This is a genomic window from Rhodococcus sp. IEGM 1354 (assembly GCF_030056855.1).
In the GTDB taxonomy this organism is placed as follows: domain Bacteria; phylum Actinomycetota; class Actinomycetes; order Mycobacteriales; family Mycobacteriaceae; genus Rhodococcoides.
The window spans coordinates 1-55,200 of the sequence record NZ_JASHKT010000001.1; the positions used below are offsets into that span (position 1 = coordinate 1).

Here is a 55,200-nt window from a genome sequence, read left to right on the forward strand (position 1 = left end):
CTCCCCAGTCGTTGGAACTGAATTACTCAGTCCAACTTCTGGGGAGCGGTGCACACACGTCTGAGCGGTGCAATGGTCCATTCACCCGGAACCGGGCCGGCCACTCGCGCCGCGTCAATGGCACTTTGCATACGTCTCGACGGTGCAATGGTCCATTGACGCGGACACGAGGGTTACACCGCAACTGCCTCTCGGCGAACCGGCCGCACTGCGCGGTCGGTGAGGAACGCGAAGCCCAGTCCCAGAGCCAGCCACAAGGTTGCCTGCGTGGCCAGTGACGAGAGTCGGAATTCCCACAGCAAGGTCGCCGGGAAGTCCGAGCCCACCTCGTTCACGCCCGGTAGCAGTGCGTAGCCGACGCCGACGATCACCAGGAACGCCACCGTCGGAGCGCCTACACGGACTGCTGTCGACGACTGGGACGCCACCGCCTTCGCCACGTAGATTCCGACTCCCACGGCCAGCAGACCGAGAATCACGGACGCCAGCCAGAGCCAGGTGCGCTGGGTGATGGTCTCCGGATCTCCGACGGCCGGTGGGTTGGCCGGGTACTTGAAGAACGGCACTGCTTCGATTGCCAGCCATCCGGCCCCGGCTCCGAGGAGCGCGAGGATCGAGCCCGGGAGCGAGCTGAACCGTCGGGCATAGTGCAGGACCGACGCGAAGATCGCGCCGAGTGCGAGTCCGGCGAGTCCGGTGGCGAGGAACAGTCCGACGCGTTGCCCGTCGCGACTGACGAGGGCGTCCTCGTCTACGTGCGAGTGCGCAGCAGTCGCATCGGAGTCGGCGTGGTGTGCCTCGCCTGCAGCTTCTTCGATGGAGATGGCCGAATCGACGTGCGGCTCACCGATGACGAAGGCAACTCCGCCGGCGAGCAGTCCCGCGACGAGACCGGCGAGCAGACCTCGCACCAGCAACTGAACGAATGTCCCGGTCAGTGGCATGGCAGGCCCAGCAGGTGGCGGCCGTCGTGCATGAGTTCGTGCATGTACATGCCACTGCGCGAGATCGCGCCCTGGTCGAATCCGACGAGGTAGAGCACGACGAATGCGAGCAGTATCGTCGCCGCGACGACGACGGCCAGTGCCGCCGATTCCGTCGTGTTACTGGGTGCATGAAGTATTGCCATAGGTGTGTCCTCCTGGGATTGTGCGTCCCGTGGTCCCTTCGGAGATGAAGGGACGGCCATGCGGTGTACGAGTTTTCTGGCTTTCGAATTCGGACATCTGCCCGACGTCGATCACAGTGGCGCAACCGTTCCGGATTTTCACCGGATTACCTGCGTACATCGCGTCTTACCTGCGCACTGTGGCACCGCGTTCGACTCTGTGTCAATGGCTGTACGGCAAGCACACCGTCCGATGCCACAATGACGCGGTGACTGCCCCAGCGACCCGCCTGACGTTGGTGAGCCACGCCAGAACCGATGCGATGCGCTCGGCCCGCTTTCCTGCCGACGAGCCACTCGACGAGGCGGGTGTGCGCGCACTGGCCGAGGTGACCGACTTTCCGCGTGCCGACCGGGTGCTGTCGGGCCCGGAGGCCCGGTCCCGATCCACTGCCGAGATCTTCGGAACCGACGTCGTCGTCGAACCCGCGTTGGCCGATGTCGCGTACGGCCGGTGGTCCGGTCTCGAGATGACCGATCTGCCCGACGCCGACGCGATGGCCTGGCTCGGCGACCCGGCATTCACACCGCCGGGCGGTGAATCTCTGAACGCGTTGTTCGCTCGCGTCCGGACGTGGCTCGATGAGGACGGTTCGACGCCGGGCCGCACGCTGGCCGTGACCGCACCCGCGGTGATCAGGGCGGCGGTCGTGCTGGTGCTGGCGGCACCGGTCAGCTCGTTCTGGCGGGTCGACGTCGCACCGTTGACGCGCACCTCGATCCATCGCCGAGGCTCGCTGTGGACGATGGATTCGGTGGCACAGAAGTCTCTCTGAGTTTTTCCGGCATCGATGGAACCGATCCGGGCACGGCGGCGTCCTACCTACCGACAGCCCAGTTCGTCGATCGCAGGGAGCGTGCTCATGACCGTCATCAAAGTCGATCCGGTGGCTCTGCAGCTCGCTGCCTCGGAACTCGATGCGGTCGCTGCCCGCTTGCAGGCCGCCGTCACTGCGACGGCACTTCCTGTTCGGCCGTTACCGCCGGGCACCGACGAGGTGTCGCTCTTGATCGATCGCTTCTTCGCCACCGCGGCCGATACCTTCGGTCCCGCTGCCGCACAGGGTATTTCGGAGCTACACCGGGCCGCCGAGGAACTGCGCAAGCAGGCCGCGGACTACCTGGACACCGACGACGACACCGCCGGGGGCCTGCCGGGGCTCGCCGGCATCTGACGCACACATCGACCGGCAGCGGTTTCGAAAACGACACGGGGGCTCGAACATCATGGGGGCTGGACAATGACGCTCGGTGTGACAGGTGTGGTGTGGCTACCACGAACTGCGACAGGAAATTCGACGCGACTGCTGGGGCCCGGACCGGTGCCTCTACATGTCGCAGGCGGGGCCTGGGGTTCGGTGGCCGCGGCCTTCACCGAGGCCTCGGTGAGCATCGCCGCCATCACGACAGCTCTGACCGCAGGCTGGGAGGGTGAGTCGGCTCTCCTCGCGCAGGCTGCCCTCGCCCGGTTCGCCACGTGGACCGGAGCCACCGCGCTGAAGGCAGCGGCACTGTCGATCGAAGCCCCCGCCGCGGGGACCTCGTACGGCGTCGCGCTGGCCACGATGCCGTCGCTCGTGGAGATCGGTGCGGTACAAGCTGCCAAGGTCACAGCTGCATCGACCGGTGGTGCGCTCAACGGAAGTTACGAGGCGGCCGAGGTCGCGGACCGATTGCTCGACATCCGCGCAGCCATGGTCATGGAGGGATTCGAGCTGGTCTCCTCGCACCTGATCGCGAAGACGACGTTCGATCATGCGCCCGCCATCGTGTCCGAATCCGGCAGTGGTCTCGGCAAATTCGCCAACGGTGCGCTGATGACGTCTCCCGTTCAGGCTGCGGTCGGCGGTCTGATGGCCGCGACGCAGAACCCCGGCGTCGCAGCCGCAGCCGGGCAGCTCGGCAGTGCCGCCACCTCGATCGCCGGAACAGGCGTATCCACGGTGGCCACCGCGGCATCGAATCTGGTCTCGACGACGCAGCCGAGTGGACCCGGGGCCGGCATCGGCCACACCTTCGCACCCGGTGGTTCGGCATCTCTCGCCGTCGGGCCGGCGTCCACCCGTCCGGTGGCGTTCGGCGGACTGGGCGGAAGCAGCGGCAGCATCGGCGGCGGGCTCGGAATGCCCGCTTCGGCGTCGAGTCCCGTCGGCGGTGGATCGGCGCTCGCGGGTGCAGTACAGAGCAGTCCTGCCACCACGGTCGGTGCACCGACCACAGCCGAGGGCGGCCTCGCTCAGCGCGGAACCGGTGCCGGTGCTGCGCCCGCATCGGGCACACGGGCGCAGGACGACGACGAACACGACACCCCGGAATACCTCAAACAATTCGAGCATTTCGCCGACGGCCGCACGGTGGCACCGTCGGTCATCGGAGCGGACCCGGCCTTGCCCGACCCAGCCCTCCACAACCCAGCCCACAAAGACCCAGCCCTCCACGACCCAGCCTTCGAAGACATCGGTGAGATCGGCCGGTGATCGACTTGGGAACCGTGCCGGTGGGCCACACACTGCCGAGTGCCGCACTCGGTGTCGACGAGATGGACTTCCTGGTCGACGAGCTCTCGATTGCCGAACTACCCGTCGTGCTCGACGTCTTCCCGCGCTTCGACGACGCGGCAGCCCGCGACCGTGCTGTCGACCGCGGCCGGCAGGCCCTCGCGGCGGCTGGACTGTGGGACGGCACCGCGGTCCACGAGGACGTTCGCCAGTGGCTGCGGGTCCTCGAACAACCCCGCTGGTACGTCTCGGCGCGACAGTTCGAGGGCGACACCGTTCCCGTGACTCGGATCTGCATCGCATCCGACGACACCATCGCGGTGTCGGCGGTACGAAGAGAGAACGTCATCACCCTGCGCGTCATCGCCGGAGATCCGGCCCGCGATCTCGTCTCGTCGCTGGGATCGGCACCACCGTTCGATCCCGGCAGCATCAACGCGCCCACCGACTTGCTGGCCGAGGCACTCGACGCGGCACCGTCCGACGTGGGCGGCACTGCTTCCCGTCTGCGCAGCATCGGAATCGCCGACGACCGGGCCCTCACCCTGGCCTCGGCCATGGCCACGTGCGCGGGCAGGACCGAGATCACGGCCGTGACCCGCAGGCATGGGACTCGGCGCGGGGCCGGGCGTCCGGTGGCCCTGTTCGATACCCGCGCCGGACGAATCGTCGCCACCTCTGCTGTCGCCGCGGACGGCCGTTCGTGGAGTTCGTTGACCGGCGCGTCGGATCACCGGGTAACGGTGGCTCTGACCGAGCTGATCTCGTCGGCCATGGACCCGGCGACCACTGACCCCGCAATCGGCAACCCGGCGATCAACTGATCGGGTTGTCGGCCTTGTCACTGCCTTTGTTCTGGAAGGGCGGCAGGAACGTGCCCCACTTGGCGCATGCCCAGCCACCGTCGGGCAGCGGCAACAGCTCGACGGTCTGGGTGTTGTCGAGGTGGTTGTCTGCGGCGAAGGTGCCGTCGACACCGGTGAGGGCCGCCGCGACCAATCGAATTGCGGCCCCGTGGCTCACGACGACGACGTCTCCTGCGGTGTCGTCACCCAAATACTGTCCACGCAGCTCGTCGAGCACCGGGACGTAGCGCGCCAACACCGCGCGTCCGCTCTCGCCGCCCGGCGCGGCCGCATCCAGATCCCCGGTATGCCACCGGTAGAAGATCTCGGTGAACAGTCGGTGCGCCTCGGGATCGTCTCGATCTTCCAGTTCTCCGGCGGACGTCTCCTGGATACCGTCGGTCACGACGAGGGGCACTCCGGTGCCGCGCTCGACGTAGCCCGCAGTTTGCTTGGCGCGCAGAGCAATCGACGAGACCAACACGGCGGGAGGGTTTCCCAGCCGCGTGCGCGCGTACGCCTCGGCTTGCTGATGCCCGAGCTCGGTGAGTTCGGCTCCCGGCGGCGCGGTGTCCAGCTTCTTCGCGACGTTGGAGACGGTCTGCCCGTGCCGAACGAGAATGAGCTTGCCCATCACAGATCACCTCTACCGGAACGGATTTCGGACAACCACTGCACGTGCTCGTCGGTCGGTTGCGGCACCGAACCTCCCGATGTCGTTGCTGTGGGCCATGATCCGAGAAAACGTAGCGGCATCTTCCGATGGAATGCGGTGAGCGCCTCGGCGACGAGGGGATCGTCCACATGCCCGGCACAATCCACGAAGAACATGTAGGTGCCCAATTGCGAACGGGTAGGGCGTGATTCAATGAACGTCAGATCGATGTTGCGAATTCCGAACTCCGCCAACGCTGCCGGCAGCGTACCCGGGTCGTTCGGCGGCTTGAGCACCACCGAGGTGCGGTCGGCACCGGTGCGGGCGGGCACCGGCTGCGGCGGAGTCACCAGCACGAAGCGGGTGCGCGCACCCTCGACGTCGATGATGTCGTCGGCCAGCGTCGGCAGAGACAATCGCTCCCCGGCCAACCGTGTCGAGACAGCGGCGTCGACCACGCCGGCGGCAACATCCTCTGCCGCACCGGCATTCGAGGTCGCCGACTGTACGACGGCGTCGGGCATCGTCGCCTGCAGCCACTGCCGGACCTGATTGAGGGCGATGGGGTACGCACTGATCGTGCGGGCCGAGTCGAGAGTGACACCGGGTCCGCCGACGATGGTGAAGGCGACCTCGATCTCGGTCTCGGCGACGATCTGCAATCGCCGTCCTTCGGACAATGCGTCGAGAGTCGGCGGCACGGCACCCTCGATGGAGCTCTCGATGGGAACGACCGCGGCGTCGGCGGCACCGGATCGGACGGCCTCGAGCGCCGCGGGAGGGCTAGCGGCCGACACTCGCTCGACGTCGCCGCTCAGGCCGACCCCATCGAATGCACCGGCCGTTTCGAACTGCGCCAGCGCCATCTCCGTGAACGTTCCCGATGGGCCGAAGTAAGCGATGCGAGGCACGTCTCGAGGTTACGTTGTCGATGTCCACGACGCGATCAAACCGACGTCGACGAGCCGGGCGCGGGCGGCGACGGCGTCGGCGATCTCGACGCCCAGCAGTACCTCCCGCACCGCCTCGGCGGCCTCGGGTACGAGCTTGCGCAGAGCGCCGACATTCGGCGCGGCCAGAGCCGACGCGATGTCGTCTCCGCGCAGCGATGCCACCGTCGCCGCGAGGATCGCGATGACCTCGTCTCCGGTATCGGCGCGGGCGACCAGACCCACGTCAGCGTGCGAGACCACGGCGAGCACGTCGGCGATACGCCGCGCCGTGTCGCCGACACCGATGCCGGGGGTTCGATGAGCGGCAACGATGGCCTCTGCGGTCTCGGCCACGTCGATCGCGTCGAACACCGGGAAGACGACGAGGGGCGAGGGCAGTCGCAACCCGAGCGCGTCGGCGAGATGCTCGGGGACCGCGTCGACCTCGAATCGAACGGCCTCGTAGTTGGCTGCGCTCGACGCGCGGAGCTCGTCCGGGTCGATGTCGAGTCGCACGACGATGCGCCCGAGATTCTCGGTGGGTGGCAGCGTCAGCAGGGTCGAGGCCAGCACGACGGGCGGGCCGAATTCGGCGGCGCGCGAGGCGGCGTGCGAGGCGGCGTGCGAGGCGGCGTGCAGGGCAGGGGCATCGGCACAGAACGGCTGCAGCAGTCCGGCGACGAGCGCGTTCGGGTCTGGTCGGTGTGGCACACCGAGGGTCAACGGAATCGGCACACGTTCACGGTAGTCCCAGCTTGCGCTTGCGATACTCGCCACATCGAGCTAACTTAGGTGCACATTACTTAGGTATGCCTCACCTACTGGCCATTCGACTGTACCGACCGCATCGGAGGAGCCCATGCTCGGCGCAACCACCACCACCGGACCGACCACCGCCGAACGCGTGCGCAGCGCCTGCATGCGTGCCGAGGGCGCAGCTCTCGTGATCGACGGCAGCGACCCCGTCGTGACGTCCCTGCACCACCTGCGACCCAACGGCGAGATGATTCTTGCCGTCCCCACCGATTCCATCGACGACGCGATCACCTGGCAGTCCTCCCGCGCCGGCGTTCCCGCCGTCGTCGAGCTCACCGATCACGCACCTCTGGCACTGCGCGAACCGGTGCGGTCACTGGTGTGGCTGCGCGGAGAACTGCGCCCGGTGCCGGAGTCGCTGATGCGCCCGATGGCCGGCGCGGTGGCCGCCGAGCATCCACACGCGGCCCTGCTCGACGTCGGCCACACCACCTCCCTGGTGCGTCTGATCGTCGGCTCCGCAGTGGTGGCAGACAGCACCGGAGCCGAGCCGGTCGACGTCGACTCGCTGCTGGCAGCCGAGCCCGATCCATTCTGGGAGATGGAGACCAGCTGGCTCGAGCATCTCGACTCCGACCATCCCGATCTGCTCGCCCAACTGTCCCGACGCCTCCCACCGTCGCTGCGGAAGGGGCGCGTGCGTCCGCTGGGTATCGACCGCTACGGCATCCGTTTGCGTATCGAGGGCGAGTGCGGGGACAACGATGTCCGGTTGGGCTTCGCCGAGCCCGTCGACGACACGATCTCGCTCAGCCGGGCCCTCCGCGTTCTTGCCGGTTGCCCGTTCCTCAACGGCCTGCGCGCCCGGGGCTGACTCCGTCGCAGAGCAGAACAGGGCACACTCGTGCCGTGATCGACTTCAGGAATTGGTTGACGCCACCGCCGCCGGAGAGCACCGCTCCACCGCCCGATGCGCGCGAACGCACGACCATCAAGGTCGAGATCGCCATCGTGCTGCTGGTGACCTTCGGCCTCAGCGGCATGAGCAGCATTCTCTCGCTGATCGAAGACGCTCTGCAGACCGCGGCGCTGTCGGATCAGACGGTGGCATTGAACTCCTCGCGATCGAGCTTCAGCGTCATCGACCTGCTGTTCCAGCTGCTGAGCATCCTGCGCCTGTGCGCGTGGGGAGCCTTGGGGCTGTACCTGCTGTGGCGAGCAGATCTGACACCGCGTTCAATCGGGCTGGCGAAACCGCGCCTGAAGATCGACCTCGGCCACGGCGTCGGGCTGGCGGCCCTCATCGGGCTACCTGGTCTCGCTCTCTACCTGGTCGGCAATGCCCTCGGATTCAATCTGAACGTGGTCCCCAGCGCACTCGACGACCATTGGTGGCGAGTACCCGCCCTGATTCTGTACGCGCTGGCCAACTCCGGTGCCGAGGAAATCATCGTCGTCGCCTACCTGATCTCTCGACTCCGCAGACTCGGCCTGAGCGAGAACAAGTCCCTGCTGTGCTCCTCGCTGCTGCGTGGGAGCTACCACTTCTATCAGGGGGTGGGCGGCGGCATCGGCAACTTCCTGATGGGGCTGGTGTTCGGCCGATACTGGCAGCGCACCGGGAGGCTGTGGCCACTGCTGATCGCGCACGCCCTCATCGACATCGTCGCCTTCGTCGGTTATGCCCTGCTGCGTGAACACCTGACGTGGTTGCCGTGATGGGTACAGTCGATTCGTGAACGACGACGATCGCTACGGACGGCACGGCACGCCCAATCGGCGTACCCCGCCACCGAGCCAGCCGCCGCCACCGCGTCGACCACCCGGTCAGCAGCCCCCTCCCCCGCCTCGGCGCGCCGGTGGTCCCCCTGGACCGCCCCCGCCACCACCACGCCAGTACCGACCCGGTCCGCCGCCACCGGTTCCGAACCCGCGCCGGTACAGCCCTGAACCTCCTGCGGATCAAGGGACTCCTCGCCGTCCTGGGCCCGCGCCCGAGGGCACCGAATTCATCAGGCGCGACGGCCGCCCGGCCGCTCCCCGTCACGGTGCCCCTGTGCCACCCCAACAGGCGTGGTCGCAGGCACCCGAACCCGGCCCTGCCGGTTCCGTTCCCCCGAACTCGACGCGCCAGTACTCCCGCGCTGCCGAGGACCCCGCCGGACGCACCGAGTACGCACCGCGTCAACAACCGGAACCGTACGTCGACGAGCGGAAACAGCCACCGGCTTCTCCGCAGCGCGCCTTACGCCGACCGGAACCAGCTCGGCCACAACGTGATTCACGTCCCCCCAAGGTTGCGAAGCCCCGTAAGCGCAGGCACTGGGGCCGCCGGTTCCTGATCGTTCTGCTCGTCCTCGTCCTGGGCATCGGCGGCATCGTCTACTACGTCGACAGTTCGCTCACGCGAGTCGATGCCCTCACCTCGTACCCCGGGAGGATCGGCGACACCCCGGGCACCAATTGGCTTCTCGTCGGATCGGATTCACGAGCCGGCCTGACGCCGGAACAGGAAGCATCTCTCGCGACCGGAGGCGAGGTGGGCCCCAGCCGCACCGACACCATCATCATGATCCACATCCCCGAGGGCGACGGGGCAACGACGATGGTCAGCCTGCCCCGCGATTCGTATGTGCCGATTCCAGGCAACGGCGAGGACAAACTCAACGCGGCGTTCGCATTCGGCGGGCCCTCCCTGCTGGTGCAAACGGTCGAGGGCGCGACGGGAGTGCACATCGATCACTACGCCGAAATCGGCTTCGGTGGGTTCGCCGGAATCGTCGACGCCGTCGGCGGGGTCAACGTGTGCGTGCAGAACGCGATCGACGATCCGTTGGCGGGCATCAACATTCCCGCCGGCTGTCAGGATCTCGACGGTTCCGAGGCACTCGGCTTCGTGCGATCCCGTGCGACCGCACTGGCCGACCTCGACCGAATGAACAACCAACGGGCCTTCATGTCCGCTCTGCTCGACAAGGCAACCAGCGCTTCCACTTTCCTCAATCCGTTGAAACTGTGGCCGTTGGTGTCCGATACCGCGTCGTCGTTGAGTGTCGACGACGGAGACCACATCTGGAACCTGGCCGGGTTGGCCTGGGCGATGCGCGGCGGGCCGGTGACTACGACCGTGCCGGTCGGCGGCTTCCAGGACTCCGATGTCGGCAACGTCCTGGTGTGGGACGACACCAGGGCACCGGCATTCTTCGACGCCATCGCTCAGGATCGGGAAATTCCGCCAGATCTGCTGACCGGCGGACCCTGACGGGGGCGTGCGGCCGGTACGTTGTGGACCATGACATCGCCGTCGAATCCGCTCGTCACCTCGTTCCACGATCTACTGCGCGCCCAGGTTCGGTACGAGTTCACCGCCTCCCAGCAGTACGTGGCGATCGCGGTCTGGTTCGACCGCAACGATCTTCCGCAGTTGGCCCACCGCTTCTACGCCCAGTCGGCCGAAGAGCGCCGGCACGCCATGATGATGATCCGATTCCTCATCGACAACCGACTCGAGGTGGACGCGTCGGGCATCGACGACGTGGTGACCGCGTTCGATTCGGTCGTCGAGCCGGTGGAGTTGGCGTTGGCACAGGAGGTGGCGGTCACCGATCGAATCACCGCGCTCGCACAGGCGGCCAGAGCCGAGGGCGATTACATCGGGGAGCAATTCATGCACTGGTTCCTCACCGAACAGGTCGAGGAAGTAGCCGCGATGCAGAGCCTGCTCAACATCGTGCGGCGAGCAGGTTCGGACCTGTTCGACATCGAGCAGTACGTGGCACGCGAGCTCGGCTCGGTGATCCGCGCCACCAATGCACCCAAAGAGGCCGGAAGCGCGTAACTTACGCCCTGCTCAGAGCGGACATTTAGGATTCACTGTATTAGGCTACGTTCGCCTCAATAAGGCTCGACTTGGATGACATTGCCCTCTGACCAGGCATATTGTCCTCACCATGAGCGCAGACATCAAAGAAACGAACCACACGAAGTTCCACGCACTTCTTCGCGACCAGATCCGCAACGAGTTCAACGCCTCGCAGCAGTACATCGCCACCGCCGTCTACTTCGCGAATGTCGACCTGCCGCAGCTGGCCAAGCACTTCTACGCGCAGTCCGTCGAAGAGCGTAACCACGCGATGATGATCGTCCAGTACTTCCTCGATCGCGACATCACCGTAGAACTGACCGGTGTCGACGCGTCGAAGTCCGTGTTCACGGACCCGCGTGAGGCCATCGCCCTCGCACTGGCACAGGAAGAGACGGTCACCGAGCAGATCATCGCTCTGGCGAGCACCGCCCGCGAAGAGGGCGACTACCTCGGCGAGCAGTTCATGCAGTGGTTCCTCAAGGAGCAGGTCGAGGAAGTTGCCAGCATGAAGACCTTGCTCAACATCGCAGACCGCGCCGGCCACAACCTGTTCGACCTCGAGCAGTTCGTTGCCCGCGAGATGAACACCAGCGTCGTCGCCGATGCAGGCGCACCCACCGTCGCCGGCGGATCGCTGTAAATTCGCTCCACGCGACACGCATCGACGAGTAACGCGAGAGATCTCGCGCTCATACGGGTGGTCGTCGGACAAGCAGCCCTTGTCCGACGGCCACCCGACGTGCGTTTCAGTGCAACGACTTTCGGGCCGCCGCACGTCTCAGTTGGACTCGACTGCTCAGCGCAGGGTGACCTGACGGCCACGAAGGCCGTCCCGCGAACGCAGCTGCGCTCCCGTGAGCGGGGCGTCGACGGCAAGAGCCTCGTTCAGCTTCTCCCCGAATTCCTTTGTCGGAGCAGCCCATTCGGTAGGATGCATCTCCGGATCGAGATCGAATACCGGCACCAGCAACCCGTGCGTACGGAACGAGCCTGCGTAACGCGAGCCCTCACCGAGATTGAGATCTCCGGCAGCGTGCAACCGCGCGAGGGCGAGCATGACGTCGTCTTCGCTCTCCGGGCGAACCCATCGGATGTGCGCCTTGTCGCCGGCATCGACCCACCACGCCGCGACGACACCGTCCGCCTCGATCCGCGCCGAGGGCATGATCGCCTGATTTGCGCGCTCCACGGTCGCGGCCACATCGGCTGCGGGAGTGGCACTCTCCGGGATCCACCAATTGAAATCCTGATGCACGGTGATCTCGAGGAGTGCGGACGGGTCGAGCACATCGGTCAATGCAGGGGTGTTCTCGTCCACCTTCGCGGCTTCGAGCGACTCACCGGCGGGGGCGGCGGCGACCCAGCCCAACGCGCTACTGATGTCTGCTGCAACGTCTTTCGACTGCAACTGCACCTGCAGACCGACAAATCCTTCTACAGTGCCTGCCTCTTCGCGCACCAGTGCGGCGACGGCTCCCGGCAATACCGTTGCCAAAGTGACGGTGCGGCCGCCGGCGGTGACCGGCGCAGTGGCGGTGGCCGACGGCACGAATTCGCGCAGCGCTACCAGGTCGCATTCTGCGGCCAGGCCCTCGAACGGCCGCGTCGTCGCCGACTCGAGGCTTGCGCGCTCGGCCTCACGCTGCGCGAGCTTGGCCGCCCGGTTGCTGTCCTGCTTCGGTCCGCTGTTTCTTTTGCTCTTACCCACGCCAGAAAACCTACACGTTCTTCGATTCCAGCCAGGCTCGCGTTCGTCCGGGATGGTTGGTGGCGATCCACCCGACACCGAGTTCGCGACACAGGTCGACGTCGTCTCTCTCGTCGACCGTCCACACATAACTGGCACGGCCCGACGCGGCTGCTCGATCGACGAGCGTCGGATGCTCACGCAACGCTCGGATCGACGGACCGACCGCGGTGGCACCGACGGTCGTCGCTGCTCCGCCGCCCAGATAGTGCGAACTGTCGCCGAGGAGGACCGTCGGAAGCATCGGTGCCGAGCGGCGCACTCGCCACACGGCCGAAGGCGCGAAAGACATGATCACCGCCCGTGAATGATCCGCCGAGGCAGGCGCACCGATGCCGAAGTGGTGCAGCTCGGCCAGCACCGAGGCCTCGATCAGCGATCCGTAGCGCACCGGATGCTTGGTTTCGATGAAGAGCTTGACCGGCTTGCTGGTCCAATCCAGAACCAACGCGATCAGGTCGTGCAACGTCAGAAGTTCAGCGGGTTCGTCGACATCGCCGTAATTCAACCGGGAGAGCTCGTCGAAGGTCATCTCGCTGACGATCCCGGTGCCGTTCGAGGTCCGGTCGACTCGGCGGTCGTGCACACACACGATGCGGCCGTCCTTGGTCAGCCGAACGTCGCATTCGACGCCGTCCGCTCCCTCCCGCAACGCGAGATCGTAGGCGGCGAGCGTGTGTTCCTTCTTTGCCGCAGATGCACCCCGATGCGCAACGACCAGAGGGCCACGTCGGTCCGGGCTCACGAGACCGTCACCGCCCGGTCGCCCTTCTCGGCCCCGAAGTCCGCACGAGCTGCGTCGGCCGGCTCGGTCTCGGTCTCGGACTGCTCGGTCTCGGACTGCTCGGTCTCGGACTGCGTGGTCTTTCGCTCGACGCTGGGTGCGATGACCCAGCGGGTGGGACGAGACAACGCCGAACCGCGCAGGGTGCGGCCTTCGAGTCGGCGCATGACGGCCAAGGTCAGCACCGCGGAGACTGCGGCCACGAGCGCCACGACGGCGGCGAGCAGAACGCCGTCGGCGCGGGCTTGCAGTGTGTTGCGCAGACTCCACAGCACCTGCACCACGACCAGCGCGTTGCTCGTCGCCCAGACGGCCCACCAGATCCGGATCAAGGTGAGCTCGCGGTATACATCGCCGTCGGATTCGCTTCGGAGACGAACGATCTCCGTCAGGTACACCCCGGGCATCACGATCCGAACCAGAGGCAGCATCGAGAGCAGCAGCATCCATCGCACCGACCGCGGCTCGGTCGCCCCGACCGATGCGTAGGCCAGCCGACGTTGCCGAATCAGCCAGCACGACGACGTGATCAGCGCGAGCAGACCGACGATGAGCGCGCCGACCTGGGCGAAATAGACCAGCGCATCGGAGATTGCCAGCGTGATCGGCGACAGCAGACGGGTGCGGTTGTACAGCAGAATTCCGTAGCGAAACAGCTCGGCGAACGCCGCCAGCGTAAGCAGCAGCGCAGTGATCCAGACGAATGTCTGAGCGTTAGCTGCGTATTGCTCGACGCGACCGACGTGCTGGAGTGCGGCGGGGTCGCGTGGGGTGTCGCGCAGTCCCCACGTGGGCGTCGAGTCGTAACGCGGAGTGGGTGTCGGTGCCGCGACCCGGGCGAGACCGACGGCCTTGTTCTTCGACGATGCAGGCCGTGCAACCCAACGAAAATTGCGGCGTCCCTGTGCTGGTGCCCGAACGGACACCGGCGAGAGCAGCACGCCGTGGCAGCGGGGGCACCACGTACCCGGCCGTGCGCCGACCGCCCAGCGAGTGCTGCAGCGGGCGCAGACCTGGAACGCCTGTGCGCGCCCCTGCGGTGCCGACATCTAGATGATTCTCGCTTCGCCCGAATCGTCGTCGCGTTGGATCGGCCTACCGGCGGCATGCCAGTCGAGCATCCCGCCCTCGACGTTGACGGCCTCGTAGCCCACGCGATTGAGGTACTCGACGACCCGAGCCGAGCGCCCGCCGGCTTTGCAGACGACGTAGATCTCGGATTGGTTGTCGATTTCGCCTGCTCTGGACGGAATGTCGCCCATCGGGATATGCACGGCACCGGGTGCGTGTCCGGCCTGCCACTCGTCGTCTTCTCGGACGTCGAGCAGCACGGCCGCTTCCGGGAACGGCACCGGAAGGCGGTCTACGGTGACGGCGGGCGACTGCTCGGGGTGAGACACCTCTCGATCTTGTCACGGGTGCGATCGCGACTGCCACTCGTGCCCGCTCGACGACGAGTACGCACAGCTATGACATACGTCACTTTGGTTCACAGAAGTCATCCACAATATCCACAGGTTGATGCACAGAATCGGGGCCTGTGCCGGTTTCTATCCACAGGTCACGGCCTCACAACTGCTTGCCGGTGTATCGAGTACCAATGAAGGCTGTGGATCGATCGTGATTTGACACAGCTGTTGTCTGCGGTCGTCTATCCAAGCTGATTACCCTGGCAAACATGACTTCTCACTCCTCGGTCGAGCTACGCGTCTTCACCGAACCGCAACAGGGCGCCACCTACGACGACCTCCTCCGAGTCGCCACAGCCGCGGAGCAATTCGGCTACGGTGCCTTCTTCCGATCCGACCACTACCTCGCGATGAGCGGCGACGGGTTGCCCGGCCCCACCGACGCGTGGATAACCCTGGCCGGCCTGGCTCGTGAGACGTCGACCGTCCGGCTGGGCACGCTGGTCACCTCTGCCACATTCCGTTACCCCGGCCCACTCGCCATCAGCGTCGCGCAGGTCGACGCCATGAGCGGTGGCCGCGTCGACCTGGGACTGGGTGCCGGCTGGTTCGAGGACGAGCACAAGGCGTACGGCCTTCCGTTCCCGGCGCTCGGTGAGCGCTTCGACCGACTCGAAGAGTCCCTTGCCGTCATCACCGGGCTGTGGGAAACACCGACCGGCGAGACGTTCTCGCATGCCGGAACCCACTACCCCGTCACCGATTCACCCGCCCTCCCCAAGCCGGTCCAATCGCCGCGTCCACCCATCCTCATCGGCGGCGGAGGCAAGAAGCGGACTCCGGCCCTGGCCGCAAAATACGCGGACGAATTCAACATCCCCTTCGCCTCGCTGGCCGACACCGAAACCCAGTTCGGACGCGTCCGCGCCGCCTGCACCGCCGCCGACCGTGACCCCGACTCCCTCGTCTACTCCAACGCACTCGTCCTGTGCTGCGGCCGCACCGAAGAGGAAATCGCCCGACGCGCAGCCGCCATCGGCCGCGATGTCTCCGAACTCCGCGAAAACGGGGCCGCGGGAAGTCCCGCCGAACTGGTCGACAAAATCGGCCGCTTCGGGGCCATCGGCGCGACTCGCGTGTACCTGCAGACCCTCGACCTCACCGATCTCGATCACCTCGAACTGGTCGCCTCCGAAGTCATCCCGCAGCTCTGACCTCCCCCTACCCATCCACCCCAGTCCACTCAACGTGACATTGACCCCCGAAAAGGCCACCAAATGTCACATTGACTACCCAGCGGGGGGTGGACTACCCAGCGGGGATCACTACCCAGGGGCTGGGGTCAGGCGGCAGATCGGGTGCGTAGTTGTCGGTAGCGCGTGCTGATGTGTCGTGCTGCGGGCAGTTCGATCCAGCGGTAGATGATTTCGGCGAGTGCGGCGGTGCCGGTCAGGAAGGCCAGGACGGCGGCGGTCGGTCCGAAGTGCGGTTCCACGGCTGCGTAGATGCGGTAGAGCACGAGTGTGTGGATCAGGTAGATGGCGTAGCTGCGGGTGCCGATCCAGCTGATGATGGGCCAGCGGGTGATGGGTCCGTCGTATCGGGCGAGGAGTAGCACGGTGCCGGTGACGACGAGCAGTGACCACAGGTAGGTCTCGCCCATCCAGAAGGTGTGGACGTCGATGGCGAGGCGGATCACTTCGATTTGTGCGACGACGCCGATGACGATCCAGCGCCAGGTGACGAGTTTCGCCCAGCCGAGGTAGAAGATCTGGCCGAGGAACAGGGTGGGCAGTACTCCGGCGACTTTGGTGAGGAACGGGATGGTGTACGGCTGCGGCAGGTAGAGGTTCCAGAGGATCACCAGTGTGCAGAGTGCGGCTCCGATGAGGGGCACGGTGATCGGGCTTGCTCGGAGCGCCGAGCGCATTGCGACGCAGTAGAGGTAGAACACGATCTGCACGACGAGTGTCCAGGTGACGCCCAGTACGGCGACCTCGGGTCGGAGGAAGAACCCGCCGAGGAAGAAGCTGAGTACGGCCTCTCCGTTGCTGATTCCGGGTTGTCCGCTGAACATGCCGTTGACGCCGAGTTTGACGAGTACGACGGCGAGGGCGATGGCGAACCAGAGGGCGGGCACGAGGCGGGCGAGCCGCGCGACCATGAAGTCCCGACGCGATTGCCGCATGGCGGATCGGGTGATGAGCAGTCCGGTGAGCAGCATGAACATGCTCACGCCCACGAAGGAGAGGTGGAGGTTGAGGCCTATGTCGTCGATGAGGACGAGGTTGACGATGTCGAGCATCCACCAGTCGCCGCCGACGTCGTCGAGTAGGTAGAACGAGATGTGCGAGTAGAGGACGGCGCAGACGGCGATGACGCGCAGGAGATCGGCGCCGTTCATCTGGACTCGGGGCGCGGTCACCGCGGGTGCGGCGACGGACTCGTCGACCGAATTCGGGTTCGGACGGTCCCCTTTCACACCCTCGAGTTTAGGTTCCGTTCATGGTGTGGACCAATTCGGCGCTGTTACGCAACTAATTCGTGATATTCGCAGGTTTTCGCAGCCCAGGAATCCTGCTGTCTTGTTCACGTGAATTTATTCCGAGAAAAGCATCTCGGTTACAACGGTTGCACAAGGGGTAGGAATGAGATTGGGTTGAACCCTACGAAAGATCCGCAGTAGGACGAACGTGCCCGCATCACGCGATGGGCACGGCGTCGTTAGAGAAGGGAACCACGTGTCCGAGTACACCTTGCCCGACCTAGATTTCGATTACTCCGCCCTCGAGCCGCACATCTCGGGCGAGATCAACGAGCTTCACCACTCCAAGCATCACGCCACCTACGTCGCCGGTGCCAACACCGCGCTCGAGAAGCTGGCTGCAGCCCGCGAGGCCGAGGATCACGGCAGCATCTTCCTGCTGGAGAAGAACCTCGCGTTCCACCTCGGTGGCCACGTCAACCACTCCATCTGGTGGAAGAACCTGTCGCCCAACGGTGGCGACAAGCCCGAAGGCGAACTCGGTGCCGCGATCGACGACCAGTTCGGTTCGTTCGACAAGTTCCGCGCACAGTTCACCGCTGCTGCCAACGGCCTGCAGGGCTCCGGCTGGGCAGTGCTCGGCTACGACTCGCTGGGCAAGAAGCTCCTCACCTTCCAGCTCTACGATCAGCAGGCCAACGTGCCGCTGGGCATCATTCCGCTGCTGCAGGTCGACATGTGGGAGCACGCCTTCTACCTGCAGTACAAGAACGTCAAGGCCGATTACGTGAAGGCGTTCTGGAACGTCGTCAACTGGGCCGACGTCCAGGCTCGTTTCGAGGCCGCCACGTCGAAGACCCCGGGCCTGATCTTCCCGTAGGTTTCGAGATTGCCGCACGACGCGCAATCGCAGACAGGGCCACCGCATTCGACGCGGTGGCCCTGTCGCATTTCGAAGGTCACGCTCTCCCGGCAGTGGGCACCGACCTGATGGTTGTCATGCCGTGGTCCGGTCTCGCGACGTCCTCGGAACGGCAGGTCGTTCGGCGCGGGGGCTCGGGATCGGGTGCCACGTGTACCTGCACAGTTCCCGACGTCGTCACCACCACGACATCCGACGCGACGCCGGACGACGTGACATCGGATGACGTGACATCGGACGGGTGGACGTCGTCGATTCCGGTGAGACCGTATTCGGTTCGTACAGCGTGTTCGGCGATCTGGGCGACGGTCTCGTCGGTGCAGCGGCCTCGGTAGTGGCGCAACGTGAGATGCCCGCGGTCGTGGTCGTCCACGACGGCCTGCGCGTTGGTCGGTTCGAGGTTGCCGTAGTAGCTACCGTCGGGCAGGGCCACCATGCCCGCTGCGTATCGATCCCCGCCCAGGTGCGTCGATTCCCATACCCGCCCACTTGGTCGGTCGAGGGCCGCCGCTACCGGCCGACCGAGCACCGCGCAGCACGGATCCTTCTTTCCGTGCGTGCAGACGAGGTAGAGCCGCTGGTCGACGCGAGCCCCGATACCAGGTGGGGTGCCCGCCGCAGCGGCTTCGAGGGGCAGTTCGAGTATCTGCTCGACGGTGTCGACCGTGTATTTTTCCAGCCACGGCCCGCGGCGACCCGAGTGAGCGAGAAACACCTGTCGCGTCTCGGTGGGTTCACGCCGGCTGTGACTTTCTCGCACCAGTTGCCGGCGCACCCCGACGGCATTGCAGCGACGCGAGAGTTCGGTGCCGATTCGACCCAGCGGCCCGTCCGGCCCCCATGGTTCGCGCCCCCACGGGCCTCGGTGCTCGATCAACACCCAGCCGTGTGCCCGTGCAGCTGTCCCGCGCAGTGATTCGTCGTTCTCACGCGCCACTGCAGCGCAGCCCACCCAGCGTTCCGATGCCGGCACGTCAGCCCCCGATTTCGGTCACGGTATCGACCAGGGCCTGGGCGGTCAGCACGTTGCCGAAGAGAAAATCCTTGGACGGCAGCTCTGTCACCCGAGCTCCGAGCCCGGTGAAGAGCGGGTTCTGCCGCAGTTGCGCCACGGCGTCCTCAGTCCCGGCGTCGGTGAGCAGAAGGATGTCGTCGGCTGCCAGTACGTCGATCAGTTCCGGGCTGACGTCGACCGTCTGCACCGCGTCGGATCCGCGATCCTGCTGTGCGGGCGCGCGGTAGCCCAGGTCGGCCAGAACTGCGTAAGGAAACGATCCGTCCTGCGTCATGTACCGCAACGAGTCGGTGCGCACTCGCGCGACGGTCAACGTGGCGTTTTCCCGAGGTGAGCGTGACTCGGATTCGTCGACCGCCTGTCGATAGTCGGCCAGCAAACCGTCGGCGATCTCCTGCCGATCGAGGATGCCCGCCAGCTGCTGCAAGGTGTTCTGCCACGAGGCCGGGGTGTATTCCACGACGACGGTCGGCGCGATCGGGGCGACCCGGTCGTACAGCGCTCGGTTGTCCTCACCCGTCGTTCGCATGACGATCAGATCCGGTGCGGCGGCCGTCAGGGCCTCGATGTCGACGTCGGCGTCGACGGATCCGATGTCGATCGGTTCGGTGGTGAGCCGATCCCGGACGACGGGTGCGTAGTCACCGGTGAGCGGCGGCTTCACCGCCGCGACGGGCTGAATTCCCAACGCGACGACGGCTTCCAACGTGCGATCGCCGTCGAGCACGGCCACGCGCTGTGGATCGACGGGAACACTCGTCTCACCGAATGCATGCTGCACGGTGCGAACCTCGCCGCCGGTCTCGTCGGTGGTCGATGCCTCCCGACTGCATGCGGCGACACTCAGCAGTAGCGCAACGGACAGCAAGGAGACGACGGTTCGCCGGGCGGATCCTCTGTTTTTCACCGCAGCAGCGTATCGGCTGCCGAGCCGCAGTGGGCCGGCTACGTTTTCGGCTGGCACTCTCCCCATCTTGTGTGCCAGCCGTTTTCGGGTCATCCTTCTCCTTACCCAACGTCGTGTACCCGGCTTCTGCCTCGTACCTGTCTGGGAGGGATGCGCAATGGACGATCGAGATCTCATCGGTGTCTCACCTTTTCACGCCGCCGGTCTACTGCGCGGGTTCGTGATCTCCGGTCGTTGGCCGGACACCACCAAGGAGTGGGCTCAGTTCCTGGCGCTGGCCGTCCGGGTCGCGTCGATGCCGGGTCTGTTGGCGACGTCGACGGTGTTCGGGGTGCGGGAGGAGCTGCCCGAGGATCCGGAACCGGGGACGGTCGGTCTGGTGTTGGCCGAGGGACCGGTGATCGGCGATTTCGCGTTGGCTCCCGGCCGGTTCTCGGACCATCAGCCGGCCGCGTTGCTGATGCTGCATCCACCGTCGGAGACGACGCCCTCTCTGCCGGAATGTGCGGGCGCGGCCTCGGGTTGCGTTCTGCTGCCCGGTCTTCCGCATCTGGGCCTCGATCACCGGGCCGCGTGGGTGGAGGCAGAATCCGACGGCACCGTGACGTCGATGATCAGTCGGGTCGGCCTCGATCCGATCAGCGATCCCGACACCGCAGTTTTGGCGATGCTCCTCGCATCCTGACCGCTCCCCGTACACGATTTTTCGGGTCCCCAAACTTATTGGCGCATTGGACAATTGGAGAAACGGCACTTAAAGTCGTCTGCAGCGAAGGGGAGTAGCCCCCAATCAACGTGTCGACATACTGGTCGTTTTCCACGACCCGGCACCTGAACCGGTACTTCCGGTGGGCGAGACCTTCGGTCCGTTCGACGACCGAGGAGTCTGCTGTGCTGTCCGCTCTACTGTTGAGTTTTGCTGTCATTTTCGTGGCCGAGCTGGGTGACAAATCCCAGCTGATGGCCATGACGTTCGCCTTGCGCTACAAGTGGTACGTCGTCATCGGCGGCATCACGGTGGCCACGACCGTCGTGCATCTGGTCTCGGTCGCCGTCGGCCATTTCCTCGGGGTGTCCATCCCCACCGAAGCCATTTCGATCGTCGGTGGTCTCGCGTTCGTCGTGTTCGGCCTGTGGACCCTGCGCGGTGATTCGTTGTCCGACGACGAGGGCGCGAAGGCGTCACGGGTCACCAAGTCGGCCTTCTTGGCCATTGCGTCCGCATTCTTCCTCGCCGAGCTGGGCGACAAGACGATGCTGGCCACCGTGACTCTGGCCGCCGACAACGACTGGGTCGGCGTGTGGATCGGCTCGACGGTGGGCATGGTCGCCGCCGACGCCCTCGCGATCGTCCTGGGTGCCGTTCTCGGAAAGCACCTGCCGGAACGGATGATTCAGTACGGTGCGGCCATTCTGTTCTTCGTCTTCGGCGCGGTCCTGTTCTTCGAGGGACTGATGCCGGGTACGTCGGCTCCGTACGTGGCGGCCGCAGTCGTGGTGGCGATCTCGGCCCTCGTCGTCGCCGCTGTGTTCGTCCGACGCTCCCGCAGCGATGCACCGCAGGAAGTGGAGAAGCGCAGCACCACCGAAGACGTCTGACCTTGGTTTACACTCCTCTTCCGGAGGGGTGAATGAACGAAGACCAGCAGGGGACGGGTAGCGACGCGGCACACCGTTCGACCGATCGGCTCATCAGGATATTCGGCCGTTTCGTCGGTACCGGCTACGCGGCGTATCTGCTGCTGCTCGTTCCCGATATAGCGCGCAGCAGCGTCACCGTCCCCGGGTGGTGGACCCCGGCCGCCGTGGTCGTCGTGTTCGGTACCGGTCTCGCGTTCGGAGCCTTCACCTTTCACCCGGATATCAGGGTCAGCCAGGTTGCGGGTTCGATCGCAGCGTTGGCATTCCCGGTCATGGCCCTGCTGTGGTGGGTGGCCTGGGACGGGACCACCTTCGATCGGAGCGGAATGTTCCTATCCGCATTCCCCGGCCTGGCCTCACTCGCGGCCGCCACCGTGTGGCGACCCATCCCGGCATTCGTGCACACGGCCGTCTCGGTGGTCATCGTGCAACTGATCAATCAAGCTGTGCGAGAGCCGTTTCCTCGAAGCAACATCATCGCCGAGATATTTTTCGGGCTGATGTTCTGCACGGTGTTCGTCGCCGCGACTCTGGCCGCACTGCGTACCGGTCGCATTCTCGATGCCACCATCAGCGCCACCCACGGCGATGCCGCTCGGGCGGCTGCGGCGAATGCACGCGAAGTCGAACGGGAACGGTTCGACGCCCTCATCCACGACGAGGTCATGTCGTCGCTGCTGGCGGTCGCGCGCCAGGGCCGTACTGCCAGCCTGGCCCGTCAAGCACGTTCGGCATTGGCCCATCTGGACGGGCTGCACACCGACACTGCCACACACGATTTCACCGTCGACGACACGATCGCGCTGATGCGGGCCTCCGCATCGACGGTCGACGAGTCGATCGATTTCAGGGTCCGCGAGGACCCTACCGATTCCCCGGCGAACTACCCTGCCGATGCAGTCCGGTCGATCGCGGGCGCACTCGCGGAAGCACTGCGCAACAGCGTCGTTCACGCTCAGGCGACGACCAGATCGGTGACGGTCGAGCTGGCCCCGTCGGCACTGCGAGTCATCGTGCGAGACAACGGTATCGGCTTCGATCGACGCTCGGTGCCTCCGCACCGACTCGGCGTCGCCGTCAGCATCGAGGGGCGGATGCGTCAGCTCGACGGCGGTTCGGCCGAGATCGACACCTCCCGCCGCGGAACCACTGTGCGATTGAGCTGGTCGCGATGAACGGCGAGGACGTTCGCGACCTGCTGTCGATGAAGTCGGGGGCCGCGTACGCCGTCGCCGGCTTCTACATCCTCGCGTGCGCCGTGTGTGCGTCGGCGACGCTGAAGGGTATGTCCGCGGTGTGGCCGCCGTTCGTCTCGGTGCTGGTGTTCTCGGCCGCGGTCATCCTGCTGCTCAGAGCGCCGGGGGATCCGCTGAGCCCACGGTCCACGGCGTTGCTCACAGTGTCCGGGCCGGTGGCCGCGTCGTTCGTCTTCGCCGTGGTGCCGGTGCCGCTGACCGGCAGTCTGCAGTCCTGGCCTCTGGGTATGTCCGTCGTGATCTACACGTTCATGTGTGTCCGTGGCCGCACGCCGGCCGCGTGGTTCGGACTCGCGCTCAGCATGTCCGTCGTCGTCGGCTGGGCAGCCTGGACGGGTCAAGGCGCACTGTTCGGATTGTCGTTCAGCGCCATCAATATTGCTCCGTTGTTGATGGCGACGTTCTTCGCCTTCACCATCCGACCCCTCGGTGCAGCGATCTTCGAGCTCCGTGAACAATCCACCATCCGCATCGCCGCCCAGGCCGCCGCCGCGGCGGTACTCGAAGAACGCGACGCACGCCTGGCCAGTCTCGATACGCTCGCCCGCCCGCTCCTGCAGCGCATCGCGGACGGCCCGGATCTCACCGACGAGGAAGTCCTGGCGTGCCGACTCCTCGAAGCCGAGCTCCGCGACACCCTGCGGGCCCGCGGGCTCGTTCTGCCCGAGTTGGCCAGAGCGGCACGCTCGGCTCGCGCCCGCGGCGTCGAGGTCACGATGCTCGACGACCGAAGCCCCACGGCCCTGAGCGAGAAGGTCCGCAACGACATCGCGGCCGGGGCGTCGAACAGTCTGGACGGAGCCGTGACGGGATCGGTGACGGTTCGCCTGCTGCCTCCGGGCCGACCGGCCGCGGCGACGATTCTGCTCGACGACTTCGGTGACGGTGCCCAGCGAGTCGAGTACGACGACTCCGGCCGCATTCTGCCCTGACCGTCGGGCACCGGACAGCGGGGTGAGGTCCCCCGCCGGTTATGGTGCAGAACACAGCGTGGTCGCTGCCTGTGCCGCGACCCGACACCGCTAACGAAGGGGATCGTACGACGTGGAGATTTCAGGAACAGCAGCACTCGTCACCGGTGGCGCGTCGGGCCTCGGAGCAGCAACCGCAGCACGTCTGGCAGGCGCGGGTGTCACCGTGTTCGGCCTCGATCTGCCGCAGTCCATCGAACGCGCCGGAGACAGTGTCCCCGACGGCGTGACCCTCATTCCCGCCGACGTCACCAGTGAAGCCGAGGTGGAGGCGGCACTGGACACCATCGTCGAGTCCGGTGTGCCGCTGCGCATCGTCGTCAACTGCGCAGGCGTGGGCTGGGCGGGTCGCATCCTGTCCAAGAAGGGACCGCACGATCTCGAGCTGTTCCGCACGGTCATCACCATCAACCTGCTCGGCACGTTCAACGTGATGCGGCTGGCCGCCAACCGCATTCAGTCGCAGTCCACCGTCGACGACGCCGGCCAGCGCGGCGTCGTCATCAACACCGCATCGGTCGCCGCATTCGAGGGCCAGATCGGCCAGATCGCCTACACCGCCTCGAAGGGCGGCGTGCACGCGATGACCATCACTGCGGCCCGCGACCTGGCCCAGGTCGGCATTCGCGTGAACACCATCGCCCCCGGCATCGTCGACACCCCGATGCTCGCCGGTGTCACCGAGGAATACCGTCATGGCCTCGAGGCGTCGGTGCCCTTCCCGTCCCGTCTCGCGCAGCCGACCGAGTACGCCCAGCTGGTGCAGATGATCGCCGAGCACGACTACCTCAACGGCGAAACGATCCGCATGGACGGCGCGATCCGGATGGCACCGCGCTAGACGTCCTTTCGCGTGTGACCCCGACTTCTCGGGCGCGGGGTCACACGCGAGCGCGCAGGTCCGCCACGGTCGGGATCTCGTGCTCGGCGCGGTCGGACATCCACTCACGCAACACTTTGGTCGCGAGCACATCGTCCTCGTTGTAGACGAGCAATCGCTCTCGCTGGGTGTGATCGGGATCGGAGTCGTATCCGACGGCCTCGCGGTACCAGCCCATCGACGCCTCGCCGCCGGCTTCCTCGTCGCGCCAGGAGAATCCGGCCACCGGGGCAATCTTCTTCAGGCCCTTGCCGTTCGGGCAGATGAACTGGTCACTGACGGCCTGATAGATGTCCACCCACTGCTCGCTGTCGATGAATTCGCGTATCTGCGCCTCGGTGGGCACCCCGGGGACGTCGGCGAAGCGTCGGGCCGAGTCGAGTAACCACTTGTCCTCGGCTTGTCTCGAATAGCAATACGCTGCAAAGGTTTTGCCCCGAGCCGCGGCATCGGCTCGCGTGTCCATCAACCAGTTCCAGAACACCGCGAACGAACGTCCCTCGTCGACGGTGGGCAGCGGATCCCACGTGACGAAGCCGCGATACTCCGGCGGCGGTCCGCCTGCCTCGGTGAGGAGCGTGCCCCACAGGTACGCGCCGTGCTCCTGGTAGCTCTCCATGTCGACGTCCACCTCCACGTCGGCGCGGTGGACCGTCACGGTCTCCGATCGACGCAGGAGCGGCACGTCCGCGCGCCAGGCCAGTGCCGCGGACACAGCGTCGTCGAAGTTACCGAAGGGCCACTCCTCGGGAGCCGGACCGGTCCATTGCGCCAGCTCGTCGATCGTCCGCACTCCTGCGCTGCGCAGCACATCGGCTCGGGATCCCGATGCGACGAGTGAGACGTCGCGGGCCGCCACCAACTGCGGCTTGCAGTCGAACCACCAAGCACAGGAACGGCATTCACTGATCTGCGAGGGAACGGTCACCGCGTCACCGCTCGCGACCGCAAGCCGGTCCGCGAAGCGGATGTCGTACTCGTCGAGCGCGGCAGTCAGGTCGTGTACCAACACGCACTCTCCGCGATAACCCACTGCGCCACCGACCGGGGTAGCCGTGGCCAGGCCCTCGTGGGCGAGCATGCGGTACAGGTGTGCGAGGCGGAGCTGATCGCGCAACTGGCTGCGCACCTTGCGCGTTTCGTCGACGGCCGGAGCCCAGTGCGTGAGCGGGGTGGTGCGCGCACCGCGCCCGGGGTCGGTCACCTTGTGATTGACGACGATCACCGGAATGTAGCCGCCCGACGCGTCCCGCACGAGAAGCTCGCTGCGTCCTCGGCGACCGGTATCGCGTTCGAGTGGCAGCACTGCGTTCCAGATACGTTCGACGCCTGCGCGGCAGGCCGCGACGGTCGCATCGGCCGCAGCACGGGCCGTGGGCTCGTCGATCTCGGTCCATTGCATGGGGTCGGCCGCTGCCAACTGCGCGCGAATGTTCTCGCGATGCGCCTGGGCCGCTTCGCGGCGTTGCCGCACCCCGGGATTCTCGGGTTCACCGCGCAGCAGCGCCCCGTACGCGGTGTCGAGATAGAGCCGGTGCCGACATCGCGTCAACGATCCGGCGTCGAGCAGCACAGGTGCGTGCGACGCTGCCGCATCTCGTTGACCGTTCACACCGCTAGACATTAGGTGAGCCCTCCGACAGCCGAAGAAGAACAGCTGCCTATTAGGCGGGAGTGGAGCCTGCGGAATGACCCATTAGGCTGTGTGGAACGCACCGTTACCGCCTAGCAGCACATGTCAGGAGCCTTGTCGATGGGTCTGTTCCGTAAGCGCAAAGGTCGTGCCACTCGCAAGGCGGAGGCGAAGGCCCTCAAGCACAAGGCCACTCTCGAGGCGAAGCTCGGCGCGAAGAACGAGCGCAAGCAGTTGAAGTCGATCGCCAAGGCGCAGCGCAAGCTCAGCGCGGTGGAGGCCAAGTCGCAGAAGAACGTCGAGAAGGCCCAGGTCTCGGCGTTGCGGGCCCAGCAGAAGGCGGCTGCGGCAGGCACGCTGAACGTGGCTCAGATTCGTAAGTATCTCGGTATTGCTCGGCTTCTGTTGCCGGTGCTGGCTCCGATTGCCTACCGTGCCGCCACCGTCGTTCGCGGGCAGCTCGACAACCGCAAGGCGCAGCAGCTGGGTGTCGCACCCGATCAGCTGAGCGAGTACTCGGGCCACGGCGGCAAGCTCAGTGCCCGGATCGCCGGCGCCGAGAAGTCGCTGAGCACCATCGGATCGCGTCATTCGGATCCGGAGACCAAGAGTTTCGGTGCCGCGATCAGCGAACGTCTCGACGATCTCACCACGGCTGTGCGCGCCGCCGAGCAGATGCCGCCCACGCGCCGCAAGACTGCGCATGCCGCGATTTCCGCAGAGCTCGACGGCATCGAAGCGGACGTGCTCGCTCGCCTCGGCGTGCGCTGATCTCACCGACCATCCGATGACCGACGGCTCCGCTGCACCGCTTCGCGGCGGAGCTGTCGGTACGGTCACCGCCGCGCTGGCGGTTGCTGCGCACGGAATGGCGGGCGGCGGCTATCTCAGCGGATCGGGCTTGGCTCTGCTGATCGCGGTCAGCCTCGGTGTCGGTGCCATGACTGCCGTTCCGCGTCGGTCGACGGTTCTGTTGCCCGCCCTGATGGGTGGCCAACTCCTCGCCCATACCGCGCTGAGCCTGAGCGATATGGCCGGCATGTCGGGCTCACCACACAGTCATTCGCTGCTGCCCAGTGCCGCGATGATCGGCTTTCACGCGGCCGCGTCGCTGGTCGCCGCACTGTCGATCGCCGCAGCCGAACGGCTCTACGGCCCGATCACGTCGATCGTTCGTGCCGTTCTCGCGCTCCTCGCTCCCCTGCCCGACGGTTCTGCTGTCGGTCGCGTCCGGTTCTCCGTCGCGATGCCGTCGGTGCACGGCATTGCTCTGGACTGGGCCATTTCTCGTCGTGGGCCTCCGATGTCGATCAGCTCGTAGCTCTGATCCGACATCCCCTTTCCACCTCCGTACAGAAATGACCCAACACTCATGAAGAGTTCCATTCCGCGTGCCTTGTTCGTATCCGGTGCCACCGTCGGCGCACTGCTGATCGGCGCAGGCGCAGCCTCTGCCCATGTGGTCGTCTCCGCGCCCGACGCCGCGCAGGGCGGCTACTCGGTCCTGACGTTCCGCGTCCCCACCGAGTCCGACACCGCATCGACCAACTCGGTCAAGGTCACCTTGCCCGGCCTCAATTCTGCTCGCACCCAGCCCATTCCGGGGTGGACGTCCACCGTCGAGAAGGACTCCGCCGATCTCGCCGTGTCGGTGACGTGGACGGCGAATCCCGGTGCCGAGGTCGGTCCGGGCCAGTTCCAGCAGTTCCTGCTCTCGGCGGGGCCACTGCCAGAGCAGGACACCGTGTCGTTCCCGGCCACGCAGACCTACACCGACGGTGAGGTCGTCGAGTGGAACGAGCCGATGACCGAGGACGGCAGCGAGCCCGAGTTGCCCGCTCCCACCCTGACCCTCGCAGCATCGAGCGGTGACGCGCACGGCGGAGCACACTCCGAGACGACCGACGCAGCCGAGGAGACGTCCACGTCCTCCTCGGACACCACCGCCCGGTGGATCGCCGGTGCCGGGCTCGTTCTCGGTGCCGTCGGCGCCGGCCTCGGCATCGGTGCAACCGTGCGGAGCCGACGCTCGTGAGGGCGCTGACCTTGTCCGCGAAAGCGCTGGTCGTATCGGCGGTGGCCTTGCTGGCACTGCTGATCGCGGCTCCGATGGCCTCGGCTCATTCGCAGGTCACCGGGTACAGCCCGGCCGACGGCTCCTCGCTCGACGCATCTCCGGCGACGGCATCGGTGACGTTCAACGAGGTGCCGCAGTCGCAGTTCGCCACGCTCAACGTCGTCGGCCCCGACGGCAACATCTGGTCGAAGGGCGATGCACGCATCGAGGGCCAGAGCGTGGTCGTCGACGTCGGTGAGCTGGGCCCTGCCGGCGAGTACACCCTCGCCTACCGCATCACCTCGGCAGACGGTCATCCGGTGAGCGGCACGGCCACGTTCACGCTGACGCAGGAAGGGTCCGGAACACCCGGGGCACCGGCCGATACGTCGAGCACCTCGAAAGAGTCCGAGGACGGGTTCCTCGGCGGTTACGGTCCCATCGTGCTGGTCGTGGTTGCGGTCCTCGCCTTCGGTGGAGCGTTGGCATTCGCACTGCGTAAGCCGAAAGACCAGCGTAAGCCAGAAGACCAGCGTAAGCCGAAGAGCGAGAAGTAGATCCGACGTGGCTGCGGTGAGCGAGAGGAGCGTTCGGCTCGTGCTCGCTGCCGCAGCCTCGGCGGTGGTGGGGGTCGCGGCAGCGTTCGCGCTGGCGTACCCCACCTTTCCCAGCGGGTCGTCGTGGCTTCGCGTCATCGCTGTCGCATCGGGTTCGGTGGTGTTGGGGTTCGGGATTCTCGCTGTCCTGGACGGTAACTCCGCATCTCGACGCCCCGCCCTCGACGCGCTGGTGATGTGGCGGTCGATCGGGTTCCTGTCGGGTCTGTGGGCGGTGGCCGAGTTCGTCCTGTTGGCAGCGGCCGCAGCCGAGGCCGAGGGCCGAGCAGTGACGGCGCTGTCGCCGAGTGCATTTGCGGCCTTCGTGGCGTCGATCTCCGTCGGTCGACTCGGCGCGACGACGGTGCTCCTCGCGCTCGTTCTGTGCGCCATGGGCGTACTCGGATATCGACGAGACGCATCCTGGTCCCCGGTTCCCGTGGTCACGCTGGCGGCGCTGGCCCTGGTCGCGCGACCGATCACCGGACACATGTCGCAATTCGCATTCGGGTCCATTGCCGTTGCCGTGCATGTGGTGTGCGCCTCGGTGTGGCTCGGTGTGCTCGGCGCGATGGCGCTGAGTCTGCGGACCAAGTCAGCGTGGGCGACGCTTCTACCGGCCTATTCCCGGATCGCGCTGTGGTGCGTCGTCGGGGTGACCGCGACCGGCGTGCTCGACGCGGTCCTGAAGTTGGAGAGCCCGGCGGCTGCGATCGAGACCGGTTACGGCCGAATCGTTCTCGCCAAAGTCGTGATGACCGTGATCCTGGTGGCAGTGGCATCTCGGATCCGCCGCACGTGGTTGCCGACCGCCACTGCGCACCGCTCCACGGCGGACTACTCGGTGCGGCGAGCTGCCGCTCATGTCTGTCTGCTTACGGTGGCGTTCGGACTGGCGGCGGCGTTGGCGACCACGGCCTGAGGCCGGAGTGCAGCCTGCGGAATGACCAGGAAAAGCCGGAGTGCAGCCAGCGGAATGACCAGACAAGCGAGTCTGTCGGGGCTCTGTACTAGCCTGAGTGCATGCCGAAGTTGACTGTGGTGCCGGGTGGTTCCTCGGTGTCCGCGCGCGATCGGATTCCCACGGTCGCCGAGTTCTTCGCCGGTATCGGTTTGGTTCGAATGGGCTTGGAGCAGGCCGGTTTCGAGGTGTGCTGGGCCAACGACATCGAGCGCGACAAGCACCACATGTATCGCCAACACTTCGGCGACGACGCGGCCCATTTCCAGCTCGGGGATGTTGCCGGCACGCGCGGCGACGATCTTCCGGACGGTCTGTCGTTGGCATGGGCGTCGTTTCCGTGCACGGATCTGTCTCTGGCCGGGGGTCGGGCCGGTCTCGCCGGTAAGAATTCCTCGACATTTCGGCATTTCACTCGCGTGCTGGACGAAATGGGTGACGGCCGTCCCGAGGTGGTAGCGCTGGAGAACGTCGTCGGTCTGGCCACCAGTCATGGGGGCGACGATCTGGCGGCTGCCGTCCGTGAGCTCAACGAACTCGGCTATTCGGTGGATGTCCTCACCATCGATGCTCGACGCTTTGTCCCGCAGTCCCGTCCCCGTTTGTTCCTGATCGGTGCGCAACATCCGCCGGAGGATGCCCGCGATCCCAACAGTGAACTACGTCCGGATTGGTTGCAGGCGGTCTACGGAGATTCGACGCTGTCGACGCATCGGGCTCCACTACCCAGCCCGCCGATTCCGTTGACCAGTGGCCTCGGCGATCTGGTCGAGCGGATGGATTACCGCGACGAGCGCTGGTGGGATGCAGACCGCACCGAGGCGTTCGTACGCTCGTTGTCTCCGATTCAGTTGCAGCGCATCGAGATCCTGAAGAAGGCACGCAAGGTCAGTTACCGCACCGCCTACCGTCGTACCCGCAACGGCGTCGCGGTGTGGGAGGCTCGCCCCGACGACATCTCCGGCTGCCTGCGTACTGCGCGCGGTGGGTCGTCGAAGCAGGCGGTGGTCAAGATCGGCCACGGCCGGTTGCAGGTGCGCTGGATGACGCCTCTCGAGTACGCCCGCTTGATGGGAGCCGGCGACTACACACTCGGCGGTCTGCGGAACAACCAGGCGCTCTTCGGTTTCGGTGATGCGGTGTGCGTTCCGGTGGTCGCGTGGCTGGCGGAGCACTACCTGATGCCCCTGGTGAACGGGACACTCGGTTCCATCGCGCCGAATGCGACTGCTGCGCATGTCCAGTCACGGTAAGTCCTCGCTCCGGGCGTCGGCGGTCGCGCCGCGCAAGAGCAGTCTGCCTGCGGACGATGTGCAGTCCTTTCGAGCTGCACTGCGAGAAGTGCTGAGCGAGAAGGACGATCGAGGGCGCGTCTGGTCGGCGGCCAAGTGGGGCGTGTATGCGTTCTACGACTACGACGGCGAGCCGATCTACGTGGGGCAGACCAAGGAGAAGCTCAGCGTTCGGGTGCAGCGGCATCTGACCAATCAGCGGACCGACGCCGTCGCGATGCGAGTGCTGGACGTGTTCGAGGTCGCGGAGATCGAGATCTGGCCGCTCTGGCAGTACGAGGACCTCAAGAAGTCCGACGGCGCAGAACAATTCCGCGCAGCCGAACGAGATTTGAACGCCCACGAGTACACCGCGTACCTCGAGGCCATCGACAGGTCGCGCCACAAAGCGATCCTGAACGAGAAGATCCCGCCGGTCTCCGAGCCCATCACTCTGCCTGCGTCACTGCGGCGGTCACTGATCTCCGAGCAGACCCGAATCGAGCGCGGGCACCCCGACATTCGGATCGCGCGACGCGCCGAAACCATCTCCAGATTGGCTGCGGTCACTCGCGAGCGCGGTGAGGTGTCCGAGGGTCTGCGACGCGTCCTGGTGGTGCAGGCAGTGCGTCTGGCGTACCTGTCCGCGGAGCGACTCGCCTTCGTCGAGGGGCACCCCATTCCCGACCCCGCGGCCATCGACGTCACAGCCCTGGTGGGTTCGGTGCTACACGAACGTAGCGATCCCGAGGATCCAAACGACCCCGGAGACCCAGAGGACCTACCCGAGCCCGACGCCGAGCTGGACCTGTTCAGCGACTACTGAATCCCGCCGTCGTAGGCTCGACCTGTGCCGCTTCCCCCTCACGTTGCCGATCTCACCAGCATCGACCTGTTGCTGTCGGTGGCCGAGCTCGGCAGCATCGGCCGTGCCGGACACGCCCACGGCATGTCGCAGCCGGCCGCAAGTTCTCGCATCCGCGCGCTGGAACGTCGCGTCGGAGCGCCGTTGTTGAAGCGGGGCGCACGCGGAACGGTGCTGACGGAGTTCGGCGAGCTCGTCGCGAGTTGGGCAGCGCCGGTCGTCCGGTCGGCCGAGGACTTGGCGACGGCGATCGCCACGCTGCACGCCGAGCGCATCGGTCACCTGCAGATCGCTGCCAGTCAGACTGTCGCCGAGTACCTTCTGCCGCGTTGGCTGGTCACGCTGCACACGACGCTGCCTCAGATCGTGCCCACGCTGAGCTCGGGCAATTCGGCGGTGGTAGCCGCGACGGTGCTCGCCGGAGACGCAGACCTGGGGTTCATCGAAAACCCCAGTGTCCAGGCCGAACTCACGTACCGCACCGTCGCAACCGACGAACTGGTTCTCGTCGTGGCACCCGGACATCCGTGGGCGCACTCTGCACCGTCGACCGCGCAGGTAGTCGAGACGGCGCTGGTTACCCGCGAGGCCGGGTCGGGAACCAGGTCCGTGTACGAGAGTGCGGTTGCTGCAGCAGGTTTCGGCCCGCCCACGAATCCTCTGCTGGAAGTGTCGTCGACGACGGCTATCAAGTCCGCTGTGGCGGCGGGGATCGGCGGCGCCGTCCTCAGTTCACTGGCCGTCGCGACGGAGCTGGCGGCGGGCAGTCTGATCAGAGTGCCGCTCCCCGATCTGACTCTGCACAGAGACTTGCGCGCCATCTGGCGATCGGGCCGTGAGCCCAGCGGCCCGGCCGCGGAACTTCTGGCGGTCGCTGGGTCCATCCAGCCATAATCTCCAGTTCTGGCTGGATGGCGAATTGCTACCTACCGGACGTGGGCCGCGTCGCGCACAGTGATGTCATGCCCGTCCTCGAGTCCGTCTCGTATGCACCCCGGCTGTCGCGCAGGCGGACCGTCGAGCACATCACACCCAACTGGTTCGCCGCCGTCATGGGAACCGGCATCGTCGCCACCGCGGCCGCCACGCTGCCTGTCGACTTTCCTGCGTTGCGCGTATTCGCCGTCGTCGTGTGGGTACTCGCCGCGGCCGTACTCGTTGTGATCGGCGCAGCCTTCGCGCGGCACTGGATCGGCTACCGCGAGCGCGCGGTCGACTACGCGCAGCACCCGGTGATGATGCAGTTCTACGGCGCACCGCCCATGGCCTTGCTCACCGTCGGTGCCGGGGCCGGCCTGCTCGGCGGAGACCTCATCGGTCCCACGGCGGCGACCGCACTGTTCGGAGTCCTGTGGGTCGCCGGGACGATCACCGGCCTGCTCACCAGCGTCGCGGTGCCGTTTCGCATGATGACGTCCGGGCATCGGCAGCAAGTCACGGCGCTACCGGCGTGGTTGATGCCCGTCGTCCCGCCGATGGTGTCGGCATCGACCGGAGCGTTGCTGCTCCCTCACCTGCCCGACGGCCAGTGGCGGTTGGCTCTGCTGAGCGCGTGCTACGCGATGTTCGGGCTGTCGCTGATCGTCGGGATGATTATGCTGACGCTGATCTACGGACGTTTACTGCACGGCGGTCTGCCGCCCGTCGACGCGGCTCCGACCGTGTGGATCACACTGGGGTTGATCGGTCAGTCGATCACGGCGGCGAACCTGCTCGGCACCGATGCATCGATGGTGTTCACCGGTGCACAGTCGTCGATCGCCGTCGGGTTGCACGTCGTCGGCATCGGCTACGGGTTGATCATGGGGGGATTCGGCGCGCTGATGTTCGCGCTCGCGACAACTCTCACCGTGCACGCGGCACGCAGGAAGCTGAGCTTCTCACTGACGTGGTGGTCGTTCACGTTCCCGATCGGCACCTGCGTCACCGGAGCGACGGCTCTGGGCAATGCCCTCGATTTCGGCGCGGTCCGTGCCCTTGCCGTACTGCTGTACGTGGCGCTCGTGACGGCCTGGATCACTGTCGCCACTCGAACCGTCCGAGGCGTGATACGCGGAACCCTGCTGCAGCCCAGCTGATCTCACATGTGCGCGAGCACGTTCACCACGTTGCCGCCCGCGTCTCGGAAGAAGAATCGGCGCACGCCCCACTCCTCGTTGGTGATCTCGTACACGATCTCGAGATGTGCATCCACCGCGGCGCGGTAGGCCGCGTCGACGTCGTCCACTTCGAGAGACGCCGACGGATTCACCGGGCCGGTGGGGTCGACGGTGATCAGACTCAATTGCGCGTTGCTGTCCCCCGGTGACGCAAGTGTGGCGATCCAACCGTTGTTCATCACTACCTCCATGCCGGTGACCTGGACATACGCGTCCAGCGCCGCATCGAGATCGGTGACCGTGAGCAGGGGCATCGCGCGCACAACGTCCATCTTCGGACTGTATCGCCCACCCCTGGGCTCGGGATCGGCTCCCCAGTTTCGGATTTGTGCCGCCGATCGCAGGCTGGAATCCAGATCAGGGGAGCCGACCCCCCACTCGGACCCACCTCGCTCCAACCCTGTGACCCACCAGACAGGAATATTGTTTGCTTAGCGCATGTATGTATATATATGGTTGCAGACAGCAAGTAAATCGAACTCAGCGTTGGAGTACTCATGGCAGTTCAATCCACGACAGCGGAATCGCTCGTCGAAGAGGTATTCCTCTTCGGGCGCACGCTGAAGCGGGCCGTGACCACCGGAGTCGAGGATTCACCGTTGCCGCAGGCGCTGACCGGAGTTCTGGCCATCCTCGCGACAGAGGGTGAATGCAGACAGACCGACCTCGCCAGCAGGCTCTGCGTCAGCCAGTCCGCCCTCAGCCGGCAGATCGCGGACCTCGTCGAACTCGGCTACATCGATCGGCATCCCGATCCGGACGACAGAAGAGCGTCCCGGGTCTGCGTGTCGGACGAAGGCCAGGCTCGACTGAAACAGATTTGGGACAGGCGAGCTCGTCGCCTGGCAGAGATGTTGAGCGAATGGAGTGAAACCGAGGCTCTCGATGCCCTCGATTCCATCCGCAAGCTCAACGACACGTTCACCGAAGACGCCCACGCCCAGCACCAGGACGTGGCCCGCATTGAATTGATTGCGAGATAACCAATGACAACATCCGCGGAGAATCCGCCGAATCAGGCAATCGCCGATCCCGATGCGATGACGCATCGCCAGATCCTCGAAGCCCTCACCGGTCTGCTGGCCGCGCTGTTCACCGCGCTGCTGAGCACAACCATCGTCTCGACCGCTCTGCCGACCATCATCGGTGACCTGAAGGGCTCGCAGACCGCGTACGCCTGGGTCATCACCACCGCACTGTTGGCCAACGCCGCGTCGACGCCCATCTGGGGCAAGCTCGCCGACTTGTTCAACAAGAAGGTGCTGGTCCAGAGCTCGATCCTCATCTTCGTCGCGGGCTCGCTGATCGCCGGCTTCGCGCACAACGTTCCGCTGCTGCTCGCCGCACGTGTGGTGCAGGGCATCGGCATGGGTGGTCTGACGGCACTCGTCATCGCCATCATCGGAACCATCGTCTCCCCGCGTGATCGCGGCCGCTACTCGGGTTACACCGGTGCCGTCATGGCAGTATCGATGTCCGGTGGCCCCATCCTCGGCGGGGTCATCGTCGACAGCCCCCTCGGGTGGCGCTGGTGCTTCTTCGTCTGCGTGCCGCTGGCTGTCATCGCCCTCGGCCTGCTGCAGAAGACGTTGCACATCAAGACCGTCCGCAAGGACAACGTCTCCATCGACTGGCTCGGCGCGCTCCTGCTGACCGCAGGCGTGTCCGTACTCCTCGTGTGGGTCTCGTTCGCCGGCAAGGCCGACTACTACGCCTGGATCTCCCGTGAGACCGCGTACCTCGTGGGCGGCGGAGTTGCGCTGCTCGTCCTGACGATCATCGTCGAGGCTCGGCACAAGTCGCCGATCATCCCGCTCAAGATCGTCACCGAGCGCACCACCGGCCTCGCCATCGTCGCGTCCATCGCGGTCGGCGTCGGCCTCTTCGGAGCCACCACGTTCCTCGGCCAGTACTTCCAGACTGCTCGCGGCTACACCCCTACCGAGGCTGGATTGCTTTCCATCCCATTGGTTTTCGGCATGCTCGTCGCCTCGGTCGGATCCGGTCAGCTGATCACCAAGTTCGGTCAGTGGAAGCCGTTCATCGTCACCGGCTCCATCCTGCTGGTCATCGGATTCCTGCTGCTGGGCACCATCGATCACGCCACCAGCCTGGTGACGGTCGGCATCTTCATCACCATCGTCGGTCTCGGTACCGGCATGCTGATGCAGAACCTCGTTCTCGCAGTGCAGAACACGGTCAGTGTGCAGAACGTCGGTGCCGCATCGTCGACGGTCGCCTTCTTCCGTACCTTCGGCGGAGCGATCGGCGTCTCGGTTCTCGGTTCGCTGCTGGCAACCCGTGTCGCCGAGAAGTCGGCAGCCGGTCTGGCGCAGCTCGGAGTGGACGGTTCGGCCGGAGGCGGCGGATCTCTCGACCTCACCGCTCTGCCGGCTCCGATCGTCAGCGTCATCCGCACCGCATACGGTGACGCGACCGGACGCATCTTCATGATCGCCGGCTTCGTTGCGATCGTCACGCTCATCGCCGTGATCTTCATTCCGAATCGCCCACTGCGACAGACGATCGACATCGCGTCGGCACCGGCGCAGGGACCCGTCGCCGATCCGAACAAGACCGATCTGGACCAGAACGATCTCGACGGTGATGCTCAGGCACAGCCCGAACGTCGCGAACAGTTCGCCGAGATCCCGTCTTTCGGGGCGACTCAGGACTACGTCGGAGCGCAGTACGGCAACGAGCGTCGCTTCGAGCGTCGCAACGAAGGTCGCCACGAGGCTCAGCCGGGTCAGCGTCCCTTCGATGGACTGAGCACCGATGCCCGTGATCGACTGCTCACGCTGCTGCTGCCCCAGCCCGAGGACACGTTGACCGCACTCGACGAGGCCGAGGCCATTCGCGCCGAGGTGATCGAGCTGCAGCAGGAGCTCGACGCCAAGATGCTCGACTTCGATGCAGTGTGCGAGCGACTCCGCCGACTCGGACTCAGCGAGCAGCAGGTGGCTCGGGTGTTGGGAGACAACCACATTCCCGACAGCCACAATCACTACGCCAACGCCGGACTGAACGGCCACAGCGTCAACTGATCTGCCACAGAACAGCGAAAGGCCCCGCACACCCGAAAGGGAGTGCGGGGCCTTTCCTCGTCCGTCTACCGACTACTACCGGCCGGGTACGTACTTCAGCGCTTTGACGAAGGGAGGCATGATCTTTGCCCACAGCTTCGGCGGAAGTCCGCGCGGGCCACCGAGATTGAGCAGGCGGGTCGTCGCGATGGTCTGCGGCTCGGTGTACTTGAGCAATCCCTCGTTTCCGTGCCGACGGCCCATGCCGGAGACGCCCATTCCGCCCATCGGCGCACCGGTGGTGCCCCACGTCGGCGCGTAGCCCTCGTCCACGTTGACCGTGCCCGCGTGCAGACGTGTCGCGATGGCCTCGCCCTGAGCCTTCGTCCTAGCCCAGACACTCGCGTTCAATCCGTAGTCGGTGTCGTTGGCCTTCGCGATGGCCTCGTCGACGTCGGCGACGGGGTAGATCGACACCAGCGGCCCGAAGGTCTCGGTCGCCGCGCACTCCATGTCCTCGGTGACGTTCGTCAGCAACGTCGGCTCGTAGAACAGCGGGCCGATGTCGGGACGCGCCTTGCCGCCCGCGACGACGGTCGCGCCCTTGACCTTGGCGTCGTCGACGTGCGCCGAGACCGTCTTGATCTGGTCCTCGGAGATGAGGCTGCCCATTTCGATGCCGAACTCGTAGTCGGCACCCACGGTCATGTTGCGTACCCGCTGGCCGAACTTCTCGGTGAACTCGGCGGCGATGGACTTCTCGACGTAGATACGCTCGATGGAGATGCAGAGCTGACCGGAGTTGGAGAAGCAGGCGCGCACTGCCGCGTCGGATACTTCCCGAAGGTTCGCGCCCTTGGCGACGATCATGGCGTTCTTGCCACCGAGTTCGGCGGAGAAACCGATGAGTCGACGCCCCGCCTGCTCGGCCAAGAGCTGACCGGTGGCCGTGGAGCCGGTGAACATGACGTATTCGGTGTTCTCGACGATTGCGGTGCCCACCACCGAGCCGGGGCCGGGGACCACGGCGAACAGGTCGCGGGGCAGACCGGCCTTGTAGAGCAGCTCGACACAGGCCAACGCGCAGTACGGCGTCTGGCTGTCCGGCTTGAGGACGACGCCGTTGCCGGCCAGCAGTGCCGGGATGGCGTCGGACACCGCGAGAGTCATCGGGTAGTTCCACGGCGAGATGATTCCGACGACTCCCTTCGGCTGGTACCGAACGCGAGTCTTGGTCAGCACGGGAAGCATGCCGGTGACCTTCTTCGGGGCCAGCAGCTTGGCCGCAGTGCGTGCGTAATGCCGCGAGGTCATCGAGATGTCGAGGACTTCCTCGAGGGCGGCGGCGCGGGACTTGCCCGTCTCGGCCTGCGCCATGTCCATCAGCTCGTCGCGGTGCGCGAGCACCAGGTCGCGGTAGCGGTGGAAGATCTCTGCGCGCTCGGAGACCGGACGCTTGGCCCACGCCGCCTGAGCGGTGCGGACGCGTGCGATCGCAGCCAGTGCATCTGCAGCCGTGCCGACCGGAATGGTCGCCAGCTCCTTACCGGTGAACACCTCGGTGATCGTCTTGGTGGGACGCGAGTCCGCGTCGGGAATGGCGATGAGATCAGCGAGCCGGGAAAAGGTCGCAGTGGACGGAGCAGGCATTTTTGCATCCCTACTGATGAGTAGTGTTCGGAGTAACAGACAACCTACCTGGTCTTCGGCTCAGTTCACAGGGCCGATGTTCCCTGGCCCTGTGGCACGATGGGCTGTGGTCTACTCCGACGTCGGGGCGTTCGGAAGCAACAGGGTGGGGAATCCATGCGCAAGGCACTAGTTCTGGCCGGAGCAGCAGCACTGATGGTGGCATTCGCGGGGTCTGCGCAGGCAGATCCGGTCCAAGATTTCATTGCTCCACCGAGCGATCCGGCTGCGTATCTCCCCACGTCACTCGGCGATCCGTGGTTCGATCCGCCGGCCGGATACGAGAATCTCGTGCCCGGCACTGTCCTCGCTCGACGCGATGTCGCGGTGACCCCCGAGGCCTCGTCCGTCCAATTGCTCTTCCGCTCGACCGATTCGAAGAACCGTCCCATCGCTGCGGCGACGACGGTGCTGACTCCCGCTGCCCCGTGGACCGGCGGTGGAGATCGCCCCGTCATCGCATACAACGAGGCGACGGATTCACTCGGCAACACGTGCGCGCCGTCCTACACCCTCCCGCGGGGAAACAACAAAGAGATCGATCAGGTCCGGATTCTGCTCGGCCGCGGCTACACCGTGGTGATGACGGACTATCAGGGCCCACGGCAGGCATATTCGGCCGGCCTCGTGTCGGGGCACACCGTGCTCGACGGTCTCCGCGCCTCCCGAACGGCGGGAGTCTCCGCCGATGCCCCGATCGGCATCACGGGATATTCCGGCGGTGCGATCGCGTCGGGCTGGGCGGCCCAGTTGGCCCCCGAGTACGCACCCGAGCTGAACATCGCCGGCGTTGCGTTCGGCGGTCCGCCGACCGATTACAAGATTCTGCAGACCTCGCTCAACGGCCAGATCGGATCGGGCTTGTTCACTGCGGCGACGATCGGACTGTCCCGGGAGTACCCGGAGATGCGGCAGCTCGCCAACGACAACGGCAAGCGACTGGCGCTGGCACAGAAGGATCAATGCGTGGATGTGTTGTCCTACAGCGGACTACTGCTGTTGGACCAGCGAAATCTCTCCAACGTCCCTGATGTCTTCGCGCATCCGATCACCACGGCCGTCGTCGAGGAAAACCGCATGGGCCAGACGAAGCCGGACGCGCCGGTGTACATCTACCAGGGCTTGCAGGACTTCCTCATTCCCAAAGAAGGTGCCGAGGCCGTGCAGGATCAGTGGTGCGCTGCCGGCGCGTCGGTACACCTGGAAGAGGTGCCCGGCGACCATTCACAGGCCCAGACCAACGGCCGTCCCGGTGCCTACGACTGGCTGGCGCAACGACTGGCCGGAGAACCCACCTCGGGTTGCGAACGTGTGATTCGCTAGAGGTCCACAACGAGTCGTTTTTCGTCTTGACCCTCACGCCACGGGAGGCAGCACAGTGTCCTTCGTGAGTGATTCGTCCGCGAACAGTTCGGTTGACGTCCAGGCCGGCATGCAGGTCGGCGCGGTCTCGAAGTTGGTGGGTGTCAGCGTCAGAACGCTGCATCATTACGACGAGATCGCGCTGGTGGTGCCGTCGGGGAGAACCCCCAAGGGCTATCGGACGTATTCGTCGGCCGATGTCGAACGGCTGCATCAGGTATTGACCTACCGGGAGCTCGGGTTCCCGCTCGAGGTCATTGCAGCGTTGCTCGACGACCCGGCGGTCGATGCCATGGCGCATCTGCGGCGGCAGCGAGAGTTGTTGAACGAGCGGATCGATCACTTGCACGCAATGGCTGCGGCCGTGGACAAGATGATGGAGGCGAAGAAGATGGGTATGCAATTGACTCCCGAGGAGCAGCGAGAGATCTTCGGCGACAACTGGCCCGGCGAGGAATACGCCGAGGAGGCCGAGCAGCGCTGGGGCGAAACCGACGAGTGGAAGCAGTCGCAGCAGCGGACGGCGTCGTTCACCAAGGACGATTGGAAGGCCGTCAAGGAAGAGACGGACCTCCTGGAAGCGGATCTCGCTGCCGCGTTGCAGCGGGGTGTGTCGCCGGATTCCACCGAAGCCGGGGTACTGGCCGAGCGTCATCGCGCGTCGATCGAGCGGTACTACGACTGCGGTTACGAGATGCAGGTGAACCTGGCGGAGATGTACATCGCCGACGAGCGATTTGCCAAGCACTACAACGATATCGCCGACGGTTTGGCGCAGTATCTCCGTGACGTCATCGTCGCGAACGCTGCTCGTCAGAGCTGACCCGTCTCGCTCCGCACCCCTTTTCGGAATCCGCGCCTCCTGCAGGGGGTGCGGATTCCGACCCGGGGCGTATGCGTCGAATTCACTCCCAGGGAATCCGGTACGGCTGATCATGGTCGGTCTGCATGGCGGCCGAATACCAGATGAATATCGGCGACGCCTTCAGTTCCCCGACTTCACGCGGCACGGGCATGCTCCGGTTCTCGATGTCCGACCAGGCGCACTCCCCGATGCGAACACGTTCGGCGTAGGCCTTCAGTTCAGGTGACGAAATCGAGAGCTCGGCAAGGGAAAACATCAGTCCGTCGGTCACCATCCTGGGTTCCTCGTAGAAATCGATCGGTATTCGTTCGAATTGGAGCCGGGCCCCGATCAATCGATCGATACTGTCGTTCAGTCTGCGCGCAGCGTCTGCCACTGCGGGGTCGGTGTAACTCATACCGCATCAGCCCACGGATCGGTGCCATCGCCTGCATCGAAGGGGTTCTTCGGGGCCCTCATCATCGGTCCGGAGTCGGCGGTGTTCTTGATATCGATACCGAGCTTCGTTCTCTCGACCGCGTCGGTCAGCGGTTCCAGTACCTTGTCGAATTGTTCGTTCAGGTATCCGCTCGGGCTCGTTACCAACGAGATGAATTTCGCGAATGCGCCGGTGACCTCTTGGATTCGAGCAACCATCTGTTCGACCAGTTCGATGGTGTCCTTGATGATCAGAATCACCGTCCCGATCTGATAGGTCGGGCCGAGAAACGGTACTTTCTTCAGTGCGATGTTCACCAGATTCTTACCATCGGTGACGTCGACCTCTTTGTCGAGCAATTCTTTGAGCTTGGCCACCACACTGATGACGGACTTCTTCATTTCGTCCGCAATTCTGTTCGAGGCAGCCTCGATCACCCGACCACAGGGGCCCTCCCACTTCATCGCCTCCACCTGGTCGTGGGCGAACGCGTCGAAGGCGGAAGCGGCAGCGCCGTCCCACGTTTCGCCGACTCGCTTGACCCCGCCCTCCAAGCTCAGACCTGCGTTTTCCATTGCTTCCCCCGCGATGCGGAAAGCGGAACCCAGGCGCTTCACCTCGTTCCAGTTTCCACCGATCGGATCGAGCAAGTCACGGATCGGGCTTCGCCCCGTGTGCACCTCGATGAAGTGATCGATATCGGCAACCCAGCCACCCGCCTCACGAATCACGTCGGCAAAATCGTCGGCAATGGTAGCCGGCGGTGAATAGACGATTCCGTTCGGTGCCCCGTAATCCACGGTGACGTCGTACTCGGGAACATGTCCGATGGCCTGCCTGGTCGGGTCTCCAGCAGTCAGAATTCCTTCGTACCTCAACTCGATCACCGCGTTGATCGCGTCGTAAGTCTTGCGTTCCTGATCGTCGTACAACCATGCGGCCCGATTGAGTTCCTCACCGAGCGAAGTGCACTTCGAGGAGAGGTCGCCGTGCCGATTCCGCCACGTACCTTCCAACAGTCGAAATGGGTCGCAGATGATGCTCAATGTCCCGATTGTGAAGTCGGCCCGAGGCAGCGCTTCCTCGTCGAAATACTTGGGCGCGAGAGACGTCTGGGTTCCGATCTCACCGACAAGCCTGCTGAGACCGGCTATATCGCTCGGCCGCGCTTTGAATTCCTCCATCAGCCAGCCGCTCGTTCGCTCGGAATCTTCTGAAGGGAGGACAAGATGCCCTCGCCCACCTGGCCATCCACCGCACCTTTCATGTCCCGATCGAGGGTGATCATGAACACCGCTACCGTCGCATTCGAGAACCCGGTCGTCGCGACGATGTCGAAACTTGCTGCGGGAGCATCGCACTCGCTCTCGACTTTCAACCCAGTGATGTCGGCGTCGATCCGGACCGCTGGTTCACCATCGATCTCGAATTCCACCGGATCCGAATAGGTGACCACGGCGTCGGGGTTGTCCGAATCCGCAAAAATGAGGTCGGCCTGCCGGGATACCTCCAACGCAGCGGCGGCGACATCGACGCCATTACGGCCGATCATGCCGGTCATGCCCAGATCGGCGGAGTCCTGAGCGGGACAGAACCCACGTCCGTAATCAGCGATCGCACCATAGGTGATCGACTCACCGTTCCCTTCCCACCCGGCGATGCCGGTCGAGAAGTTCCGCCAATCGGCAGGCACCGTGTAACTCAGGCCGAATTTGGTGTCGATCGGCTGAGGCTCGCCGTCAGCCACCTCGATCTCCGGGGGTGGTCGACGCATCGACGGAAATCCCGGCGGCGGGGTGTTGGTCACCACTGGGGGCTGCAACGTGACTGTTCCCGACGCACCTGTTGCCCTCGGCAAAGGCGTCGCCGACGGTGCGACACCGGCCGGACCGACATAAGAATCAAGAGTGTCGGGTGCCGCCTGTGCCAACCCGTAGATCACGGCAGCAGACACCACGACCGTCGCTCCGAGACGCGCGAACGCCACCTTCACCGACATACATGCTCCCCCCGGAATCGAACAGACGCTAGCACGCCGCGCCGACACCTCAACTGGCTGCCGAGCCGACAATGATCCGATCGAAGCCGGTGCCGCGGGCAGTCACATCCGGAGTACGTGATTCGCCAAGCACTACAACGCTATTGCCGCCGGACTGGCGCAGTACCTTCGGGATGTCATTGTCGCGAACGCTGCTCGTCAGGGCTGACTCGTCTCGATCCGCACCCCTTTTCGGAATCCGCACTTCCTGCAGGGGGTGCGGATTCCGACCCGGGGCGTAGATGTCCGGGCGAACGCTCGTCGTCAGGGTTGACGCGGGCCATTGCGGACCGCTCGTGTGCGGTCGATCCACCCCAGACTCCATGCCTTTCGTCGGTGTCGAGTGCGTGTTGCAGACAGCGCACGATCACGGGGCATCGATTGCACACGAGCTTGGCCTGTCGCTCCAGGTTTCTCAGCGAGTATCCCCTCAGGCCCAGGGGCGGGTAGAACATCGAGACCGGCATCGAGCGGCAGGCGGCATTCATCTGCCAATCCCAATGCTCCGAGAACGGTTGAAGTGCTTGCGCTTTCATCGTCGGTGCCTGCTTTCTTCGGATCAGAGATTCAGCAGACGGCGGGCATTGTCGGATGTGACGGCGCGCCAGTTCTCGAGCCCACCGTCCGCGGCTCCCGCGTCGAGCGAGCGCAGCTGCTCCTGCACCGCAACGATCGGGGTGAAGCAGAAGTCACTGCCGTAGACCAGACGATCGGGCCCGACCGCCGACAGCAACGTCGGTAGCTGCCGAGGAACCGGCGTACCGGCGAGGTCGAACCACAAGCGCTGCAGTACATCCGGCGTAGTCGGTGTTCCCAGACCCACCTGCGTCCGGAAGAAGTCGACCCGATCCGCCAACAGCGGGAGCACCCCGCCGCCGTGGGTGAACACCCAGCGGATGTGAGGGAACCGGTCGACCACGCCCAGCAGAATCAAGTCGACGACGGTTCGCGCTGTGTCGAAAAGGAATTCGACCATCGGAGCCGGCCGGCTCAGTGATACCGCAGCTACATTCGGCGGCGAGGTCGGGTGCACGAAGACCACCGCCGACCGCGCATCGAGCGCCGCGAGCAACGGTGCCAGCACCGCGTTGCCCAGATACATACCGCCGGCGTTCGACATGACGGCGACCCCGTCGGCACCGAGCTCATCGAGAGCCCGAACGGCCTCGACCGTCGAGTCGACGACGTTCGGAAGCGGCAGCGAGGCGAAAAAGCCCAGGCGCGGCTGCCCGGCGCCCGTGGCCGCCCCGAAATCGTTGACGCGGCGCGCCAAGTCGGCGGCTTCGGCGTCGTCCCCGAAGTGCACCCCAGGGCTCGACACGGACAGGATCGCACTGTCGATCCCGCACCGGTCCATCATCTGCAGATGCTCGGTCACCGACCAGGACGGCCACTTCGGCATGCCGTCGGGAAAGACGATGCCGGCCGCGAGCGCGTCGCGCAGATAGAAGTCGGGGACCATGTGCGAGTGCACGTCCACCACTCCCCCGGCGGCAGGCTTCGGTGACGCCGACGCGGTCGCTGCGGACAAGGCGACTCCCGAGAGCGTGGCTGCACCGAGCGCGCCGAGCAAGGTTCTGCGGTCGATCACGGTCTACGTCCTTGTCGTCGACACCACCCGGTCCGAACTGACGCTATCGTCACATATGAGATTATCCGCAGTCAACGGTGACTTGTACCAACCCACGTAGGACTAGCATTGCGCGATGACGACCGAACGTACGAAGCCCAGTCCTGTGCAATTCGTGGGGTACTCGTTCGGTCGGGTCCTGCCCCCGTCGATGCAGGATTGGGTCCGAAACGACCTCGTCGGCAACGGTGCCCAGGTGCGCTACCTGGCCCGATTCACTGTCCCCGTCATCCCGTTGCTGTTGCTGTTCCTACTCATTCCCGGCCCGCTGTGGATGTCGCTGGCCATGATGGCGTTGCTGTTCATTCCGCTGGTGTACTTCGCGATAGCGCTGATGAACGTCTATCGGCGCCACCGGTTGCTCATTCACGGCCTCGACCCCCAGTTGATCAACGCCAAAGCGCAGAGCCGCGTCGACCGCACCCGGGACGACTACGAGCGACGTCACGGCCGCGGCTGACGATCGGACGTTAGTCTTCTGCGCATGACTTCACCTGTGGAATTCAAAGCAACCGCTGATCTGGCCGACGAGATCGGTCCCGACATCCGCAGCTGCGACACCCAGTTCACACAGTTCGGCAAGCACACCGAGTTCGCCGGACCCATCACCACCATCCGCTGCTTCCAGGACAATCTGCTGGTCAAGCAGACGTTGAGCGAGCCCGGCAACGGCGGCGTCCTCGTGGTCGACGGCGATGCCAGCATCCACACCGCGCTGGTCGGCGACATCATCGCCGGGCGGGGCGTCGACAACGGCTGGGCAGGCGTCATCGTCAACGGCGCTGTACGGGACTCGGCGATTCTGCGCACCCTCGATATCGGCGTCAAGGCGCTGGGAACGAACCCACGCAAGAGCACGCAGACGGGATCCGGCGAGAAGAACGTGCCGGTGACGTTCGGCGGCGTCACCTTCACCCCCGGCGAGATCGTCTACAGCGATCACGACGGAGTGGTCGCGGTCTGATCCGACCAGAAAGGGACGGCCACGGTGCCGTCCCTTTCTGTTGCGTCTCGTACGACGTCGGTACTACTTCACGAACGCGAGGAGCGCGTCGTTCACTTCCTGGAAGTGCGTCCACAGCAGCCCGTGGGGTGCGCCCTCGACCTCGACGTACGTCGCCTCGGGCAACGCCTCGTGGAACGGGCGGCCGGTCGAATCGATCGGCAAGATGTTGTCGGCCGTGCCGTGCAGGATCAGCGTCGGCTTGCCCGACGCGCGGACCTTCTCGACGTCTCCGCGAAAGTCTTCGAGCCAGGTGGGCACGACGGCGTAGGCCGCGACGGGCGCGCTGGCGGTTGCGGTGTTCCAGCTGGCGCGCACGGTGGCCTCGCTGATGCGGCTGCCGAGGTTCTCGTCGAGGTTGTAGAAGTCCTTGTAGAAGTTCTCGAACCAGGTGAAACGATCCTCGCGCGCTGCGGTCTCGATGCCGTCGAACACCGACTGCGGAACGCCGGTCGGGTTGTCCTCGGTCTGTAGCAGGAACGGCTCGAGCGAGGCGAGAAACGCGAACTTGGCGACGCGATCGGTGCCGTACTTCGCGGCATACCGAGCCAATTCACCTGTGCCCATGGAGAATCCGACCAGGATGACATCGCGTAGGTCGAGCTCGGTGAGCACCTTGTCCAGGTCTGCAGCGAAGGTGTCGTAGTCGTAGCCGACGGTGGGCTTGCTCGATTGCCCGAATCCACGGCGGTCATAGGTGATGACGCGGTAGCCGGCGTCGAGCAGCGCACGCGACTGACGCTCCCAGGAGTTCCCGTCGAGCGGGTAGCCGTGGATGAGCACGACCGGTTGGCCGGTGCCGTGATCCTCGTAGTAGACCTCGACGGGGGTGGAGTTCTCGGTTCCGACGTTGATGTACGCCATGATCCTGCCTTCCTGTGTCCTGAGCATCGAGCGAGAGAACGGTCGTTCTCTGCGTGTGTGGACTACTGTAGAGAACGTTGGTTCTCTCGGCAAGGGGTAAGCGATGACCAGTACGGAAATCGGACGGGCACAGGTGGTGAACGCCGCGGACGAACTGTTCTATGCGCGCGGCATCCAGGCAGTCGGTATGGACGAGTTGCGCACCGCAGCGGGAATCTCCCTCAAACGCATGTACACGCTGTTTCCGTCCAAGACGGCCATCGTGGCCGAGGTCCTCCGCGGCCGCACTGCCCAGTGGAACGACGGGATCCGCGCCGAAGCGGACCGACACGACACGCCCCGCGGAAAGCTGCTGTCCATCTTCGACTTCCTGGATCGATGGTTCCGAGAGGACGACTTTCGCGGGTGCGCGTTCATCAACTCCTTCGGTGAGCTGGGTGCCACGATGCCCGAGGTCGCCGACGCCGCGCAGCAGCACAAGAAGAGCTTCATCGAGTACGTCACCGGACTGGCCGTCGACGCCGGATGCGAGCCGACCGTCGGGCTGCAGATCGCTTTGCTCGCCGAGGGTGCGCAAACCACTGCGGCCATCACTGAACTGGCCGAATCTGCCACGGCAGCAAAGACTGCGGCCGAGATCCTGTTGAATTCGAGCGCAGGACGATGACCTCGACATTCGGCCCGGCCGTCCCCATTCTGCGCATCTTCGACGACGTCGAAGCGCGTTCGTTCTACCTGGACTATCTCGGCTTCTCGGTCGAGTGGGAGCACCGATTCGAGCCGGATCTGCCGCTCTACATTCGCATTTCACGCGGAGACTGCATCCTGGATCTGTCCCAGCACTACGGCGACGGCACCCCGGGAACGTCCGTCTGGATACCGATCGCGGATGTCACGTCCTTCAATGCCGAACTCCTGCAGAAGAAGAACCCACGCAGCCGACCCGGAATCGATCACGATGCACCGGGTGGTCCGACCATGACAGTGACAGACCCGTTCTCGAACAACCTCCGCTTCTGCCAGGTCGATCGCTGACTCATCGAAAATCACTGACATTTGACACTGAAATCCTTCGCAGGGTGGCGATAGCGTCGAAGACATGAGCAAGCTACGAGTCCTCGCCGCCCTCACCGTCTCGACGTCCTTGCTGGTCAGCGGATGCACGTCATCTGACGAGCCGTCAGCCGTCGAAACGACCACCACGACGCCCCCGAGCGGAACCATCAGGACCGACGACGTCCAGGCAGCCTTGGACGCCCTGGTCGACGCCGGGTCCGTCGCCGCTGTCGCGCAGGTACGCGACGGTGAGGATTCCTGGTCAGGAGCGGCCGGTTCGGTCGAGCGCGGTGGCACCGAGCCTGCGTCCGCCGACGATCCGGTCCGTATCGCCAGCGTCACCAAGGCGATGGTTGCCGCCGTGGTGCTGCAGCTCGTGGACGAAGGCAAAGTGCAACTCGATCAGCCGGTCGACGAGATGCTGCCCGGCCTACTTCCCAAGCCTGTGACCGTTCGCCAGCTGCTCGATCACACCAGTGGGATACCTGATTACCTGGTGGGGTTCGATTCTGCCGAGCAGATCGCCGCGCGCGCAAACGATGCAGTCACCGACGACGAACTGATCGCACAGGCGTTGGCTATGCCGTGGACAAGTGAACCCGGTCAGGGGTTCAGCTACTCGAACACCAATTACGTGCTGCTGGGAAAGATTGCGGCAGATCTCGATGGACAGTCGGTCGGACAGTCGTTGCAGGACAGGATTTTCGACCCATTACAGATGACCGACACCACCTACCCCACCGATGCCGTCATCGCTGACGATGCACTGCACGGCTACGTGTTGGAGAACGGAACCTACACCGACGTCACCGAATACGACGCCAGCGTCTGGTCCTCCGGTGCCGCTGTCATCTCCACCGTCGCGGACGTGAACACGTTCTTCCGTGGATTGTTCGACGGCACCCTGCTTCCGCAGAATTTGGTCGACGAGATGCAGGTGGTCAGCCCCTCCGGCTACGGCCTCGGACTGCTTCTCGGCGGCGACGCGTGCAATCCAGGATCGGGCGAGCTGGTGTTCGGTAACCGCGGCAACGGGTTCGGTTACCGCACCTTTCAGTTCTCCAGCCCCGACGGGGAGCGTCAGGTATCGCTGGCTTGGACTACAGCAGCTCCGAATCCCGCCGCAGACCCACTCGAGCAGCCCGCCACGGAAGCACTGATCGCCGGACTCGCGTCGACCTGCCCCGCGTAGCTACAGCACACTCACCCAACCGTGCACCTCGTCGTTCGTGAGTGCAGCCTGGTGACGCTTGCGCAGAGTGAGCGTCACCGGGCCGGTCTCCCTGGTTCCTATTGCGCGGCCGTCGATTTCGTACACCGGAGCCACTCCCGCCGAGGTACCGCATACGAACACCTCGTCGGCGATGTACAACTCGGTGAGGTCGACGGTGCGCTCCTGAACCGTCAGCCCTTCTTCGCGCGCCAAGGTCAGGAGCGTTCGACGGTTGATCCCATCGAGAATGTCGCTGGTGACGTCGGGGGTGACGAGCACTCCGTTTCGGACGAGGAAGATGTTCGCGGCACTGAGTTCGCAGACGTGGCCGTTGATGTCGAGGAAGATGCAGTCGTCGAACCCACTGTCGATGGCATCCTGTTTCGCCAGAACGGAATTGACGTACGCTCCGTTCACCTTCGCGCGAGAGGGAATCGCATAGTCGGGGATGCGACGCCACACACTGGTCTTCAATCGCATACCGTCCTGCGGCACAATGGGATTGGCAGCGTAGAGGAAGATCGACACCGTGGTGTGCAGCCCCCGCACCCGGGTTCCAGGGATCGACTCGTCCACATGGACGGTGGCTCGAACGTAGACCTCGGTCGTCGGGGCATTGGCGGCAACCACGTCCCGTGTCGCTTGCACGAATCGCTCGAACGTCCACTCCGCCGCAAAGGTGTCGATACCGATGATCTTGCAGGACTCGACGAGGCGCTGATAGTGATCGAGCAACCGGAACGCGGTACGCCGATCACCGTCCACCTGCACCGGAAAGACGGTGTAGACACTGAGCCCGTACAGGACGGCCGAGGTGGCGACCCCGAGCGTCGCGTCCTTCGCATCGACCAGTCTGTCGCCGAAATACACCTTCGAGTGCGGGAGTGCCATGCGGCGATGCTAGTCGCCCGGTGAGTCCAAGCGACAACGCTTTTACTTCTCTAGGGTCGAGTACATGAGCGAACGCACAGTACCGACACGCACACTCTGGAACGACGGCCCCGAGGTGGGTGCCATCGGCTTGGGCTGCATGGGAATGACCTGGGCATACAAGGCAGACGACCAAACGGAGTCCCCCGATCGCGTCATCGGGCACGCCTTGGACCTGGGTGTGAACTTCATCGACACGGCCGACGTCTACGGCCCGTTCACCAACGAGGAAGTCGTCGGCGCAGCCATCGGCAGTCGGCGCGACGAGGTGGTGCTCGCGACCAAGGGCGGATTGACCTCCCACATCGGCGACGCCGGAGAGCCGGTCATTTCGGGCCCCAACGGCAAGCCCGAGCACCTGCGTTCGGCAATCGACGACTCGCTGCGTCGACTGGGCGTCGACCACATCGATCTGTATTACCTGCACCGTCCCGATCCTGAGGTCGACGTCGAAGACAGCATCGGCGCGATGGCCGAGGCCGTACAGGCCGGAAAGGTTCGTGCACTGGGTGTTTCGGAGTTCACCGTCGAGCAGCTCGATCGTGCCCAGCAGGTGCATCCGATATCCGCCGTGCAGTCGGAGTTGTCGTTGTGGACACGCGACCACCTGGTGACCTCGTTGACATGGACGAAGGACAACGGTGCCGCCTTCGTGCCGTTCTCGCCGCTGGGCCGAGGGTTTCTGACGGGCAACTTTCGCGGAACCACACCCGCTGCAGATGATTTCCGCTCTCGACTGCCGCGTTTCAGTCAAGACAACCTCGATGCGAACCTCGTCATCGTCGACGCCATCGCGGCCATCGCCGCGGAACTCGACGCGACTCCGGCGCAGGTGGCCCTGGCATGGGTGCTGGCCCAGGGAGAGCACGTCGTGCCGATTCCCGGCACTCGTCGCACCTCCCGGCTCGACGAGAATGCCGGTGCCGCTTCGCTCACTCTGAGCTCCGAGCACCTCGCCGCGCTCGACGCGTTGCCTGAGCCCGCTGGTGGCCGCTATTGAGATAGCGCAGGTCGATCCGTCGACAAATCGATTGTCGGCCGAGAAGATCCTCGCGGTACAGAAGAGTGCTTACGCGGTCGAGGCCGAGCTCATCGGCGACGACCGCATCCCGCTGCTGCACGAGTCGGTGGACGATCTGTGTGCAGCACAGGTCCACTGGCTCGTCGCGCGTGATCTGGACGAAATCCTCGGTGCCGCAGCGTGGTCCGGTTCGGAAATCGACCGTCTGGTGGTGGCTCCACACGCACATCGCCAGGGCATCGGTCGCGGTTTGGCTACCGCGGTGCTGAATTGCATTGCCGGAGAACGTGTGCTGGTGGCTACCGGGCGAGACAATGCCCCGGCCCGTCGCCTGTACGAGTCCCTCGGCTTCGCGCACACCGAGAATCAGCAGGTCCTGCCGGGGTTGTGGCTGGCCCGTTACGAACTCGTGCGCTGATCGGTATCGGAGTCGCGCGGACGAGCGACGAACCATATCAGCGCGCCGGAAATCGGCATGATCAACCCGAGCAGACACCACCAGAACGCGGACCCCCGACGAGCCTGGTTGCTACGGAGGATCGAAATCCAGGCAATGGCTACGAGGCCCAGCCAGAGAAGAATTGCAGCAATCCATGCGAGATCGAACGCCAGCGGCACGGTGGGATTGGTGCCGTCCATGATTACCCTTCCCTTCGCGTCGAATAGCCCGCCTGCCGATCTTGCTCGGCGTTAGGCTGCGACCATGACCGCCTGGATCGAAGTGCTCACGGCCATGACCACGAAATCGACCATACCGATGCGGGGCACCATCGAGGAGATCCACGAAGCAGGCAGTCCCGAGTCCTTCCGTCACGGATTCACCAACAGTGGCACGCCGCCCGTACTGATCGCACCCGAAGACAGCTGTCGGGTATGGCGATCCGGGCGCAAGACGCGCGTCGAACGTCTCGACGGCAATCCCATCTTCATCAGCGACGGCACGCGGGCCTGGGACTTCACAGGCCCGGCCGACCGACCACGCGTCGGTCCCCTGGGCAGGGTGTTGTATCTGGGGCCGAGCCAATTCTTACTGCAGCAACGCAGCACCGCCGAATGGACCGGAAACGAATTCGCGCAACCGATCGGGGCGGTGGAGACGGTCGAGTTCGCAGGCCGCCGGTGTTGGACGGTTCGACTGGCTCCGCCAGAGGACAAACCTTATCCGCTTCGCATCTGGGTCGACGTCGAATCCGGGTTCATCCTGGGCGACCGCATCGACGAGGCCGGATTCGGCTCGCAATTCGTCGAACTCACTGTCGGCGAACCGATCGACGATGCAGTATTCGTCTGGGACGGGCCCGCGTACACCGGCGAGGAGTATCAGAAGATGCTCGAGGACGAGTCGAGAGCGCTGCGACACACGCACGCGCAGTGGTTCAGGGACGAGGTGGCGTCGACACCGTTGATCGTGCGCGCACCACTGGATTTCACGCCGGATTACGTGCATATTGCAGAGTCCGGCGATGGAGGCTTCGATACCAGCAATCGGAGAACACTGTTGGGACGGCGCCCCCGCAGCGACGAGGGATGGGCACCGAAGTGGGCAGTGACGCACAATGTTTGGTCCACTCCGGACTGGGATTGGGCGGCCGGGGCAACAGACGGACAGCTCGACGATCCCGCAGTCCTCGAACTGCAGCAGTCGTTACATCCCGGGGAGCCGGTGGACCGTGGTCGGAGAATCGCCGGACGCGATGGCGGGTAGCCTCACCCCCCATGACCTCGCGGAAAGGCGCATGAGCGGCCATCGCACGCTTGTCGTGCACATCTCGGCATCGGTGATCGGTGACGGTGAGATCGACTCGCCCCGTGTGGGTTCGGCGCTGACCGGCCCCCTGAGGTTCGTCGAGCTACCCGATACCGAACCGGAGGTCGTCACGATATCGGCGAGCCTCGAACCGTCCGGGCGGGAGCCAATCCGGCAATACACGGGACCGAAATCTCCTCGGCGCTGGGAATGGACCGGACTGCTTCGCGGCGACGGCTGGACTGCGTCATGGCGTGGATTCACCCCCAGGACTGGGCAAGTCGAGTTGACCGGACGCTTCTACGGCGTTTTCGGGTATGACACCGAGGGACGCTTCCGCGGTCGCGTGTCCCGAGTTCAACTGGTGTCGGAGCGCTACCAGTTGATTCCCGGCGAGGGTTGGGTCGTATGCCCTGGTCACCGTGCCACTCGCGACGTGGAGGAAGTCCGTCGAATCTTCGGCCACGAGTCGATGCGCGAGGACGGTGGCCCCGTCGACCAGGAGAACAGCGTCATGATCGATCTCGATCTCGACGACGTTCCGCCTCTACCGACCCGCCCGAGCATCGTGCCGGGAGACGTGGCCGCTGGCGGCGGCGTCACCTGGGTTCTCGACGCGGAATTGCCGCTGGTAGTCAGCATCGATTCGGAAGGTATTGCTGCCGAACATGTTCTACCGGCCAGGGTCGGTGGTTCGCGTTCCGTCTGGGCCACCGAAGCAGGGTGCTGGGTCGGCGGAATGGACGGAATGTTCTGGATTTGCCTCGGTCAGGACGCAGTTCGGGTCGATACCCTGCCCGCGCTCATCGGATCCGTCAACGGGGGCTGTTGCTCGTCTGTGCCGGAGCGGCAATGTGGCGTCTGTACACACCGGGTTCGGATTCGACGGCCGTCGCGGCTGTCGCGGGCCACGTCAATTCCATTGCTGTGGAACGTGATGGTTGGGTCGTCTGCGTTCAGCCTCCCGCGGAATCAGTGGTGCGCCTGGTTCGGGTGTCAGGGACGGGGCATTCGACCATCGGACCCGTCATTCCGCAGCTACCGCGCGGCCACGGAAATCCTTATCTTGCGGGCGATCCACTTCGTCTGGTCCGAGGAGTCGACGTTGCATTCGTCGAACCGGACCTCACCATTCGCGACGACGGTGAACAGCTGGGGCGCAGCCAGTTTCACGGTGGTCAGCTCGGTCACTTTGCGTGGTCGATCGGGCATCCACCCGACGGCACTTCATCAGCGGGGTGGTGGCCGCTCTCTGGCCCGGTCACCTACGAACGAGGCGAACAGTTCTGGTTGTTCACCATCTATGACGCGACGACCTTGACGCCACTGACGAGCGTTCCCGTGATCGCGACCAGCCCGAGCGTCGCGATCGACGACGTAGGTCGGATTCTGGTCATCGCGCGTGGGATCCAAGTACTTCGACACGACGATCCGGTGCTGCGATGGCCCGTGGAGCTTGATATCTCAGCAATGCTCGACGATTCGATGTCGGGCGAACAGCAGAGGTGACCGCAGGTTGCCGCAGAGGAGGCTAGCTTTACGGGCATGACTTCTGCCGGCGGCGCGATTGCCTTGGCGCTCTTCGGCATGGCTCTCGTGTCGATCGTCCGTGACACCCGCACCGGCTGGCTCATCAAGCTGGCGTGGGTAGTGGTGGCAGTGATCCTGCCCATCGTCGGTCCCATCCTGTGGTTCGCAATCGGGAAGCGCTATCCGTACGGGGTGAACGGCGGCAACAGCTGAGGGTTCAGTGTCCAGTCGCATTGCGTAGGTCGATGTTCACCAGATGGCTCACTTGGTCGCGGAGCCATTCGACGGTCTGCGGGTCGGGCGCGGGCGCGTGGGCCAACAGTGTCCAGCGCAGACGAGTTTCTGGAGTCAGGTCGAACTGCAACAGGACGTCGGGGACACTCGGCCACGGCGAGCTCCACACCACGCGGTCGAACTCGCTGCTCTCGACGATCCGCGGCAGAGCGGCACCCTCGAACATGACCGGCCAGGCGAACCCTTGGTTCTTCGGATGCACATCTGGGCGCATCAGTGCCTTCCATACGAAGAAGA

63 protein-coding genes (1 of these 63 only partly in view) are annotated in these 55,200 nt (G+C 65.1%); 39 read left to right on the forward strand and 24 right to left on the reverse strand.

Features of this window, described 5'->3' with window-relative positions; genetic code table 11:
* Window positions 1-173: 173 nt before the first annotated feature.
* A complete protein-coding gene (locus tag QM588_RS00005; protein WP_283310778.1) occupies window positions 174-944 on the reverse strand; it encodes a CbtA family protein in 771 nt (256 codons plus the stop codon).
* Entirely contained in the window at window positions 935-1,129 is a 195-nt protein-coding gene (locus tag QM588_RS00010; protein ID WP_283310779.1) for a CbtB domain-containing protein, read from the reverse strand. The genes QM588_RS00005 and QM588_RS00010 overlap by 10 nt, the downstream gene beginning before the upstream one ends.
* Window positions 1,130-1,377: 248 nt before the next feature.
* On the opposite strand from QM588_RS00010, the gene QM588_RS00015 reads away from it, so the two are divergent.
* From QM588_RS00015 to QM588_RS00030, 4 genes are all read left to right on the forward strand, one after another.
* A complete protein-coding gene (locus QM588_RS00015) occupies window positions 1,378-1,944 on the forward strand; it encodes a histidine phosphatase family protein (protein ID WP_283310780.1) in 567 nt (188 codons plus the stop codon).
* 87 nt (window positions 1,945-2,031) lie between these two features.
* Window positions 2,032-2,343 (forward strand): PE family protein, encoded by a 312-nt coding sequence (locus tag QM588_RS00020; protein ID WP_283310781.1) that lies wholly within the window; start codon window positions 2,032-2,034, stop codon window positions 2,341-2,343.
* Window positions 2,344-2,409: 66 nt separating this feature from the next.
* The gene (locus QM588_RS00025; protein ID WP_283310782.1) at window positions 2,410-3,645 is read left to right on the forward strand and encodes a PPE domain-containing protein; all 1,236 of its coding nucleotides are present in this window, start codon (window positions 2,410-2,412) and stop codon (window positions 3,643-3,645) included.
* The gene (locus QM588_RS00030; RefSeq protein WP_283310783.1) at window positions 3,642-4,490 is read left to right on the forward strand and encodes an ESX secretion-associated protein EspG; all 849 of its coding nucleotides are present in this window, start codon (window positions 3,642-3,644) and stop codon (window positions 4,488-4,490) included. Before QM588_RS00025 ends, QM588_RS00030 begins: the two co-directional genes overlap by 4 nt.
* On the opposite strand, the gene QM588_RS00035 is transcribed toward QM588_RS00030, so the two are convergent.
* From QM588_RS00035 to QM588_RS00045, 3 genes are read right to left on the reverse strand one after another with little or no spacing between them, the layout of a single operon-like run.
* Window positions 4,483-5,148 carry a histidine phosphatase family protein gene (locus QM588_RS00035; RefSeq protein ID WP_283310784.1) on the reverse strand — a complete coding sequence of 222 codons (666 nt, stop codon included), beginning with the start codon at window positions 5,146-5,148 and terminating at the stop codon, window positions 4,483-4,485. The genes QM588_RS00030 and QM588_RS00035 overlap by 8 nt on opposite strands.
* The gene (gene pheA, locus QM588_RS00040; RefSeq protein ID WP_283310785.1) at window positions 5,145-6,077 is read right to left on the reverse strand and encodes a prephenate dehydratase; all 933 of its coding nucleotides are present in this window, start codon (window positions 6,075-6,077) and stop codon (window positions 5,145-5,147) included. The genes QM588_RS00035 and pheA overlap by 4 nt, the downstream gene beginning before the upstream one ends.
* A 9-nt stretch (window positions 6,078-6,086) precedes the next feature.
* Window positions 6,087-6,833 (reverse strand): hypothetical protein, encoded by a 747-nt coding sequence (locus tag QM588_RS00045; RefSeq protein ID WP_283310786.1) that lies wholly within the window; start codon window positions 6,831-6,833, stop codon window positions 6,087-6,089.
* A 124-nt stretch (window positions 6,834-6,957) separates the two neighbouring features.
* Here QM588_RS00045 and QM588_RS00050 point away from each other — a divergent pair, with 124 nt between their 5' ends.
* From QM588_RS00050 to QM588_RS00070, 5 genes are all read left to right on the forward strand, one after another.
* A complete protein-coding gene (locus QM588_RS00050) occupies window positions 6,958-7,728 on the forward strand; it encodes a DUF2470 domain-containing protein (RefSeq protein ID WP_283310787.1) in 771 nt (256 codons plus the stop codon).
* A gap of 35 nt (window positions 7,729-7,763) precedes the next feature.
* The gene (locus QM588_RS00055; RefSeq protein WP_442972838.1) at window positions 7,764-8,573 is read left to right on the forward strand and encodes a CPBP family intramembrane glutamic endopeptidase; all 810 of its coding nucleotides are present in this window, start codon (window positions 7,764-7,766) and stop codon (window positions 8,571-8,573) included.
* 337 nt (window positions 8,574-8,910) lie between these two features.
* The gene (locus tag QM588_RS00060; protein WP_442972839.1) at window positions 8,911-10,116 is read left to right on the forward strand and encodes an LCP family glycopolymer transferase; all 1,206 of its coding nucleotides are present in this window, start codon (window positions 8,911-8,913) and stop codon (window positions 10,114-10,116) included.
* 30 nt (window positions 10,117-10,146) lie between these two features.
* Complete coding sequence (locus QM588_RS00065; RefSeq protein WP_283310788.1) at window positions 10,147-10,692, forward strand: ferritin; 546 nt, start codon at window positions 10,147-10,149, stop codon at window positions 10,690-10,692.
* Window positions 10,693-10,804: 112 nt separating this feature from the next.
* Complete coding sequence (locus QM588_RS00070; RefSeq protein ID WP_027494851.1) at window positions 10,805-11,359, forward strand: ferritin; 555 nt, start codon at window positions 10,805-10,807, stop codon at window positions 11,357-11,359.
* A 156-nt stretch (window positions 11,360-11,515) separates the two neighbouring features.
* Here the strand turns inward: QM588_RS00070 and QM588_RS00075 are convergent, their stop codons facing one another.
* Genes QM588_RS00075 through QM588_RS00090 form a run of 4 tightly spaced genes read right to left on the reverse strand, consistent with a single transcriptional unit; the run spans window position 11,516 to window position 14,650 of the window.
* Entirely contained in the window at window positions 11,516-12,427 is a 912-nt protein-coding gene (locus tag QM588_RS00075; protein ID WP_283310789.1) for a DUF5926 family protein, read from the reverse strand.
* A 10-nt stretch (window positions 12,428-12,437) separates the two neighbouring features.
* Window positions 12,438-13,211: a glycerophosphodiester phosphodiesterase gene (locus QM588_RS00080; protein ID WP_283310790.1), complete on the reverse strand. Its 774-nt coding sequence runs from the start codon at window positions 13,209-13,211 to the stop codon at window positions 12,438-12,440.
* Window positions 13,208-14,299, reverse strand: a complete 1,092-nt coding sequence (locus tag QM588_RS00085) for a DUF4328 domain-containing protein (RefSeq protein ID WP_283310791.1) — start codon at window positions 14,297-14,299, stop codon at window positions 13,208-13,210. Before QM588_RS00085 ends, QM588_RS00080 begins: the two co-directional genes overlap by 4 nt.
* Entirely contained in the window at window positions 14,300-14,650 is a 351-nt protein-coding gene (locus QM588_RS00090; protein ID WP_048319128.1) for a rhodanese-like domain-containing protein, read from the reverse strand.
* 278 nt (window positions 14,651-14,928) lie between these two features.
* On the opposite strand from QM588_RS00090, the gene QM588_RS00095 reads away from it, so the two are divergent.
* Window positions 14,929-15,873 (forward strand): LLM class F420-dependent oxidoreductase, encoded by a 945-nt coding sequence (locus QM588_RS00095; RefSeq protein WP_283310792.1) that lies wholly within the window; start codon window positions 14,929-14,931, stop codon window positions 15,871-15,873.
* A gap of 128 nt (window positions 15,874-16,001) precedes the next feature.
* Here QM588_RS00095 and QM588_RS00100 read toward each other — a convergent pair whose 3' ends face one another.
* Window positions 16,002-17,141, reverse strand: coding sequence for an acyltransferase family protein (locus tag QM588_RS00100; RefSeq protein WP_283310793.1), 1,140 nt, complete (start codon window positions 17,139-17,141; stop codon window positions 16,002-16,004).
* A 259-nt stretch (window positions 17,142-17,400) separates the two neighbouring features.
* On the opposite strand from QM588_RS00100, the gene QM588_RS00105 reads away from it, so the two are divergent.
* Window positions 17,401-18,024, forward strand: a complete 624-nt coding sequence (locus QM588_RS00105) for a superoxide dismutase (RefSeq protein WP_019667073.1) — start codon at window positions 17,401-17,403, stop codon at window positions 18,022-18,024.
* 79 nt (window positions 18,025-18,103) lie between these two features.
* Here the strand turns inward: QM588_RS00105 and QM588_RS00110 are convergent, their stop codons facing one another.
* Window positions 18,104-19,039 carry a sucrase ferredoxin gene (locus QM588_RS00110; protein WP_283310794.1) on the reverse strand — a complete coding sequence of 312 codons (936 nt, stop codon included), beginning with the start codon at window positions 19,037-19,039 and terminating at the stop codon, window positions 18,104-18,106.
* Window position 19,040: 1 nt separating this feature from the next.
* Window positions 19,041-19,988 (reverse strand): ABC transporter substrate-binding protein, encoded by a 948-nt coding sequence (locus QM588_RS00115; protein ID WP_157889865.1) that lies wholly within the window; start codon window positions 19,986-19,988, stop codon window positions 19,041-19,043.
* Between the two features lie 157 nt (window positions 19,989-20,145).
* Here QM588_RS00115 and QM588_RS00120 point away from each other — a divergent pair, with 157 nt between their 5' ends.
* The 5 genes from QM588_RS00120 (at window position 20,146) to QM588_RS00140 (ending at window position 24,697) form a co-directional block, all read left to right on the forward strand.
* A complete protein-coding gene (locus QM588_RS00120) occupies window positions 20,146-20,673 on the forward strand; it encodes a hypothetical protein (RefSeq protein WP_027494858.1) in 528 nt (175 codons plus the stop codon).
* Window positions 20,674-20,879: 206 nt separating this feature from the next.
* Window positions 20,880-21,587, forward strand: a complete 708-nt coding sequence (locus QM588_RS00125; protein WP_283310795.1) for a TMEM165/GDT1 family protein — start codon at window positions 20,880-20,882, stop codon at window positions 21,585-21,587.
* An 848-nt stretch (window positions 21,588-22,435) separates the two neighbouring features.
* The gene (locus tag QM588_RS25755) at window positions 22,436-22,804 is read left to right on the forward strand and encodes a sensor histidine kinase (protein WP_442972860.1); all 369 of its coding nucleotides are present in this window, start codon (window positions 22,436-22,438) and stop codon (window positions 22,802-22,804) included.
* Entirely contained in the window at window positions 22,801-23,817 is a 1,017-nt protein-coding gene (locus QM588_RS00135; RefSeq protein ID WP_283310797.1) for a hypothetical protein, read from the forward strand. Before QM588_RS25755 ends, QM588_RS00135 begins: the two co-directional genes overlap by 4 nt.
* 112 nt (window positions 23,818-23,929) lie before the next feature.
* The gene (locus QM588_RS00140; RefSeq protein ID WP_283310798.1) at window positions 23,930-24,697 is read left to right on the forward strand and encodes an SDR family NAD(P)-dependent oxidoreductase; all 768 of its coding nucleotides are present in this window, start codon (window positions 23,930-23,932) and stop codon (window positions 24,695-24,697) included.
* A gap of 40 nt (window positions 24,698-24,737) precedes the next feature.
* Here the strand turns inward: QM588_RS00140 and QM588_RS00145 are convergent, their stop codons facing one another.
* Complete coding sequence (locus QM588_RS00145) at window positions 24,738-26,360, reverse strand: TM0106 family RecB-like putative nuclease (RefSeq protein ID WP_442972840.1); 1,623 nt, start codon at window positions 26,358-26,360, stop codon at window positions 24,738-24,740.
* A 129-nt stretch (window positions 26,361-26,489) separates the two neighbouring features.
* Here QM588_RS00145 and QM588_RS00150 point away from each other — a divergent pair, with 129 nt between their 5' ends.
* The 9 genes from QM588_RS00150 (at window position 26,490) to QM588_RS00190 (ending at window position 34,196) form a co-directional block, all read left to right on the forward strand.
* Window positions 26,490-27,140, forward strand: coding sequence for a DUF6474 family protein (locus QM588_RS00150; RefSeq protein ID WP_283310799.1), 651 nt, complete (start codon window positions 26,490-26,492; stop codon window positions 27,138-27,140).
* Window positions 27,141-27,156: 16 nt separating this feature from the next.
* Entirely contained in the window at window positions 27,157-27,690 is a 534-nt protein-coding gene (locus QM588_RS00155; protein WP_283310800.1) for a hypothetical protein, read from the forward strand.
* A 51-nt stretch (window positions 27,691-27,741) separates the two neighbouring features.
* Complete coding sequence (locus tag QM588_RS00160; RefSeq protein ID WP_283310801.1) at window positions 27,742-28,404, forward strand: YcnI family copper-binding membrane protein; 663 nt, start codon at window positions 27,742-27,744, stop codon at window positions 28,402-28,404.
* Complete coding sequence (locus QM588_RS00165; RefSeq protein ID WP_442972841.1) at window positions 28,401-28,982, forward strand: copper resistance CopC family protein; 582 nt, start codon at window positions 28,401-28,403, stop codon at window positions 28,980-28,982. Before QM588_RS00160 ends, QM588_RS00165 begins: the two co-directional genes overlap by 4 nt.
* A gap of 16 nt (window positions 28,983-28,998) precedes the next feature.
* A complete protein-coding gene (locus QM588_RS00170; protein WP_283310802.1) occupies window positions 28,999-29,943 on the forward strand; it encodes a copper resistance D family protein in 945 nt (314 codons plus the stop codon).
* Window positions 29,944-30,044: 101 nt separating this feature from the next.
* Entirely contained in the window at window positions 30,045-31,235 is a 1,191-nt protein-coding gene (locus tag QM588_RS00175) for a DNA cytosine methyltransferase (RefSeq protein ID WP_230595297.1), read from the forward strand.
* Window positions 31,204-32,079 (forward strand): GIY-YIG nuclease family protein, encoded by an 876-nt coding sequence (locus QM588_RS00180; RefSeq protein WP_283310803.1) that lies wholly within the window; start codon window positions 31,204-31,206, stop codon window positions 32,077-32,079. The genes QM588_RS00175 and QM588_RS00180 overlap by 32 nt, the downstream gene beginning before the upstream one ends.
* Before the next feature lie 24 nt (window positions 32,080-32,103).
* Complete coding sequence (locus QM588_RS00185; protein WP_283310804.1) at window positions 32,104-33,012, forward strand: LysR family transcriptional regulator; 909 nt, start codon at window positions 32,104-32,106, stop codon at window positions 33,010-33,012.
* A 68-nt stretch (window positions 33,013-33,080) separates the two neighbouring features.
* Entirely contained in the window at window positions 33,081-34,196 is a 1,116-nt protein-coding gene (locus tag QM588_RS00190) for a TDT family transporter (RefSeq protein WP_283310805.1), read from the forward strand.
* Window positions 34,197-34,198: 2 nt separating this feature from the next.
* On the opposite strand, the gene QM588_RS00195 is transcribed toward QM588_RS00190, so the two are convergent.
* A complete protein-coding gene (locus QM588_RS00195; protein WP_283310806.1) occupies window positions 34,199-34,549 on the reverse strand; it encodes a VOC family protein in 351 nt (116 codons plus the stop codon).
* Window positions 34,550-34,774: 225 nt separating this feature from the next.
* Here QM588_RS00195 and QM588_RS00200 point away from each other — a divergent pair, with 225 nt between their 5' ends.
* Together QM588_RS00200 and QM588_RS00205 are read left to right on the forward strand one after the other, a co-directional pair.
* Window positions 34,775-35,260 (forward strand): MarR family winged helix-turn-helix transcriptional regulator, encoded by a 486-nt coding sequence (locus tag QM588_RS00200; protein WP_032366715.1) that lies wholly within the window; start codon window positions 34,775-34,777, stop codon window positions 35,258-35,260.
* 57 nt (window positions 35,261-35,317) lie between these two features.
* Window positions 35,318-37,324 carry an MDR family MFS transporter gene (locus tag QM588_RS00205; protein WP_442972861.1) on the forward strand — a complete coding sequence of 669 codons (2,007 nt, stop codon included), beginning with the start codon at window positions 35,318-35,320 and terminating at the stop codon, window positions 37,322-37,324.
* Between the two features lie 75 nt (window positions 37,325-37,399).
* Here the strand turns inward: QM588_RS00205 and QM588_RS00210 are convergent, their stop codons facing one another.
* The gene (locus QM588_RS00210) at window positions 37,400-38,953 is read right to left on the reverse strand and encodes a succinic semialdehyde dehydrogenase (RefSeq protein ID WP_283310808.1); all 1,554 of its coding nucleotides are present in this window, start codon (window positions 38,951-38,953) and stop codon (window positions 37,400-37,402) included.
* A gap of 156 nt (window positions 38,954-39,109) precedes the next feature.
* On the opposite strand from QM588_RS00210, the gene QM588_RS00215 reads away from it, so the two are divergent.
* Together QM588_RS00215 and QM588_RS00220 are read left to right on the forward strand one after the other, a co-directional pair.
* Entirely contained in the window at window positions 39,110-40,315 is a 1,206-nt protein-coding gene (locus tag QM588_RS00215; protein ID WP_283310809.1) for a lipase family protein, read from the forward strand.
* Window positions 40,316-40,424: 109 nt separating this feature from the next.
* Entirely contained in the window at window positions 40,425-41,177 is a 753-nt protein-coding gene (locus tag QM588_RS00220; RefSeq protein ID WP_206498660.1) for a MerR family transcriptional regulator, read from the forward strand.
* Between the two features lie 82 nt (window positions 41,178-41,259).
* Here the strand turns inward: QM588_RS00220 and QM588_RS00225 are convergent, their stop codons facing one another.
* The 5 genes from QM588_RS00225 to QM588_RS00245 all read right to left on the reverse strand — a co-directional run bounded on the left by QM588_RS00225 (window position 41,260) and on the right by QM588_RS00245 (window position 45,266).
* Window positions 41,260-41,616: a hypothetical protein gene (locus QM588_RS00225; RefSeq protein ID WP_283310810.1), complete on the reverse strand. Its 357-nt coding sequence runs from the start codon at window positions 41,614-41,616 to the stop codon at window positions 41,260-41,262.
* Window positions 41,613-42,821 (reverse strand): hypothetical protein, encoded by a 1,209-nt coding sequence (locus QM588_RS00230; protein ID WP_283310811.1) that lies wholly within the window; start codon window positions 42,819-42,821, stop codon window positions 41,613-41,615. Before QM588_RS00230 ends, QM588_RS00225 begins: the two co-directional genes overlap by 4 nt.
* Complete coding sequence (locus tag QM588_RS00235) at window positions 42,821-43,636, reverse strand: hypothetical protein (protein ID WP_283310812.1); 816 nt, start codon at window positions 43,634-43,636, stop codon at window positions 42,821-42,823. Before QM588_RS00235 ends, QM588_RS00230 begins: the two co-directional genes overlap by 1 nt.
* A 176-nt stretch (window positions 43,637-43,812) precedes the next feature.
* Window positions 43,813-44,211, reverse strand: coding sequence for a WhiB family transcriptional regulator (locus QM588_RS00240; protein ID WP_336620054.1), 399 nt, complete (start codon window positions 44,209-44,211; stop codon window positions 43,813-43,815).
* Window positions 44,212-44,234: 23 nt separating this feature from the next.
* Window positions 44,235-45,266 (reverse strand): amidohydrolase family protein, encoded by a 1,032-nt coding sequence (locus QM588_RS00245; protein WP_283310813.1) that lies wholly within the window; start codon window positions 45,264-45,266, stop codon window positions 44,235-44,237.
* A gap of 115 nt (window positions 45,267-45,381) precedes the next feature.
* On the opposite strand from QM588_RS00245, the gene QM588_RS00250 reads away from it, so the two are divergent.
* Window positions 45,382-45,765: a DUF5313 family protein gene (locus QM588_RS00250; RefSeq protein ID WP_283310814.1), complete on the forward strand. Its 384-nt coding sequence runs from the start codon at window positions 45,382-45,384 to the stop codon at window positions 45,763-45,765.
* A gap of 24 nt (window positions 45,766-45,789) precedes the next feature.
* Window positions 45,790-46,269: a ribonuclease E activity regulator RraA gene (rraA, locus tag QM588_RS00255; protein WP_283310815.1), complete on the forward strand. Its 480-nt coding sequence runs from the start codon at window positions 45,790-45,792 to the stop codon at window positions 46,267-46,269.
* 63 nt (window positions 46,270-46,332) lie between these two features.
* Here the strand turns inward: rraA and QM588_RS00260 are convergent, their stop codons facing one another.
* The gene (locus QM588_RS00260; protein ID WP_283311757.1) at window positions 46,333-47,172 is read right to left on the reverse strand and encodes an alpha/beta fold hydrolase; all 840 of its coding nucleotides are present in this window, start codon (window positions 47,170-47,172) and stop codon (window positions 46,333-46,335) included.
* 103 nt (window positions 47,173-47,275) lie between these two features.
* Here QM588_RS00260 and QM588_RS00265 point away from each other — a divergent pair, with 103 nt between their 5' ends.
* The 3 genes from QM588_RS00265 (at window position 47,276) to QM588_RS00275 (ending at window position 49,420) form a co-directional block, all read left to right on the forward strand.
* Window positions 47,276-47,839 carry a TetR/AcrR family transcriptional regulator gene (locus QM588_RS00265; protein ID WP_283310816.1) on the forward strand — a complete coding sequence of 188 codons (564 nt, stop codon included), beginning with the start codon at window positions 47,276-47,278 and terminating at the stop codon, window positions 47,837-47,839.
* Window positions 47,836-48,207, forward strand: a complete 372-nt coding sequence (locus tag QM588_RS00270; protein ID WP_283310817.1) for a glyoxalase superfamily protein — start codon at window positions 47,836-47,838, stop codon at window positions 48,205-48,207. Before QM588_RS00265 ends, QM588_RS00270 begins: the two co-directional genes overlap by 4 nt.
* 64 nt (window positions 48,208-48,271) lie before the next feature.
* The gene (locus QM588_RS00275; RefSeq protein ID WP_283310818.1) at window positions 48,272-49,420 is read left to right on the forward strand and encodes a serine hydrolase domain-containing protein; all 1,149 of its coding nucleotides are present in this window, start codon (window positions 48,272-48,274) and stop codon (window positions 49,418-49,420) included.
* Here the strand turns inward: QM588_RS00275 and QM588_RS00280 are convergent, their stop codons facing one another.
* A complete protein-coding gene (locus QM588_RS00280) occupies window positions 49,421-50,332 on the reverse strand; it encodes an aminotransferase class IV (protein WP_283310819.1) in 912 nt (303 codons plus the stop codon).
* 64 nt (window positions 50,333-50,396) lie between these two features.
* On the opposite strand from QM588_RS00280, the gene QM588_RS00285 reads away from it, so the two are divergent.
* Together QM588_RS00285 and QM588_RS00290 are read left to right on the forward strand one after the other, a co-directional pair.
* On the forward strand, window positions 50,397-51,371 hold the full coding sequence (locus tag QM588_RS00285) for an aldo/keto reductase (protein ID WP_283310820.1): 975 nt from the start codon (window positions 50,397-50,399) through the stop codon (window positions 51,369-51,371).
* Window positions 51,358-51,810, forward strand: coding sequence for a GNAT family N-acetyltransferase (locus QM588_RS00290; protein ID WP_283310821.1), 453 nt, complete (start codon window positions 51,358-51,360; stop codon window positions 51,808-51,810). The genes QM588_RS00285 and QM588_RS00290 overlap by 14 nt, the downstream gene beginning before the upstream one ends.
* Here QM588_RS00290 and QM588_RS00295 read toward each other — a convergent pair.
* On the reverse strand, window positions 51,792-52,031 hold the full coding sequence (locus tag QM588_RS00295) for a PLDc N-terminal domain-containing protein (protein WP_283310822.1): 240 nt from the start codon (window positions 52,029-52,031) through the stop codon (window positions 51,792-51,794). The two genes, QM588_RS00290 and QM588_RS00295, sit on opposite strands and share 19 nt — an antisense overlap.
* 64 nt (window positions 52,032-52,095) lie before the next feature.
* On the opposite strand from QM588_RS00295, the gene QM588_RS00300 reads away from it, so the two are divergent.
* The 3 genes from QM588_RS00300 (at window position 52,096) to QM588_RS00310 (ending at window position 54,882) form a co-directional block, all read left to right on the forward strand.
* The gene (locus QM588_RS00300; protein WP_283310823.1) at window positions 52,096-53,097 is read left to right on the forward strand and encodes a hypothetical protein; all 1,002 of its coding nucleotides are present in this window, start codon (window positions 52,096-52,098) and stop codon (window positions 53,095-53,097) included.
* Window positions 53,098-53,991: 894 nt separating this feature from the next.
* Complete coding sequence (locus QM588_RS00305) at window positions 53,992-54,648, forward strand: hypothetical protein (RefSeq protein WP_283310824.1); 657 nt, start codon at window positions 53,992-53,994, stop codon at window positions 54,646-54,648.
* A 36-nt stretch (window positions 54,649-54,684) separates the two neighbouring features.
* On the forward strand, window positions 54,685-54,882 hold the full coding sequence (locus QM588_RS00310; RefSeq protein ID WP_283310825.1) for a PLD nuclease N-terminal domain-containing protein: 198 nt from the start codon (window positions 54,685-54,687) through the stop codon (window positions 54,880-54,882).
* 4 nt (window positions 54,883-54,886) lie between these two features.
* Here QM588_RS00310 and QM588_RS00315 read toward each other — a convergent pair whose 3' ends face one another.
* Window positions 54,887-55,200, reverse strand: partial view of a hypothetical protein gene (locus QM588_RS00315; RefSeq protein ID WP_283310826.1) — the 3' portion only. The gene runs 43 nt beyond the window's last position; 314 of the gene's 357 nt are visible here — the last part of the coding sequence; the start codon falls outside the window, past its right edge; it ends in the stop codon at window positions 54,887-54,889.

Excerpts from the sequence above, each read along its gene's own strand:
- QM588_RS00025 (WP_283310782.1), top strand. The coding sequence starts at position 2,410 with ATGACGCTCGGTGTGACAGGTGTGGTGTGGCTACCACGAACTGCGACA.
- QM588_RS00205 (WP_442972861.1), top strand. The coding sequence starts at position 35,318 with ATGACGCATCGCCAGATCCTCGAAGCCCTCACCGGTCTGCTGGCCGCG.
- QM588_RS00260 (WP_283311757.1), bottom strand. The coding sequence starts at position 47,172 with ATGGCGTACATCAACGTCGGAACCGAGAACTCCACCCCCGTCGAGGTC.
- QM588_RS00190 (WP_283310805.1), top strand. The coding sequence starts at position 33,081 with ATGCCCGTCCTCGAGTCCGTCTCGTATGCACCCCGGCTGTCGCGCAGG.
- QM588_RS00300 (WP_283310823.1), top strand. The coding sequence starts at position 52,096 with ATGACCGCCTGGATCGAAGTGCTCACGGCCATGACCACGAAATCGACC.
- QM588_RS25755 (WP_442972860.1), top strand. The coding sequence starts at position 22,436 with ATGCGGGCCTCCGCATCGACGGTCGACGAGTCGATCGATTTCAGGGTC.
- QM588_RS00285 (WP_283310820.1), top strand. The coding sequence starts at position 50,397 with ATGAGCGAACGCACAGTACCGACACGCACACTCTGGAACGACGGCCCC.
- QM588_RS00095 (WP_283310792.1), top strand. The coding sequence starts at position 14,929 with ATGACTTCTCACTCCTCGGTCGAGCTACGCGTCTTCACCGAACCGCAA.
- QM588_RS00215 (WP_283310809.1), top strand. The coding sequence starts at position 39,110 with ATGCGCAAGGCACTAGTTCTGGCCGGAGCAGCAGCACTGATGGTGGCA.
- QM588_RS00180 (WP_283310803.1), top strand. The coding sequence starts at position 31,204 with ATGCGACTGCTGCGCATGTCCAGTCACGGTAAGTCCTCGCTCCGGGCG.
- QM588_RS00135 (WP_283310797.1), top strand. The coding sequence starts at position 22,801 with ATGAACGGCGAGGACGTTCGCGACCTGCTGTCGATGAAGTCGGGGGCC.
- QM588_RS00235 (WP_283310812.1), bottom strand. The coding sequence starts at position 43,636 with ATGTCGGTGAAGGTGGCGTTCGCGCGTCTCGGAGCGACGGTCGTGGTG.
- QM588_RS00085 (WP_283310791.1), bottom strand. The coding sequence starts at position 14,299 with ATGTCGGCACCGCAGGGGCGCGCACAGGCGTTCCAGGTCTGCGCCCGC.
- QM588_RS00295 (WP_283310822.1), bottom strand. The coding sequence starts at position 52,031 with ATGGACGGCACCAATCCCACCGTGCCGCTGGCGTTCGATCTCGCATGG.
- QM588_RS00265 (WP_283310816.1), top strand. The coding sequence starts at position 47,276 with ATGACCAGTACGGAAATCGGACGGGCACAGGTGGTGAACGCCGCGGAC.
- QM588_RS00120 (WP_027494858.1), top strand. The coding sequence starts at position 20,146 with ATGGACGATCGAGATCTCATCGGTGTCTCACCTTTTCACGCCGCCGGT.
- QM588_RS00250 (WP_283310814.1), top strand. The coding sequence starts at position 45,382 with ATGACGACCGAACGTACGAAGCCCAGTCCTGTGCAATTCGTGGGGTAC.
- rraA (WP_283310815.1), top strand. The coding sequence starts at position 45,790 with ATGACTTCACCTGTGGAATTCAAAGCAACCGCTGATCTGGCCGACGAG.
- QM588_RS00155 (WP_283310800.1), top strand. The coding sequence starts at position 27,157 with ATGACCGACGGCTCCGCTGCACCGCTTCGCGGCGGAGCTGTCGGTACG.
- QM588_RS00210 (WP_283310808.1), bottom strand. The coding sequence starts at position 38,953 with ATGCCTGCTCCGTCCACTGCGACCTTTTCCCGGCTCGCTGATCTCATC.
- QM588_RS00145 (WP_442972840.1), bottom strand. The coding sequence starts at position 26,360 with ATGTCTAGCGGTGTGAACGGTCAACGAGATGCGGCAGCGTCGCACGCA.
- QM588_RS00150 (WP_283310799.1), top strand. The coding sequence starts at position 26,490 with ATGGGTCTGTTCCGTAAGCGCAAAGGTCGTGCCACTCGCAAGGCGGAG.
- QM588_RS00005 (WP_283310778.1), bottom strand. The coding sequence starts at position 944 with ATGCCACTGACCGGGACATTCGTTCAGTTGCTGGTGCGAGGTCTGCTC.
- QM588_RS00160 (WP_283310801.1), top strand. The coding sequence starts at position 27,742 with ATGAAGAGTTCCATTCCGCGTGCCTTGTTCGTATCCGGTGCCACCGTC.
- QM588_RS00065 (WP_283310788.1), top strand. The coding sequence starts at position 10,147 with ATGACATCGCCGTCGAATCCGCTCGTCACCTCGTTCCACGATCTACTG.
- QM588_RS00240 (WP_336620054.1), bottom strand. The coding sequence starts at position 44,211 with ATGAAAGCGCAAGCACTTCAACCGTTCTCGGAGCATTGGGATTGGCAG.
- QM588_RS00220 (WP_206498660.1), top strand. The coding sequence starts at position 40,425 with ATGCAGGTCGGCGCGGTCTCGAAGTTGGTGGGTGTCAGCGTCAGAACG.
- QM588_RS00175 (WP_230595297.1), top strand. The coding sequence starts at position 30,045 with ATGCCGAAGTTGACTGTGGTGCCGGGTGGTTCCTCGGTGTCCGCGCGC.
- QM588_RS00225 (WP_283310810.1), bottom strand. The coding sequence starts at position 41,616 with ATGAGTTACACCGACCCCGCAGTGGCAGACGCTGCGCGCAGACTGAAC.
- QM588_RS00195 (WP_283310806.1), bottom strand. The coding sequence starts at position 34,549 with ATGGACGTTGTGCGCGCGATGCCCCTGCTCACGGTCACCGATCTCGAT.
- QM588_RS00020 (WP_283310781.1), top strand. The coding sequence starts at position 2,032 with ATGACCGTCATCAAAGTCGATCCGGTGGCTCTGCAGCTCGCTGCCTCG.
- QM588_RS00270 (WP_283310817.1), top strand. The coding sequence starts at position 47,836 with ATGACCTCGACATTCGGCCCGGCCGTCCCCATTCTGCGCATCTTCGAC.
- QM588_RS00200 (WP_032366715.1), top strand. The coding sequence starts at position 34,775 with ATGGCAGTTCAATCCACGACAGCGGAATCGCTCGTCGAAGAGGTATTC.
- QM588_RS00010 (WP_283310779.1), bottom strand. The coding sequence starts at position 1,129 with ATGGCAATACTTCATGCACCCAGTAACACGACGGAATCGGCGGCACTG.
- QM588_RS00070 (WP_027494851.1), top strand. The coding sequence starts at position 10,805 with ATGAGCGCAGACATCAAAGAAACGAACCACACGAAGTTCCACGCACTT.
- QM588_RS00275 (WP_283310818.1), top strand. The coding sequence starts at position 48,272 with ATGAGCAAGCTACGAGTCCTCGCCGCCCTCACCGTCTCGACGTCCTTG.
- QM588_RS00310 (WP_283310825.1), top strand. The coding sequence starts at position 54,685 with ATGACTTCTGCCGGCGGCGCGATTGCCTTGGCGCTCTTCGGCATGGCT.
- QM588_RS00305 (WP_283310824.1), top strand. The coding sequence starts at position 53,992 with ATGTGGCGTCTGTACACACCGGGTTCGGATTCGACGGCCGTCGCGGCT.
- QM588_RS00230 (WP_283310811.1), bottom strand. The coding sequence starts at position 42,821 with ATGGAGGAATTCAAAGCGCGGCCGAGCGATATAGCCGGTCTCAGCAGG.
- QM588_RS00280 (WP_283310819.1), bottom strand. The coding sequence starts at position 50,332 with ATGGCACTCCCGCACTCGAAGGTGTATTTCGGCGACAGACTGGTCGAT.
- QM588_RS00050 (WP_283310787.1), top strand. The coding sequence starts at position 6,958 with ATGCTCGGCGCAACCACCACCACCGGACCGACCACCGCCGAACGCGTG.